This is a genomic window from Sphingopyxis sp. HIX (genome assembly GCF_001468285.1).
Lineage (GTDB): Bacteria > Pseudomonadota > Alphaproteobacteria > Sphingomonadales > Sphingomonadaceae > Sphingopyxis.
Map to the genome: position 1 here is coordinate 1 of NZ_LNSB01000041.1, position 48,092 is coordinate 48,092.

The 48,092-nt window shown below is 68.2% G+C and carries 39 protein-coding genes, 1 tRNA gene and 1 pseudogene; 28 read left to right on the top strand and 13 right to left on the bottom strand.

Features of this window, described 5'->3' with window-relative positions; translation table 11 throughout:
- Positions 1-93: 93 nt before the first annotated feature.
- Both ATE62_RS17570 and ATE62_RS17575 read right to left on the bottom strand, forming a co-directional pair.
- Positions 94-1,392 (bottom strand): caspase family protein, encoded by a 1,299-nt coding sequence (locus ATE62_RS17570; protein ID WP_058810267.1) that lies wholly within the window; start codon positions 1,390-1,392, stop codon positions 94-96.
- An 18-nt stretch (positions 1,393-1,410) separates the two neighbouring features.
- On the bottom strand, positions 1,411-2,034 hold the full coding sequence (locus tag ATE62_RS17575) for a class I SAM-dependent methyltransferase (RefSeq protein ID WP_058810266.1): 624 nt from the start codon (positions 2,032-2,034) through the stop codon (positions 1,411-1,413).
- Positions 2,035-2,127: 93 nt separating this feature from the next.
- Here ATE62_RS17575 and trxB point away from each other — a divergent pair, with 93 nt between their 5' ends.
- Complete coding sequence (trxB, locus tag ATE62_RS17580; RefSeq protein WP_058810265.1) at positions 2,128-3,093, top strand: thioredoxin-disulfide reductase; 966 nt, start codon at positions 2,128-2,130, stop codon at positions 3,091-3,093.
- A gap of 84 nt (positions 3,094-3,177) precedes the next feature.
- Here the strand turns inward: trxB and ATE62_RS17585 are convergent, their stop codons facing one another.
- The 4 genes from ATE62_RS17585 to ATE62_RS17600 form a co-directional block, all read right to left on the bottom strand.
- Positions 3,178-4,002, bottom strand: a complete 825-nt coding sequence (locus tag ATE62_RS17585) for a hydrolase 1, exosortase A system-associated (RefSeq protein WP_058810264.1) — start codon at positions 4,000-4,002, stop codon at positions 3,178-3,180.
- Complete coding sequence (locus ATE62_RS17590) at positions 3,987-4,661, bottom strand: hypothetical protein (RefSeq protein ID WP_058810263.1); 675 nt, start codon at positions 4,659-4,661, stop codon at positions 3,987-3,989. Before ATE62_RS17590 ends, ATE62_RS17585 begins: the two co-directional genes overlap by 16 nt.
- 136 nt (positions 4,662-4,797) lie before the next feature.
- On the bottom strand, positions 4,798-5,067 hold the full coding sequence (locus ATE62_RS17595; RefSeq protein WP_058810262.1) for an acyl carrier protein: 270 nt from the start codon (positions 5,065-5,067) through the stop codon (positions 4,798-4,800).
- Positions 5,068-5,073: 6 nt separating this feature from the next.
- Complete coding sequence (locus ATE62_RS17600) at positions 5,074-6,075, bottom strand: GNAT family N-acetyltransferase (protein ID WP_058810261.1); 1,002 nt, start codon at positions 6,073-6,075, stop codon at positions 5,074-5,076.
- A 35-nt stretch (positions 6,076-6,110) separates the two neighbouring features.
- Between ATE62_RS17600 and ATE62_RS17605 the strand changes: the two genes are divergently transcribed.
- The 20 genes and pseudogenes from ATE62_RS17605 (at position 6,111) to ATE62_RS17700 (ending at position 28,673) form a co-directional block, all read left to right on the top strand.
- Positions 6,111-7,634 carry an acyl-CoA ligase (AMP-forming), exosortase A system-associated gene (locus tag ATE62_RS17605; RefSeq protein WP_058810260.1) on the top strand — a complete coding sequence of 508 codons (1,524 nt, stop codon included), beginning with the start codon at positions 6,111-6,113 and terminating at the stop codon, positions 7,632-7,634.
- Entirely contained in the window at positions 7,631-8,860 is a 1,230-nt protein-coding gene (locus tag ATE62_RS17610) for a pyridoxal-dependent decarboxylase, exosortase A system-associated (RefSeq protein WP_058810259.1), read from the top strand. Before ATE62_RS17605 ends, ATE62_RS17610 begins: the two co-directional genes overlap by 4 nt.
- Positions 8,861-9,030: 170 nt before the next feature.
- Positions 9,031-9,690 carry an XrtA/PEP-CTERM system exopolysaccharide export protein gene (locus ATE62_RS17615; protein ID WP_058810258.1) on the top strand — a complete coding sequence of 220 codons (660 nt, stop codon included), beginning with the start codon at positions 9,031-9,033 and terminating at the stop codon, positions 9,688-9,690.
- A 49-nt stretch (positions 9,691-9,739) separates the two neighbouring features.
- On the top strand, positions 9,740-11,287 hold the full coding sequence (locus tag ATE62_RS17620) for an XrtA system polysaccharide chain length determinant (protein WP_058810257.1): 1,548 nt from the start codon (positions 9,740-9,742) through the stop codon (positions 11,285-11,287).
- 14 nt (positions 11,288-11,301) lie between these two features.
- Positions 11,302-12,333 carry an AAA family ATPase gene (locus ATE62_RS17625; RefSeq protein ID WP_058810256.1) on the top strand — a complete coding sequence of 344 codons (1,032 nt, stop codon included), beginning with the start codon at positions 11,302-11,304 and terminating at the stop codon, positions 12,331-12,333.
- Between the two features lie 2 nt (positions 12,334-12,335).
- On the top strand, positions 12,336-14,066 hold the full coding sequence (locus ATE62_RS17630; RefSeq protein ID WP_058810255.1) for a hypothetical protein: 1,731 nt from the start codon (positions 12,336-12,338) through the stop codon (positions 14,064-14,066).
- A 19-nt stretch (positions 14,067-14,085) separates the two neighbouring features.
- A pseudogene (locus ATE62_RS23945) lies at positions 14,086-15,057 on the top strand (XrtA/PEP-CTERM system-associated ATPase); the annotation flags it as partial.
- Positions 15,058-15,740: 683 nt separating this feature from the next.
- Positions 15,741-16,601, top strand: a complete 861-nt coding sequence (locus ATE62_RS17640; protein ID WP_058807446.1) for an XrtA system polysaccharide deacetylase — start codon at positions 15,741-15,743, stop codon at positions 16,599-16,601.
- Positions 16,598-17,641, top strand: a complete 1,044-nt coding sequence (locus tag ATE62_RS17645) for a FemAB family XrtA/PEP-CTERM system-associated protein (RefSeq protein ID WP_058807452.1) — start codon at positions 16,598-16,600, stop codon at positions 17,639-17,641. The genes ATE62_RS17640 and ATE62_RS17645 overlap by 4 nt, the downstream gene beginning before the upstream one ends.
- Complete coding sequence (locus ATE62_RS17650; RefSeq protein ID WP_058807445.1) at positions 17,641-18,846, top strand: TIGR03087 family PEP-CTERM/XrtA system glycosyltransferase; 1,206 nt, start codon at positions 17,641-17,643, stop codon at positions 18,844-18,846. Before ATE62_RS17645 ends, ATE62_RS17650 begins: the two co-directional genes overlap by 1 nt.
- Positions 18,843-20,354, top strand: a complete 1,512-nt coding sequence (xrtA, locus tag ATE62_RS17655) for an exosortase A (RefSeq protein ID WP_058807444.1) — start codon at positions 18,843-18,845, stop codon at positions 20,352-20,354. Before ATE62_RS17650 ends, xrtA begins: the two co-directional genes overlap by 4 nt.
- An 11-nt stretch (positions 20,355-20,365) precedes the next feature.
- The gene (locus ATE62_RS17660; RefSeq protein WP_058807443.1) at positions 20,366-22,261 is read left to right on the top strand and encodes an XrtA/PEP-CTERM system amidotransferase; all 1,896 of its coding nucleotides are present in this window, start codon (positions 20,366-20,368) and stop codon (positions 22,259-22,261) included.
- Between the two features lie 150 nt (positions 22,262-22,411).
- Positions 22,412-23,617, top strand: coding sequence for a GNAT family N-acetyltransferase (locus tag ATE62_RS17665; protein ID WP_058807442.1), 1,206 nt, complete (start codon positions 22,412-22,414; stop codon positions 23,615-23,617).
- Positions 23,614-24,480, top strand: coding sequence for a cupin-like domain-containing protein (locus ATE62_RS17670; RefSeq protein WP_058807441.1), 867 nt, complete (start codon positions 23,614-23,616; stop codon positions 24,478-24,480). The genes ATE62_RS17665 and ATE62_RS17670 overlap by 4 nt, the downstream gene beginning before the upstream one ends.
- A gap of 58 nt (positions 24,481-24,538) precedes the next feature.
- On the top strand, positions 24,539-26,473 hold the full coding sequence (locus ATE62_RS17675; protein WP_082662883.1) for an alpha/beta hydrolase family protein: 1,935 nt from the start codon (positions 24,539-24,541) through the stop codon (positions 26,471-26,473).
- Positions 26,474-26,546: 73 nt separating this feature from the next.
- Entirely contained in the window at positions 26,547-26,765 is a 219-nt protein-coding gene (infA, locus tag ATE62_RS17680; RefSeq protein ID WP_010162480.1) for a translation initiation factor IF-1, read from the top strand.
- Positions 26,762-27,352 carry a Maf family protein gene (locus ATE62_RS17685; protein WP_082662884.1) on the top strand — a complete coding sequence of 197 codons (591 nt, stop codon included), beginning with the start codon at positions 26,762-26,764 and terminating at the stop codon, positions 27,350-27,352. Before infA ends, ATE62_RS17685 begins: the two co-directional genes overlap by 4 nt.
- Positions 27,345-28,319 carry a ribonuclease gene (locus tag ATE62_RS17690; RefSeq protein WP_058807439.1) on the top strand — a complete coding sequence of 325 codons (975 nt, stop codon included), beginning with the start codon at positions 27,345-27,347 and terminating at the stop codon, positions 28,317-28,319. The genes ATE62_RS17685 and ATE62_RS17690 overlap by 8 nt, the downstream gene beginning before the upstream one ends.
- Positions 28,309-28,503 carry a DNA gyrase inhibitor YacG gene (locus ATE62_RS17695; protein WP_058807438.1) on the top strand — a complete coding sequence of 65 codons (195 nt, stop codon included), beginning with the start codon at positions 28,309-28,311 and terminating at the stop codon, positions 28,501-28,503. Before ATE62_RS17690 ends, ATE62_RS17695 begins: the two co-directional genes overlap by 11 nt.
- Positions 28,504-28,597: 94 nt before the next feature.
- Positions 28,598-28,673: transfer RNA gene (locus ATE62_RS17700), tRNA-Phe, on the top strand.
- 40 nt (positions 28,674-28,713) lie between these two features.
- Here the strand turns inward: ATE62_RS17700 and ATE62_RS17705 are convergent.
- Positions 28,714-29,850, bottom strand: coding sequence for an EF-hand domain-containing protein (locus tag ATE62_RS17705; protein ID WP_156420480.1), 1,137 nt, complete (start codon positions 29,848-29,850; stop codon positions 28,714-28,716).
- Positions 29,851-30,116: 266 nt separating this feature from the next.
- Between ATE62_RS17705 and ATE62_RS17710 the strand changes: the two genes are divergently transcribed.
- The gene (locus ATE62_RS17710) at positions 30,117-32,774 is read left to right on the top strand and encodes a TonB-dependent receptor (protein WP_058807436.1); all 2,658 of its coding nucleotides are present in this window, start codon (positions 30,117-30,119) and stop codon (positions 32,772-32,774) included.
- Between the two features lie 127 nt (positions 32,775-32,901).
- Here the strand turns inward: ATE62_RS17710 and ATE62_RS17715 are convergent, their stop codons facing one another.
- Positions 32,902-35,808 carry a TonB-dependent receptor gene (locus tag ATE62_RS17715; RefSeq protein WP_058807435.1) on the bottom strand — a complete coding sequence of 969 codons (2,907 nt, stop codon included), beginning with the start codon at positions 35,806-35,808 and terminating at the stop codon, positions 32,902-32,904.
- A gap of 437 nt (positions 35,809-36,245) precedes the next feature.
- Between ATE62_RS17715 and folE the strand changes: the two genes are divergently transcribed.
- On the top strand, positions 36,246-36,842 hold the full coding sequence (gene folE / locus ATE62_RS17720) for a GTP cyclohydrolase I FolE (RefSeq protein ID WP_058807434.1): 597 nt from the start codon (positions 36,246-36,248) through the stop codon (positions 36,840-36,842).
- 292 nt (positions 36,843-37,134) lie between these two features.
- Here the strand turns inward: folE and rplI are convergent, their stop codons facing one another.
- From rplI to ATE62_RS17740, 4 genes are all read right to left on the bottom strand, one after another.
- Complete coding sequence (rplI, locus tag ATE62_RS17725) at positions 37,135-37,767, bottom strand: 50S ribosomal protein L9 (RefSeq protein ID WP_058807433.1); 633 nt, start codon at positions 37,765-37,767, stop codon at positions 37,135-37,137.
- A 13-nt stretch (positions 37,768-37,780) separates the two neighbouring features.
- A complete protein-coding gene (gene rpsR / locus ATE62_RS17730) occupies positions 37,781-38,005 on the bottom strand; it encodes a 30S ribosomal protein S18 (protein WP_037517582.1) in 225 nt (74 codons plus the stop codon).
- A gap of 11 nt (positions 38,006-38,016) precedes the next feature.
- Complete coding sequence (gene rpsF, locus ATE62_RS17735; RefSeq protein WP_058807450.1) at positions 38,017-38,382, bottom strand: 30S ribosomal protein S6; 366 nt, start codon at positions 38,380-38,382, stop codon at positions 38,017-38,019.
- A 354-nt stretch (positions 38,383-38,736) separates the two neighbouring features.
- Positions 38,737-40,116 (bottom strand): Mur ligase family protein, encoded by a 1,380-nt coding sequence (locus ATE62_RS17740; RefSeq protein WP_058807432.1) that lies wholly within the window; start codon positions 40,114-40,116, stop codon positions 38,737-38,739.
- A gap of 54 nt (positions 40,117-40,170) precedes the next feature.
- Here ATE62_RS17740 and ATE62_RS17745 point away from each other — a divergent pair, with 54 nt between their 5' ends.
- From ATE62_RS17745 to fabG, 5 genes are all read left to right on the top strand, one after another.
- Complete coding sequence (locus ATE62_RS17745) at positions 40,171-40,998, top strand: LD-carboxypeptidase (RefSeq protein WP_058807431.1); 828 nt, start codon at positions 40,171-40,173, stop codon at positions 40,996-40,998.
- Between the two features lie 45 nt (positions 40,999-41,043).
- A complete protein-coding gene (gene fabD / locus ATE62_RS17750) occupies positions 41,044-41,982 on the top strand; it encodes an ACP S-malonyltransferase (protein WP_058807430.1) in 939 nt (312 codons plus the stop codon).
- A gap of 293 nt (positions 41,983-42,275) precedes the next feature.
- Positions 42,276-44,246, top strand: a complete 1,971-nt coding sequence (locus ATE62_RS17755) for a beta-propeller domain-containing protein (RefSeq protein WP_058807429.1) — start codon at positions 42,276-42,278, stop codon at positions 44,244-44,246.
- Positions 44,247-44,293: 47 nt separating this feature from the next.
- Positions 44,294-44,764, top strand: coding sequence for a GxxExxY protein (locus tag ATE62_RS17760; protein ID WP_058807428.1), 471 nt, complete (start codon positions 44,294-44,296; stop codon positions 44,762-44,764).
- A 4-nt stretch (positions 44,765-44,768) separates the two neighbouring features.
- The gene (fabG, locus tag ATE62_RS17765; RefSeq protein WP_058807427.1) at positions 44,769-45,509 is read left to right on the top strand and encodes a 3-oxoacyl-[acyl-carrier-protein] reductase; all 741 of its coding nucleotides are present in this window, start codon (positions 44,769-44,771) and stop codon (positions 45,507-45,509) included.
- Positions 45,510-45,771: 262 nt separating this feature from the next.
- Here the strand turns inward: fabG and ATE62_RS17770 are convergent, their stop codons facing one another.
- The gene (locus ATE62_RS17770) at positions 45,772-47,904 is read right to left on the bottom strand and encodes a TonB-dependent receptor (RefSeq protein WP_058807426.1); all 2,133 of its coding nucleotides are present in this window, start codon (positions 47,902-47,904) and stop codon (positions 45,772-45,774) included.
- Positions 47,905-48,092 lie beyond the last annotated feature (188 nt).

Sequence of the window (48,092 nt, forward strand, 5' to 3'; positions counted from 1 at the left end):
CCTCCACCACCCTGCGGGTGGTCCCCCTCCCCACGGCTTCGCCGCAGGGAGGATTAAGATGTCCGCAACCGCCCGAAACCCGCCGCTCCGCCGCTACTCGGCGCTTACCTTATACGTCACCCTATACTCGCTCCGGTCGCCGTTGATCGTCCGCGTAAAATTCCCCACCCGCGGCTCGAGGTCGATCGTCCCCAATATGTCGTTCCCCCCGACATCATCGTCCTCCAGCAACTGCACCGTCGAATTGCCGTCGAAATCGAAGCTGCGCGGCACCACCCAGCGCTGCCCCTTCTTCATCGTATAGCTGTCCTTCTTGCTCTCTGGAAAACGCTGGCTGCCGCCGAAGCGCAGGAACAGCTGGTCGGGCAGCCCCAGGAACCCCGTCACCTTGATGCATTCGATGACGATGTCCGACACGCGGTACTTGCCGCGGCGCACCGCGCCGCCGTCGGCGCTCGGCGCCAAGAGCCGCGCGATCGCGTCCGATGCGTCGCCCGCATAACGCCCGCTCGGGAATTCGGAGAGATAGGCGCTGAACGCGCGCACGCTGCTTTCGGCCAGCGCGCCTTTCCAGAAAATCTCCTCGCTCGCGGTGCGGTCGCCGGTCGGCACTGTCGGCGTCGCCGCGACCAAAGTCGGCACCGTGCGCGGCACCAGATAGACCGGGGTGCCGGTGATGCTCGCGCTCACGAACGGCCGCTGGTTCCCGCCCGTCGCCGCGAGTACGTCGTCGCGGATCGCGCCGCCGAGCAATTGCACGGGCAAATCGGCCTCGGGCAGCCGCCGCGCGATCGCGAGCGCGAAGGGGCTGTTCGCGCCCGTCCCGTCGCTCGCGGTCTGCCCCGGCGCGGCGGCGAAGATGACGAGCACATCGTCGGCCTCGACCCCCGCCATGCCGCGCGCCACCGCGCGCGTGCCCGAGCGCCATTTGCTGCCGAACGGATTGTTGCGGCACGCGTCGAGCACGACCATGCGGATCTGCGCCCCCGACACCGCCTCCACCAACCGGTCGAGCTGGATCGCCTCATAGGGCAGGTCGAGGTCCGATTCGAGCTTGGCGTCGGTCGGCAGCAGCCAGTTCTTGCCCTGCGCCTCGATCCCGTGCCCGGCGAAATAGACCATCGCGACGTCGGCGCCATCCGCCTTGGCGCGGAAATCGCGCATGCTGGTCTGGAAGGCCTGATTGGTGAGGTCGCTCGCTACGACGACCTCGTCGAAGCCCGCCTTTTTCGCCGCGTCGGCGACGATCCTGATGTCGTTCGCGGGGTTCGTCAGCGCGCTGGCATGCGCATAGCTGGCGTTGCCGATCACCAGCGCGACCTTGCGCGCCTCGGCGCTCGCCGGTGCGAGCAGCAGGAACAGGGCCAGGAAGGGCAGAAAGAAACGCGTCATCTCGCTCTCCTTTCGTCGTCAGTTTGCGCGCGCGGCACCATATTCGACCCAGCCGAAGGGCCGCGGGGTCTTGGGCATATACATCGCCCCCTGCCGCTCGACCGCGAAGCCCGCCGCGGCGTAAGCGTCCGAAATCGGCCGCGTGAGGTGGCAATTGCCGCCGATGCGCTTCCACACGGGCTCGATCCGCCGCTGCCACTTCGCGACGCCGGCATCGGGCGCGCCGCCGTGCTCGAGGAACAGCGCGGTCCCGCCCGGTTTCAGCACACGGCGGATTTCGGCGAGCACCGCCTTCTGCTCGGCGACCGAGCAGAGGGTGAAGGTCGTCACCACCGTGTCGAAGCGCGCGCTGTCGAACGGCATCGCCTCGCCGACCCCGCCCTGGATATCGGCGTCGATCCCGTGCGCCGCCGCCGCGGCGCGGCTCATCGCCAGCAATTCGGGCGAGGGATCGAGCCCGGTGAAGCTCGTCACCCGGCCCGGCACGTAGAATTCCATGTTGATCCCGCCGCCACAGCCGAGTTCGAGCACATCGCCTGCCGCGTGCGGCACGACCTTGCTGCGCGCCTTCATGATCTGCCCCTGCGAACAGGCGCATTTGATCAATCGCGGAACGCCATGCCTCTCCCACCAGCTCGCCATAAAGCGGACTCCCCTTGGCGTGCAGCCTGTCCCTTGCTAGCGCGCTTGGCAACACCCATCTGTGCGCTCCGCCACAGGGATAGAAAGAAGACCATGCCCGCCACGCACCACACCAAGATGCTCATCCTCGGCTCCGGCCCCGCGGGCCTGTCCGCCGCGATCTATGCCGCGCGCGCGGGCATGATGCCGATCGTGGTGCAGGGGCTCCAGCCCGGCGGCCAGCTCACCATCACCACCGACGTCGAAAATTACCCCGGCTATGCCGAGGTGATCCAGGGCCCGTGGCTGATGGAGCAGATGACCGCGCAGGCGGTGCATGTCGGCACCTCGATGATCTGGGACACGATCGTCGATGTCGACCTGTCGCAGCGCCCGTTCAAGCTGACCGGCGACGGCGGCGATGTCTATCTCGCCGAAACCCTCGTCATCGCGACCGGCGCGCAGGCGAAGTGGCTCGGCGCTCCCGGTGAGCAGGAACTCGGCGGCAAGGGCGTTTCGGCTTGTGCCACCTGCGACGGTTTCTTCTACCGCGGCAAGAAGGTCGTGGTGATCGGCGGCGGCAACACCGCGGTCGAGGAAGCGCTCTACCTCACCAACCACAGCGACGATGTGACGCTCATCCACCGCCGCGATCACCTCCGCGCCGAAAAGATCCTGCAGGACCGCCTCTTCGCCAATCCGAAGATCAAGGTGCTTTGGAACAAGAAGGTCGACCGCTTCGTCGCGGGCGAGGGCGTGTCGGGGCTCGTCGGCGTCGACCTGATCGACACCGTCACCGGCGAGGCCAGCCACGAGCCCACCGACGGCGGCTTCGTCGCGATCGGCCACAGCCCCTCGACCGAGCTCTTCAAGGGCAAGCTGCCGCTCGACGCCGATGGTTATCTGGAAGTCACGCCGGGCACCTCGCTGACGAGCATCCCGGGCGTGTTCGCCGCGGGCGACGTCACCGACAAGGTCTACCGTCAGGCGGTGACCGCCGCGGGCATGGGCTGCATGGCGGCGCTCGATGCGGAGCGCTTCCTCGCCGAGGCCGAATATCGCGCGATGGTGGATGCCTGACAAACCGTCGCCCCGCGAAGGCGGGGGCCGCTGGCGAGGTTGCGCCAGGCCGATTGCGGCCCCCGCCTGCGCGGGGGCGACGGCTTATTTGAGAGCGTCTAGAATCCGGTCCGCCAGCCACTCGCCATCGTCCCCCGCGAAGCTGTGCGACTGGCTCGCGAGCCGATCGACGCGGATCGATCCCGGGTTCGCCTCGATATGGGCGAGCGATTTGGCGAGCTTTTCCATAAACGCCTGCGCCGTCCGGTCTCCGGTCGCGAGCAGGATCGTCACCGGGCAGAACATCTCGGCGAGCGTCGCATCGAGCTCGTCCGCAAGGCTCCCGAACGCCGGTGCCGCCGGCTTCTTCCCCATCGCCGACAACCCGCGCGCGAGCTTCTTCAGATCAATCTCGCCCTTCACCAGCCGGAGCAGGCTCTTCGGGTCCTTGAGCCGGGCCAGATAGCGCGAGCGGATCGCCGAAGCCGGGGGCAGGGCGGGTTCGCCTGCTTCCTCGCCGTCGCCGCAATCATCCTCATAGGTCCAGGGATTGGCGAGGATCAGCCCCTCGACCGCCAGCGGCTGGTGCAGCAGCAGCGCGCTCGCCGCGTCGCAATTGCCGAAGGCCACCACGCGCACCATCTGCGGCGCCGCCTCACGAAACGCCGCGATCGCCGCGGCGATGTCGGGCCCGCTCGACCGGTAACCGCCGTTGTGGCCCTCGCTGTCCCCGATCCCGCGCCGGTCGAAGCGCAGCACCGGATGCCCCGCCGCGGCCACCCGCTGCGCCAGCATCGCCATCCCGCGATGCGCGCCGCTGCGAATCTCGTTGCCGCCCGATACGATCAGCAGCCCGGTCGAACCCGGCGCCTCGTCGAGCGTCGCGGCGAGCGCCGCGCCCTCGCAGGCGAAGCTCAGCGGACGTCGCATGCCGCGCTCCAGTCCGCAATGTCGGCAGCGATCGCCTCGGCCATCGCCGCATCTTCGCCCGGCTCGGCGCGCAGCCACAAGGGCGCGCCCGCGATCCCATCGGTCCCGAGCGTGACGCCGCGCAGCGGGTTGACCGGTTGCACCTCGGCGGCGCCGAGCTGCGCGATCATCGCGGGCGAAAGCCGGTTGCCCGCCAGCAGCAGCGGTTCGTGCTGCGCCATCTCGCTCAGGCTTTCGAGCGACGACGTCACCCCGGCTTCGCGATCCGCCGACACGCGGGCACGGAGCAGGGTGCGCAGCAGCGACGATCCGCCCACCGGCGCCAAGCGCCACCTGCCGGCGGCCTCGACTCGATGATCGATCAGGCATCCGCCGCGCACCGAGGCCACCAGCAAAGGCCCGTCGATCCCGGCCGCGATCTCGGCCAGCGTCGCCTGCCACAAGGCAAGGTCGGCATCCTCCAGCGCCACGATACTCTCATTCTGCCCCGGCAGATCGGGCATCGCCGCCGCAAACCCCTTCGCGGCGAGCGCGCGCATCGCCAGCACCAAAGTGCGGCGCGTGCGGTTCGCTTCCTCGAACAGCGGCGGGACGATCAATATGGTCGCGCGCGGCGCGCCGTCGGGCTCGATGCGGAGGATATGCTCGTCAACAACCATGGCGCGCGACCTCTATCTCTATCCCGCCGTCATCCCGGCGAAGGCCGGGATCTCGCCGTCGCATTTATCTGCAGCGGCGAGATCCCGGCCTTCGCCGGGATGACGATCAGGAAGGATGGGCGCCATTCCGCACCGTTCAGTCGGTCACTTTGCGCAGCGAAAAGGCCAGCAAATTGCCATAGGTTTCGAAAATCTCGCCGTCGATCTCGTCGTCGTCGATGACGATGCCGAGGCGATCCTCCATCTCGGTCAGCACCGTCGCGACCGCCATCGAATCGAATTCGGGCAGTTCGCCGAACAGCCCGCTGTCTTCGGTCAGCGCCGCGGCGCGGGCTTCGCCCAGGCCCAGGATATCGGCAAGCAAAGCGCGGAGCGTTGCGTCTACGGTTGCGGCGGTATCGGTCATGAGTCCTCACTCGCGCCCCAGCTTCGAGCGCGCAAAAGCCTTTATCGCGGGCCCCCATGCCGCGATGTGCGCCGGATTGAAAGCCTCCAATCGCCACAGCGGCTCGTGCCGGTTCATCCAGTCCTTCTTGTAGCCGTCGTTGCCGGTGCCGAAATCGACGCGCGCGACGCCGTCGACCTCGATCACGTGGCGGAACAGCGCGGCGGACAACAGGGTCCCCGGCGAGGCTTTGAGGCTGTCCTCGACATGCGCCAGCTTGTGGATGAAGGCGGTCCCGTCCTCGACGGTCCAGAACTGCGCGGCGACCGGGATGCCCTCGATCCGCGCGATCCCCATGCGAAAGGTGCCGCGCCGGCTCTCGCTCTCTGCAAAGGCGCGCAGCAGTGCGGGGTCGCCTTCCTCGGGTTTCCAGCTCGCGGCATAGATGCTTTCATAGGCGGCCCAGCTGCCCGGATCATATGCGGTCAGCAGCTGGATATCGACCACGCCCTTCTTGGCCTTGCGCTTGACGGTGTTCTTGAGGGCGCCGGGGCGGCTCTCCCACCAATCATCGTGCGACATGCCCGCGAGGTCGAGCCAGTGCCGGTCGCCCGCGGGCACCGCCTTCACCCACCAGCCCGCCGCCCGCATCGCGCTCGCCACATCGGCCTGCGCGGCATCGGGCACCGGATAGAGCGTCAGCCGCCCGCCGCGCTTCCTGAGCTTCGCGAACAGCGCGCGCAACGCCGCCGCACGGTCGCCCTCGCCGGTAAACAGCGGCCGGATCGCAAAGCTGTACCAGTTGGTGAGCCCGCTCAGCTGCCCGGCATGGTCGCGGTGCAGCGGCAGCCATGCGGTCACCGCCCCCGCCTCGCCATACGCGTCGACCCGTGCTTCGCCCGCAAAACCATGCGCGGCGAGCAGGTCGAACCATGCCGCGCGGTCGAACGGCGACGCGGGGCCGGCCGCGCGCGCGTCGGCGGGCAGCCCTGCCTCATCATTAGCGCGATGTTCACCGTTCCCTTGCATAGGCTGGCGCTCTATCACCCAGTCCTAAAGAACCGATGACCGAGCCCCTAATCCCAGCGTCGCGCCCGATCGACCATCTCGCCCTTTGCGGCTCGGCGGATGCGCCCGCGCTGCTGATCGGCGACAGGGTCACCAGCTTCGCCGAACTCGACGCCGGCGTCGGGCGCCTGGCGTCGTGGCTGCTCGAGCAGGCCGGCGGCCCCGGCGAACGCGTCGCCAGCTGGAGCGCCAAGACGCGGCTCGCGTGCCTGATGCCGCTCGCCGCGGCACGCGCGGGGCTGATCCATGTGCCGGTGAACCCGTTGCTCAAGGCGCCGCAGGTCGCGCATATCCTCGCCGACAGCGGCGCGAAATTGCTGGTCACCAACGCCGCGCGCGGCGACACGCTCGGCGACGGCCTGCCTACCGAGTGCGTGGTGCAGGATCTCAAGGTCGCCGAGGACGTGATTGATTCGGGCGGGCAGGGGCTTCCGCCATCGCTCGCCGAACCCGATGATCTCGCCGCGATCCTCTACACCAGCGGCTCGACCGGGCGTCCCAAGGGGGTGATGCTGAGCCACGCCAATCTGTGGCTCGGCGCCGAGGCGGTCGCCGCCTATCTGAAGCTCGGCCCCGACGACCGCGTGCTGGCGGTGCTGCCCTTGAGCTTCGACTACGGCCAGAACCAATTGCTCTCGACCTGGTATGCCGGCGCCGCGGTCGCGCCGCTCGACTATCTCACCCCGCGCGACGTCGTGAAGGCGGTCGCGCGCCATGGCGCCACGACGCTGGCCGGGGTGCCGCCGCTCTGGGTGCAACTCGTCGAAAGCGAATGGCCCGCCGACACTGCGGCGCATCTGAGGCGCCTGACCAACAGCGGCGGCGCGCTGACGCCGTCGCTGATCGACGCGATGCGGGGCACCTTCCCGAACGCCGCCATCTACCCGATGTACGGCCTCACCGAGGCATTCCGCTCGACCTATCTGGAGCCCAGGCTCGTCGCCGACCATCCGACCTCAATGGGCCGCGCGATCCCGCACGCCGAAATCCTGATCTGCCGCCCCGACGGCACGATCACCGCCGACGAGGAGCCCGGCGAGCTCGTCCATTGCGGGCCGCTCGTCGCGCAGGGCTATTGGCAGGATGAAGAGCGCACCGCGCAGCGCTTCAAGCCCGCGCCGCGCGCGTCGCGCTACGGCGGCATGGCGGTGTGGTCGGGCGACACGGTGCGCCGCGACGCCAATGGCCTCCTCTATTTCGTCGGCCGCGACGATGCGATGATCAAGACCGCGGGCAACCGCGTCAGCCCGACCGAGGTCGAGGATGTCGCGGTCGCCTCGGGCTTGCTCTTCGAGGCGGTCGCTTTCGGCGTCCCCGACGAAAGGCTCGGCGCCGCGATCGTGCTGATCGTGCGCGGCAAGGGCGATGCCGACCGCGACGCGCTCGCCGGGTACCTCAAGGCGAACCTGCCCAACTTCATGCAGCCGCAGATCATCGAGTGGCGCCAGGAACTGCCGCGCAACCCCAACGGCAAGCTCGACCGCGTCGCGATCGCCGCGGGCTGGCAGGTGGCGGCATGAAACCGCACGGCCCGATCCCGCCCGGCTTCGCCGCCGACACCGACGGCATGCTGCTGATCGGCGGCCGCCGCGCCGACGAGCTCGCCGAGGAAGCCGGAGACACCCCGCTCTTCGTCTATGACTCGCAGCTGCTCACCGCGCGCGTGGCGCAGTGGCGCGCCGCGATGCCCGCCGAGGTCCAGCTCCACTATGCGATGAAGGCCAACCCCTATGGCCCGCTGCTCGGCCATATGGCGGCGATGGTCGACGGGCTCGACGTCGCCTCGGGCGGCGAGCTGCAGGCCGCGCGGTCGAGTGGCATGGCCGCGGGGCACATCAGCTTCGCGGGGCCGGGCAAGCGCGACCGCGAGCTCGAGGCGGCGATCAAGGCGGGCGCGACGCTCAATCTCGAATCGGCGGGCGAGGGCGAACGCGCGCTCGCGATCGGGGCGCGGCTTGGGGTCACCCCGCGGCTCGCGGTGCGCGTCAATCCCGACTTCGATTTGAAGGGTTCGGGCATGAAGATGGGCGGCGGCGCCAAGCCCTTCGGGGTCGACGCCGCCGAAGTGTCCGCGCTCGTCCGCCGCCTGATCGACGCCGGCGCCGACTGGCAGGGCTTTCATATTTTCGCGGGATCGCAGGCCCTTGACGCCGCGGCCATCGCCGACACCCAGGCGCAGACCGTCGCGCTTGCGGCGCGGCTCGCCAACGCGGCGGGGGCGGTGCCGCCGCTCGTCAATCTCGGCGGCGGCATGGGCGTGCCCTATTTCCCCGGCGACGCCGCGGTCGATGCCAAGGCGGTCGGCGACGCGCTCGCGACGACGCTGAGCGCGCGCGACCCGATGCTCGGTGCCAGCCGCTTCGCGATGGAGCTCGGCCGCTGGCTCGTCGCCGAGGCGGGGGTGTATCTGACGCGCATCGTCGACCGGAAGACCAGCCATGGCGAGACCTTCCTCGTCACCGACGGCGGCCTCCACCACCAGCTCGCCGCGAGCGGCAATTTCGGCACGGTGATCCGCCGCAACTATCCGATCGCGCTCGCGACCCGCTTCGGCGCCGACCCGGTCGAGACGGTGTCGGTCGTCGGCTGCCTCTGCACCCCGCTCGACCGGCTGGGCGACCAGGTCGCGCTCCCGCGCGGCGACGTCGGCGACCTCGTCGCGATCTTCCAGGCGGGTGCCTATGGCGCCACCGCCAGCCCCGCCTCCTTCCTCGGCCAGGGTCCGGCGCGCGAAATGCTGGTCTGACACCGGCGATTCTGTCCCACTCCGGAACAACTCGCGACGAGCGCGGTGTAAACCTAGCCGACTACTAACGGTATATTCACCCTTTTCCGCCATCGCTGACCCTGACGCATTGGCTTTCGTTCCGGGCATTTAGCCCGCGGCGACGCCCCTGCCGCAGGAAAGGTGATGAGATGAAGACGTCGTTCCCCGCCCTTCGCGCCGCGCGCGTGGCCCTGATTTCGGGCATCGCCGCGACCGCGCTCACCGGCTGCATGGGGGGCGGCGGTGCCGCGCCGCAGCTGCCGAGCGCCAATTTCGTCGCGTCGCAGGAAGGGCCGGGCGAGGAATATATCATCGGCCCGCTCGACGAGCTCCAGATCTTCGTGTGGCGCAACCCCGAACTCGGCGGCAAGGTCCAGGTGCGCCCCGACGGCCGCATCACCACCCCGCTGATCACCGACATGCCCGCGGTCGGCAAGACCCCGACGATGCTGCAGCAGGACCTGAAGCTCCAGCTCAGCCAGTATATCACCGACCCGATCGTCAGCGTGATCGTCACCAGCTTCAACAGCACCTTCTCGCAGCAGGTGCGCGTCGTCGGCGCGACCGAAAAGCCCGCGTCGATCCCGTTCCGCGCCAACATGACCGTGCTCGACGCGATGATCGCGGTCGGCGGCCTCGGCGAATATGCCGCGGGCAACAAGGCGCGCCTCGTCCGCCACGACAAGGGCACGGGGCGGCAGCAGGAATATGCGCTGCGCCTCAACGACCTGATCAAGCGCGGCGACATCAAGGCGAACGTCAAGCTGCAGCCCGGCGACGTGATCATCATCCCCGAAAGCATGTTCTGACGCCGACTGCGACGCTGCTCCCCAGATTGCCAAGGACTGACACGAGACAATGAACGGCCTTTACGACGAATTCCGGGTGGCGCTGCACAGCGTCTGGACGCGCCGCTGGCTGGTCCTCGCCGTGGCCTGGGGCATCTGCGTCCTCGGCTGGCTGGTGATCGCCTCGATCCCCAACCGCTATGATTCGCGCGCGCGCCTGCTCGTCGACATCAACGAGATCATCCCCGCCGATGCGCAGTCGGGCCCCTATGCCGACCGCGCGCGCATCGACCAGATTCGCGAAACGCTGACCAGCGCGCGCAACCTGGAGAAGGTCGCGATCACCACCGGCATGATCCCCGCGGGCGCGGGCGAGCGCGAAAAGGCCGGCGCGGTCGCCGCGCTGCAGAAGAACATCAAGGTCGTCCCCCAGCAGGACAATATCTTCGAGATCACGTCGAGCATCGGCGTCGGCAGCCTGTCGGACGCCGACAATGCCAAGCTGGCGTCGGGCGTCCTCGACAGCCTGATCACCGTCTTCCGCGACGAGCAGCTCCGCGGCGGGCGGATGACCGCGCGCGAGGGCCTCAAATTCCTCGACGCCCAGCTCGCCGACCGCGAAAAGGCGCTAGGCGAGGTCGAGGCGCGCCGCGCCGCCTTCGAGGCGAAGAATATCGGCCTCATCTCCAGCGGCACCGGTTCGCCCGGCCAGCGCATCGACCAGGCGCGCGCCGAACTCGGCCAGATCGAGACCCAGCTCGCCGCGGCGCAGGGCGCGCTCGCGGCGGCGAACGGCCAGATGGCGCAGACCCCCGCGACGATCAACGTCCCCGGCCTCAATTCGACCGGCGGCGGCGTCGCGCGCCAGCAGCTCGCGGGCGCGCAGGCCGAACTCTCGTCGATGCGCGCGCGCGGCCTGACCGACGCGCACCCCGATGTGGTGGCCTTGAAGAGCCAGATCGCGTCGCTCAAGGCCATGGCCGACCGCGAGGGCACCGGCGGCGGGGGCGGCGGCAACGCCCAGAACCCCGCCTATGCGACGCTCCAGGCGATGCGCGCCGAGCGCCAGGCGACCGTCAGCGCGTTGAGCGCGCGCAAGGCGCAGCTCACCAGCGACATCGCGCAGATCACCACCGCGCAGATCCAGAACCCCGGCGTCGCGTCCGAATATGAGCGCATCAACGGCGAATATACCGCGCTCAAGGCGCAATATGACCGGCTGATGGCGCAGCGCGAGCAGGTCCGCCTGCGCGGCGAGGTGCAGACCGAGACCGACTCGATCAAGATCGACCTGATCGATCCGCCGACGAAGCCGACCGCGCCCTCGGCGCCCAACCGTCCGCTGTTCCTGACGCTCGTCCTCTTCGCGGGCATCGGCGGCGGTATCGGCGTCGCCTTCGGCCTCGGCCAGGTGCGCACCAGCTACGCCACCGCGGCGAAGCTCGAACGCGCCAGCGGCCTCCCCGTGATCGGCTCGATCACCGAGGTCGTGACGCCCGAGCGCCACGTCGAACGCAAGAAGAAGCTCGTCTGGCTCGCGGGGGGCAGCGGCGCGCTGGTGGCGCTGTTCCTGCTGCTGCTCGTCGCCGAATTCGTCCAGCGCGGCATGGTCGCCTGAGGGGTAGAAGAGAGATGAACGAACACCGCCCCGTCAAGCGCACGCCCTCGCTGCTCGAACGCGCGGCCGACATGTTCGGCACCGATCCCGCGGCCGGCGCGCCGACGATCGACCTGTCGAGCCTGCCGCCCGAGCCCGAGAAAAAGGCCAAGGCGAAGAAGGCGCAGCCCGAGCCCGCCGCCGAAGCGCCCGAAACGCCGAAGGCCGAAATCCTCGATCCCGTGGTCGAGCCCGCGCCCGTCGTCGAACCCGCGCCGAAAATCTCGCCGCGCAAGGACATCGCCAAGGCCGCACCGGCGATCGTGCCGACGCGCCAGGGGACGATCGACCGCGACAAGCTGGCGGCGCGCGGCATGGTCGTGCCCGGCGCCGCGGTCAGCGGGATCAGCGAAGAATATCGCATCGTGAAGCGCGAAATCATCCGCAACTTCACCGGCGGTCCCGGCCGCCCCGTGCTGCCGCGCGGCCACCGCGTGCTGATCGGATCGGCGAACCCGGGCGAAGGCAAGACCTTCTCGGCGGTCAATCTCGCGCTCAGCCTCGCGGTCGAAACCGACCACGACGTGCTGCTGATCGACGCCGACATCGCCAAGCCGAGCGTGCTCGAAGCCTTGGGCCTCGAAAACGGCCCGGGCCTGATGGACGCGCTCGCCGACCCGCATCTGCCGCTCGGCGACTGCTTGATCCAGACCGACATCGCGGGGCTCAAGGTGATGCCCGCGGGCACCCAGCATATGCACGACACCGAATTGCTCGCCTCGGCGCGCACCGAGGCGTTGCTCGCGCAGCTCGAGGCGGGCGCGCCGGGCCGCATCATCATCCTCGATTCGCCGCCGGTGCTGGCCGCTTCACCGGCTGCGGTGCTCGCGGGGCATGTCGGCCAGCTGATCATGGTCGTGCGCGCCGACGAGACATTGGAATCCTCGCTGCGCGACGCGATCGGCCTGATGGGCGCCTGCCCGCACATTCAACTCTTGCTGAATGGCGTCAAATATTCGCCCGGCGGCCGCCGCTTCGGCACCTATTACGGACAAGGAGGCGCCTGACCATGCGCACCACTCTCCCCCACGCCCGCCGTGGCGTCATGACGCTCGCGGCGCTGCTGCTCGCGGGCACATCGACCGCCGCGCACGCGCAATTCTCCGGCCCCGAAAGCGGCGGCGGATCGAGCGATAGCGCTTCGGCCCCCGCAGCCGAAAGCGGCAGCGACGCCAAGCGCGGCGAACGCGGCGGCAACCGCCGCAGCCAGCGCGTCGTCGACGTCAGTCCCTATCTCGAAGTCGGCCAGGTGCTCACGGCCGATCTCAACAACGGCGGCGACGTGCTCACCTATACGACGCTCGCCGCCGGGGTCGACGCGTCGATCGTCACGCGCCGCGCCGAAGTCGCCGCGACGCTCCGCTACGAATATCGCATCGGCGAATCGGGCGGGCTGGGCGATTCGCACACGATCAGCGGGCTTTTGCGTGGCCGCTACGAACTCGCGCGCGGCTTCAACGTCGAGGCGGGCGCGCTCGCGACGCGCACCCGCGCCGACGGCCAGGGCGGCGGCGGCGAGGATATCTTCATCGGCAATGGCGCGAACACCGCCAATGTCTATTCGATCTATGCGGGGCCGACCTTCGCGCGCCGGATCGGCGGGCTCGACGTCGGCGCCGGCTACCGCTTCGGCTACAACAAGGTCGAGGTCGAGGACGCGCCGGTCCTCGCCCCCGGCGCGGTCAGCCAGGATATTTTCGACAGCTCGACCAACCATGTCGCCTGGGCCAGCGTCGGGCAGAAGCCCGGCGACCTGCCCTTCGGCTGGCAGGTTTCGGGCGGCTACGAGCGCGAGGATGCGAGCCAGCTCGACCAGCGCTTCGAGGGCAAATATGCCCGCGCCGACGTGACCGTGCCGATCGGCCCGACCGTCGCGTTGCTCGGCGGCGTCGGTTACGAGGATATCGAGATCAGCGAGCGCAGCCCGGTGGTCGATGCCAACGGCGTGCCGATCCGCGACGCCAACGGCCGCTTCGTCACCGACCCCGCCAGCCCGCGCCAGCTGTCGTTCGACACCGACGGCCTCATCTGGGACGCGGGCGTGATGTGGCAGCCGAGCCGCCGCACCTCGCTCACCGCGCGCGTCGGGCGGCGCTACGGCGACACCATCTATACCGGCAGCTTCTATTACCGCCCGGGCCATGCGACGCAGATCCAGATCGGCGTCTACGACGGCATCTCCAGCTTCGGGCGCGGGCTCTCGGCGGGCCTCGCCGGGCTGCCGACGCAGTTCGACCCGACGCGCAATCCGATCGACGGCGACGTCAACAGCTGCCAGTTCGGCGCTGAGGGCGGCGGCTGCCTCAACAATGCGCTGTCGAACGCGACGGGTGCGCAGTTCCGCAGCCGCGGCATCCAGGGCATCTTCACCAGCCGCGCCGGCCCGTGGAGCTATGGCATCGGCGCGGGCTACGACCGCCGCCGCCTGCTGGTGCCTGCGCTGTCGCAGATCGCCGAACTCAACGGCACGATCGACGAGAATTATTATCTCTTCGCCTCGATCGGGCGCCAGCTCGGCCGCGACGCCGACCTGTCGCTTTCGGGCTTCTACAATTATTTCGACAATGGTGCGCCGAACGCCTCCGACGTCCAGTCGGCGGGCGCCTCTTTGGTCTATTCGCGGCGCTTCTGGCGCGGCCTGACGGGCAGCGCCGCGGCCAGCATCACGCATTTCGACCAGGACGGCTTCAACAGCCAGCTCATCGGCTCGGCGCTCGTCGGCCTGCGCTACAATTTCTGATCACGGGGAAGAGACGAACATGTACGATCAGTTCTACGGCTTTACGGGACGCCCGTTCCAGCTGACGCCCGATCCGGCTTTCTATTTCGAGAGCGGGACGCACCGCAAGGCGATGTCGTACCTCGGCTACGGCCTCGCGCAGGGCGAGGGTTTCATCGTCATCACCGGCGATGTCGGCGCGGGCAAGACGACGCTCGTCGGCCACCTCATGAACACGATCGATCCCAATCGCCTGACCGCGGTCAAGCTGGTCTCGACGCAGGTCGAGGGCGACGATCTGCTGCGTCTCGTCGCCGAACAATTCGGCCTCGCCTGGGAAGGCGAGAGCAAGGCCGAACTGTTGCGCTCGATGGAGCAGTATCTGCGCGAACAGGCGCGCGCCGGCCGCCGCACCCTGCTGATCGTCGACGAGGGGCAGAATCTCGCCATCTCGGCGCTCGAAGAGCTGCGCATGCTGTCGAACTTCCAGCTCGGCGGCCATTCGCTGCTGCAGATCTTCCTGCTCGGCCAGCCCGAATTCCGCCAGACGCTCTTCCATTCGCCGCAGCTCGAGCAATTGCGCCAGCGCGTGATCGCGACGCACCACCTCGACCCGATGGATCCCGAGGAGGTCGAGCCCTATATCCTCCACCGCCTCGGCAAGGTCGGCTGGACCGGCAACCCCAGCTTCAGCCCCGACGCCTTCGAGGAAATCTTCGACCATAGCGAGGGCGTGCCGCGCAAGCTGAACGTGCTGGTGAGCCGCCTGCTGCTCTTCGGCGCGGTCGAACAGCTCAATCGCATCACCGGCCACCATGTCCGCGCCGTCGTCGCCGAGGTCGAGGCCGATCGCGGCATCGACGCCGCGACGCTCGTGCCGCCGCCGGTCGCGCCCGCGCCCGTCGCGCCGCCCGCCCCGGTGGCCTCGCTCGCCCCGGTTGCGGTTGCTGTACCGGAGCCGGAACCCGAGCCCGAGCCGGTCGTCGAGGCCGCGCCCGAACCGGCGCCCGCGCCCTTCGCCGCGCCGGTCGAAGCCGAAGCGCCGCTCGAATGGCCCGCCCGATCCGTCGAACCCGTCGCCGCGCCGGAACCCGAGCCCTCACCGCTCGCGCCGCCGCCCTTCGCGGCGCCCGCCGCGTCGCTCGGCCTCGACCGCCTGTCGCGCCGCGCCGTGCCCGAAGAGGTCGAGGCGCTGCCGCCGTCGCACAACGCCAGCTTCGTCGAGGCGCGCAGCCTCGTCGCCGAGCAGCTCGGCCTCGCGCCCGCCGCGCCAGCCGCCGAACCCGCGCCCTTCGCCGCGCCCGCCCCGGCCTTCGAGCCGGTCGCCGAAGCGGCGGAAGAGGAAGCGCTCGAACTCGGCGCCTTCGAAGCCGAAGCCGAAGTCGAACCCGTCCTCGAAGTCGAGGCCGTCGCCGAAGCCGAGCCGGCCGCCGACGCCGCGCCCGTGCCCGAAGCCGAGCCCGCCGCCGCGGTACCGATCGACGAAGCGCATCTCGTCGCGCTCCAGCGCCAGATCGCGGGGCTCGAGGCGCGGATCGCCGACCAGGACGCCGCGCTCCGCCGCGTGCTTGATTTGTTGATCGATTGGGTCGAGCGTGACCCCGCGGGGTCGCCCGATCCGGCGCTGTCGCAGGGCTGGGCGGCCTGACCCGGCCACCCGGACCCCGCGCGCGGGATCGATGAAGGTGAGGAACGATGCAGAACGGCCTGTCGGTCGACGTCGAGGACTGGTTCCAGGTCGGCGCCTTTGAGCGCACGATCGACCGCGACGACTGGCCGGCGCTCGAATGCCGCGTCGAGGCGAACAGCGACGCGGTCCTGCAGATCTTCGCCGACGCCGGGGTCAAGGGCACCTTCTTCACGCTCGGCTGGGTCGCCGAACGTTACCCCGCGCTGATCAAGCGCATCGTCGACGCGGGCCACGAACTCGCGAGCCACGGTTACGACCACAAGCGCGTCTTCAATATGACCGCCGCCGAATTCGCCGCGGACCTCAAGAAGACGCAGGCGATCCTCGAAGACTTGGGCGGCGTCGCGGTGCGCGGCTATCGCGCGCCCAGCTTCTCGGTCGACACGCGCACCCCCTGGGCGCACGCCGTGCTCGCCGAACAGGGCTATGCCTATTCGTCGAGCGTCGCGCCCGTCGTCCACGACCATTATGGCTGGCCGCAAAGCCCGCGCCACGCCTGGCGGCCCTTGCCCGACAGCGACCTCGTCGAATGGCCGGTGACCACCGCGCGCGTCGCCGGCCGCACGCTCGCCGCCGGGGGCGGGGGCTTCATGCGGCTCCTGCCCTATGGCTTCACGCGCTGGGCGATCGCGCGCATGAACCTCGAGGGGCATCCGGCGATCCTCTATTTCCACCCGTGGGAAATCGATCCCGGCCAGCCGCGCGTCGCCGATGCGCCGCTCAAATCGAAGATCCGCCATTACAGCGGCCTCTCGGCGATGGCCGGCAAGCTCAGGAAATTGCTCGACGATTTCGAATGGACGCGCGCCGACGCCTTGCTCCCCGCGCAGCAGGATCGCGCTTTGCCGTGGCGCGCGGCGGCATGAACGCGCCGGCGCACGATTTCGTGCCGCAGTCCGACGACGCGGCCTGGGACGCCTATGTCGACGCGCATCCCGCCGCGACGCCCTTCCACACGCGCGCCTGGTGCCAGGCGATCACCAAGGCGACCGGCCACAAGCATCATTTGATCGCGCAGCGCGACGCCGCGGGGCGCATCGTCGGCCTGCTGCCGCTCCACCATGTCCGCTCGCCCTTGTTCGGGCAGGCGCTCGTCGCCAGCGGTTTCGCGGTCGGCGGCGGCATCCTCGCCGACAGCGACGACATCGCCGCGGTGCTCGCCGAGGCCGCGGTCGACCTCGCCGCCTCGCTCGGCGTCCCCTCGATCGAACTGCGCGGCGGGCTCTTGCCCGACGGCTGGCACGTCGAGCAGGACGTTTACTCGGGCTTCGCCCGCGACCTCACGACCGACGAGGAAGCCGAACTCCTCGCCATCCCGCGCAAGCAACGCGCCGAGGTCCGCAAGGCGCTCGCGAGCGATCTCACCGTCACGGTGGGTGCCGACGAGGACCACCGGAAGGCGCATTATCGGGTCTATGCGACCAGTGTCCGCAACCTCGGCACACCCGTGTTCCCCAAGTCTTTGTTTTCACACGTTCTCGATGCCTTCGGCCCTGATGCCGACATCCTCAATGTGCATCAGGATGGCGAAGTTGTGGCCTCGGTCCTCAGCCTCTACTGGCGCGGCACCGTCATGCCCTATTGGGGTGGCGGTCTCGCCTCGGCGCGCGGCCTCCGCGCCAACGAGCTGATGTACTTCGCGCTCATGAACCATGCGCGCGCCAAGGGCTGCACCCGCTTCGACTTCGGCCGCTCGAAGCTCGGCACCGGCCCCTTCGCCTACAAGAAGAACTGGGGTTTCGAACCGCAACCGCTCACCTACGCCCGCTGGCTCGCCGAGGGCGAGACCCCGCGCGACACCAACCCGACCAGCGCCAAATATCGGCTCCAGGTCGATCTGTGGAAAAAGCTTCCGCTCTGGGCCGCCAACCGCATCGGACCGCTGATCGCGCGCGGATTGGGGTGATGGCCGAGATCCTGTTCCTCGTCCACCGCGCGCCCTGGCCCCCCGACCGCGGCGATCGCATCCGCAGCTGGCATATGTTCGAGGCGCTGGCCAGGCTCGCGCCCGTCCACGTCGCGGCGCTCGCCGACGACGAAACCGACGCCGAGGCCGCGCGCAGCAAGATGGCGCCGCTCTGCGCCAGCCTGTCGATCGAGGTCCGCAGCGCCTCGCGCCCGCTCGCGCTCGCGCAGGCGGTGCTGCGCGGCGAGCCCGTGTCGAACCGGCTGTTCCGCAATGCCGCGCTCGCGCGCCACGTCGATGCGCTGCTCGCGGGCGGCACGATCACGCATATCGTCGCCTTCTCGGGCCAGATGGCGCAATATCTGCCCGCCACCTTCGCCGGCCCGATCCTGATGGATTTCGTCGACGTCGATTCGGCCAAATTCGCCACTTACGCAGCGCAGGACAAGCGCCAGCCGCTCCACTGGGTCCACGCCCGCGAAGCCCGCCGCCTCGCCGATTACGAGGCCGAAGTCGCCGCGCGCGCCGATGCCAGCCTGTTCGTGAGCGCCGCCGAGGCGGCGCTGTTCCGCGGCCGCAGCGGGCTCGACGATCGCCGCGTGCAGGCGGTCGAGAATGGCATCGACACCGCGAAATTCGATCCCGCGCTCGCCTTCGAGTCTGCAGGTCAGGGCGAGGGCCCGCTCGCGGTGTTCACCGGCCAGATGGACTATCGCCCCAACATCGACGCGGTGCGCTGGTTCGCGGCCGACATCTTGCCGCTGCTGCGCCGCGGCCACCCGCAGGCGCGCTTCGCGATCGTCGGCCGCGCGCCGACCGACGAGGTGCGGGCGCTCGCCGCTCTGCCCGGCGTCATCGTCACCGGCGAAGTCCCCGACGTCCGCCCCTGGCTCGCCGCCGCCGACGCGGTCGTCGCGCCGCTGCTGCTCGCGCGCGGCATCCAGAACAAGTTGCTCGAGGCGATGGCGATGGCGCGTCCGGTGGTCGCCAGCCCCGCCGCCGCCGAGGGCATCGACGCCGAGCCCGGCACGCACCTGCTCGTCGCCGACGGCGCCGAGGCGATCGCCGCGGCGGTCGGCACCTGCTTCGGCGACCCCGCGCGCGCCGCCGCGATGGGTCGGGCCGCGCGCCAACGCATGATCGACCGCTACGGCTGGGACGCGCGCCTCGCGCCGCTCGGGCGGCTGCTGGGGCTCGCGGCATGATGGCGCAGGCGCTGGCCCGGCCCGGCGAATGGACGCGTTGGCAGCGGCACCTCGCCGCGCTCGGCGCGCTATCGTTCGCGATCCTGACGATCTTCCACCGCGACGCGATCGGCATGGCGGGCATCTGGTGGAACAGCGCGCCCTTCACCCACTGCCTGCTGATGGTGCCGATGATCGGCTGGCTCGTCGCGCAGCGCGTACCGCAGCTCCGGACGCTGACCCCCGTCTATTGGTGGCCCGCGCTGGTCTGGCTGGCGGGTGGCGGTTTCACCTGGCTCGTCGGCGAGGCCGCGGGCGTCGGCTTGTTCCGCCAGCTCGGCCTGATCCTGATGCTGCAGGGCGCGGTCGGCGCGGCGCTTGGCGAAAAGCTCGTGCGTGGGCTGCTGTTCCCGCTCGGCTATGCGCTGCTGCTCGTGCCCTTCGGCGAGGAACTGGTGCCCTTGCTCCAGACCTTCACCGCGAAGATCAGCATCGTCCTGCTCCACTTGTCGGGACTACAGGCCGAGATCGAGGGTGTGTTCATCACCACCCGCGCGGGCTTCTTCGAGGTCGCCGAGGAATGTTCGGGGGTCAATTTCCTGATCGCGATGCTCGCTTATTCGGTGTTCGCCGCGCATCTCTGTTTCCGCAGCTGGACGCGGCGCATCACCTTCGTCGCCGCCGCGCTCGCGACGACGATCCTCGCCAATGCCGTGCGCGCCTGGGCGACGATGGTCGCCGCCGAAATCTGGGGGATCGAGCGCGCGGGCGGGATCGACCATGTCATCTACGGCTGGGTCTTTTTCGGGCTCGTCATCCTGCTCGTGATGCTCGTCGCGAAGCGCTGGTTCGACCGTCCCGCGAACGATGCCGCGGTCGATGTGACCGGCCTCGAAGGCACGCCGCGCTTTGTCGGCCCCGCCAAGGCCGTGCTGCCCGCCGCGCTCGCGCTGCCGCTGGTCTTCGCCGGCTGGGCGACGCTCGTCGGCGGCCGCGCGGCGCCGCTGCCCGCGACGATGGCGATCGCCACCCCGCCGGGCTGGGCCGAGGTCATCGTCGAGCGCCCCGACTGGTCGCCGCGCTTCGACGGCGCCGATCAGGCGCGCGTCCTTCACTTCACCGACGCCGCGCGGCGGCAGGTGACCGTCGCCATCGGCGGTTACGAGCGCCAGGCCGAAGGGCGCGAAATCGTCGCCTTCGGGCAGGGCGCGGTCGATCCCGACAGCGATTGGGCGTGGAGCGCGGCGCTGCCCGCGATCGACGGCGGCAAGACCGAGCGGCTGCTCCACCCCGGCCCCGTGCTGCGCGACGCCGCGACCTTCTATGTCGTCGATGGCGTCGTCACGGGAAGCCCGCGCGCCGCGAAACTCGCGGGCCTCCGCGCGCGCCTGCTCGGCGGCGACCCGCGTGCGCTGTCGCTGATCGTGTCGAGCGCGGAGGGGCGGGGGGGCGCGTCTGCGATCACCGATTTCCTTTCCGCGTCGGGCGGAGCGCAGGCGATGGCTGACCGCGCGCTGAAAAGCCGCTAAGTCCCCGGACCATGTGCGGGATCGCGGGCCTCTATCATCTGGACACGGCAAAGCCGGTCGACCCCGCGCGGCTGCGCGCGATGCTGCATCCGATGAGCCACCGCGGCCCCGACGGCAGCGGCACCTGGACCGCGCCGGGCGTCGGCCTCGCGCACCTCCGCCTCTCGATCATCGACATCGCGGGCAGCCCGCAGCCGATGGCGAGCGACGACGAGGCGGTGACGCTGACCTACAACGGCGAAATCTATAATTTCCGCGAGCTGCGCGCCGAGCTCGAGGAGCGCGGCCACCGTTTTCGCACCAGCGGCGACACCGAGGTGATCATCGCGGCGTGGCGCCAATGGGGCGTCGAATGCCTGAGCCGCCTCAACGGCATGTTCGCCTTCGCGCTCCACGACCACCAGCGCCAATGCCTGTTCCTCGCGCGCGACCGGCTGGGGGTGAAGCCGCTGCACCATGCGCGGCTGTCCGACGGCTCGCTCGCCTTCGCGTCCGAACTCAAGGGGCTGCTGCGCCATCCGCTGCTGCGGCAGGAGGCCAATCTCTCGGCGGTCGAGGATTTCCTTGCGCTGGGCTATGTCCCCGACGACAATTGCATCGTCGCGGGGGTGCAGAAGCTGCCCGCGGGCCATTATCTGCTGCTCGAACGCGGCAAGCCCGTGCCCGCGCCGACCCGCTGGTGGGCGCCCGATTTTTCGAAGCGGATCCGCGCGAGCGAGGGCGAGGCCGCCGAGCATCTCGTCCACCTGATGCGCGCCGCGGTGACCGAGCGCATGGTCTCCGACGTGCCGCTCGGCGCCTTCCTGTCGGGCGGGGTCGATTCGAGCGCCGTCGTCGCGCTGATGGCCGAGGCGAGCCAAAAGGCGGTCAAGACCTGCACCATCGGCTTCGACCAGGCCGCGCTCGACGAGACCGCCTATGCCCAGCAAATCGCCGAGCGTTTCGCGACCGATCACCGCACGCGCACCGTGGCGGCGAGCGACTTCGACCTCGTCGACCGCATCGCCGACATGTTCGACGAACCCTTCGCCGACGCGAGCGCGCTGCCGACCTACCGCGTGTGCGAACTCGCGCGCGAGGAAGTCACCGTCGCGCTGTCGGGCGACGGCGCCGACGAGGCCTTCGCGGGCTACCGCCGCCTCGTGTTCCAGCATCAGGAGGAACGGTTGCGCGGGCTGATCCCCGGCGTGCTCCGCCGGAATGTCCTCGGCCCGCTGGCCAAGGTCTGGCCCCAGATGGACTGGGCCCCGCGTCCCTTGCGGGCGCGCGCGACGCTGGCTTCGCTCTCCAAGAGCGGCGCCGAGGGCTATGCCGAAGCGGTCGGCGTCACCGGCCCCGACCAGCGCGCGCGGCTGTTCAACGGTGCCGCGAAATCCGCGCTCGGCGACCATGTCGCCGAGGCGCGCTACTGGAAGGCGATGGCCGACGCCCCCGCACGCGAGCCGCTGGACCGGGCGCAATATGCCGACCTGATGATCTGGCTCCCCGGCGACATCCTGACCAAGACCGACCGGATGAGCATGGCGGTCAGCCTCGAGGCGCGCGAGCCGTTGCTCGACTATCGCCTGATCGAATTCGCCGCGAGCCTGCCCGCGTCGATGCGCGTGAAGGGCGGCACCGGCAAGGCGATCATGAAGCAGGCGATGGAACGCTATCTGCCGCACGACATCCTCTATCGCCCGAAGATGGGCTTCGTGACCCCGGTATCGCACTGGTTTCGCGGTCCGCTGGTCGAGGCGGCGAAGGCGCTCGCGACCTCGTCGACGCTGGCGCGGTCGGGCTGGTTCGACATGGCCGAGATCGAACGCATCGTCGCCGCGCACCAGAGCGGCAAGCGCGACCATGGCCGGCTGATCTGGCAATTCTTCATGCTGGAGAAGTCGCTGGCGAAGCTGTTCGGGATCTAATCTCCCCTCCCGCTTGCGGGAGGGGTCGGGGGAGGGGCTGTTTCCCTTCGCGCCGACGTCGACATGCCCTCCCCAAACCCCTCCCGCAAGCGGGAGGGGCTTATGGCCGCAGCCACCTCATCTTAACCCCTCGCTGCTAGCCTCGCCGCAATGACGGTCCACCCCGCCTTTCCGGTCGACACCGCCCCCATGCCCGCCAGCGCCGCGCCATTGACCGTGCGCGTCGTCGATCCGCTCGCGCTGTCGCCGCCGCTCGCCGCGGCGTGGGATGCGGTGGCGAAGGCGGCGAGCGAGCCCAATCCCTTTGCCGAGCGCTGGTGCCTGCAATCGGCGCTGCACCTGCTCGATCCCGAGCGCCATACGCGGCTGGTGATGGTGCGCGATGGCGCCGACGGGCCGGTGATCGGCGTGATGCCGCTCGCCCCCGCGACGCGCTATGGCCGGCTGCCGCTGCGCCATGTGACGGGCTGGGCGCACCCTAATCATTTTCACGGCGCCCCGCTCGTCCGCGCGGGTTTCGAGAGCCTCTTCTGGTCGATCCTCCTCGGCTGGTGCGACGCCGCGCCCTGGGCGAAGACCTTGCTCCACGTGCCGCGGCTGACCGAGGACGGCCCGCTGCACCGCGCGCTGGTCGACGTCGCGCGCGTCCGCGGCGGCGAGGCCGGGGTTGTGCACCGCGAGGAGCGCGCCCTCCTCGAAAGCGACCTGTCGCCCGACGCCTATTGGGACGCGGCGGTGCGCGCGAAGAAGCGCAAGGAGCATCGGCGGCAGGCGAACCGCCTCGCCGAACAGGGCGCGGTGGCCTTCCGCCGATGGGCTGCGGGTGAAGCGGTCGAGCCGTGGGTCGATGCCTTTCTCGATCTTGAGGCACGCGGCTGGAAAGGCCGCGCCGGATCGGCGCTCGCGAGCCATGGCGATACCGAGGCCTGGTTCCGCGCCATCATCGCCGGCGCCGCCGAGGCAGGGCGGCTCGACATGCGCGCGCTCGACCTCGATGGCCGCCCGCTCGCGATGCTCGTCAATTTCCTCGCCCCGCCCGGCGGCTTCTCGTTCAAGACCGCGTTCGACGAGGAACATGCGCGCTTCTCGCCCGGGGTGCTGCTGCAACAGGCGAACCTCGACCTGCTCGCCGACGACCGCATCGCCTGGGTCGACAGCTGCGCCGCGCCCGGACACCCGATGATCGACAGCGTCTGGCGCGAACGCCGCGCGCTCGTCTGGGTCAATGTGCCGCTCGGCGGCGCGGGCGACCGCTTGCGCTTCGCACTGCTGAGCAAGGCCGAAAAAGCCTGGCGCCGCTGGAAACGCGCCGACCCCGCGCCCGCCGAAATCGCTGAGGAACAGGACCAGCCATGACCGCGCACCAAGTCATCGACCGCCCCGTCTTTCCCGCCGAAACGCTGGAGACGATGGCGGCGCTCTATCCGCTGCAGGCGGGGTTGCTGCGCCACCGGCTGCCCGACCATCCGCTGCTGTCGCTCGAAGCGCTCGCGCTGCTCGGCGAAGGGCTGCCGGCATCGCAGGTCGAATTTAACCCCGGCGACGTGCCGATCGGCATCGCGCCCGAGGACGTGCCCTCGAACGGCCTGTCGATCGGCGAGACGATCCGCACGATCGACACCAACCGCAGCTGGGCGGTGCTCAAGAATATCGAGACCGTGCCCGACTATCGCGACCTGTTGATGCGCCTGCTCGGCGAGCTCGAATCCGTCGTGCACCCGCGCACCGGCGCGATGCTGACGCCGCAGGGCTTCATCTTCATCTCGTCGCCGGGATCGATCACGCCCTTCCACTTCGATCCCGAGCACAATATCCTGCTGCAACTCCGCGGCACCAAGGTGATGAACGTCTGGCCCGCGGGCGACGAGCGCTTTGCACACCGCCGCGAGCATGAGCGCTATCACACCGGCGGCCACCGCAATTTGCCCTGGGACACGGGCTATGAGGGCGGGCAGCAGGCGGTGCCGCTCGCGCCCGGCGATGCGGTGCTGATGCCGGTGATGGCGCCGCATTATGTCGCCAATGGCGACGCGCCCTCGATCTCGCTGTCGATCACCTGGCGCAGCGAATGGAGCTATCGCGAGTCCGAGGCGCATGCCGCCAACGCCGCGCTCCGCCGCATCGGGCTCGACCCCGCGATGCCGCCGCGCTGGCCGAGCTATGCCTGGTTCAAATCGGTCGGCTGGCGCGTGGCGCGCAAGTTGCGGCTGGTCGAATAGGAACCCCCTTGCTTTGAAATTCGCCTGCCTTATCCAGAGGTAACAACCGGGGGCGGGCATGTCGGATCGAACAATATTGAAGTGGGTTACGGGTGCATTGCTTCTGGCCGGCACCGTGCCGGGAGCGATGGCGGCCGAGGAGCGTCCGGCGCGAATCGCGACCGCCGATCTGGCGCAGCTCCCCGATTTTTCGGACGTGAAGCTGTCGCCCGACGGCCAGCGCATCCTCTATCGCGGCCGGCTGGGCGGAAAGCCGTTCATCGCCTACCGGCCCCTGAACGACAGCAACAAGGTGTCCTTCGGAATCCCCGACAAGGCGGAGGTGGCCTGGATTCGCTGGGCGGGCAACAGCCGGATCCTGATCGCGGTGGGCATGAACGTCCAATATTTCGGCGAGGAAGCGCGCGGCACCTATCTGGTGCTGCACGATACGGTGACCGGGGTGTCGAGCGTCATCCGCCGCAAGGATCAGGGGCTCGAGGGCGACGACGTGCTATATGTCGATCCCGAAGGGCAATATCTGCTGCTGTCGATCCAGAAGACCATCTACGACTATCCGTCGGTCTTTCGCGTGACGCTGCCCGACGGCAAGATGACCGAGATCGTCAAGGCCCGGCAGCCGGTATGGGAATGGTATGCCGACGAGGCGGGGATCGTCCGCATCGGCGTCGGCTGGGAAGCCCGGAAGGCCAAATTCTTCTACCGCCGCGCCGCCGAGGAGCGCTTCGAGATGATCGGCGCGGTGCGGCCCGACGAAGAGGACGACTGGATCGATGTCGCGCGCGTCGTGCGGGGATCGGACGAAGGCTATGTCCTCAGCGACAAGAAAACGGGGCGCAAGGCGCTGTATAAATTCAACTATCGGACACGCGAGATCGGCGATCTCGTCTATGGCAACGAAAAATATGACATCGACGACTATTGGTTGAACGACGACGGCTCGGTGCTGGAGGGCGCATCCTACACCGACGATCGCGACCGGGTATATTGGTTCGACGAGGCGAAGAAGAAGCAGCAGGTCCAGATCGACAAGGCGCTTGCCGACCAGCAGGCGTGGGTCACCTCGCGCAGCCGCGACGGACAGCGGATGCTGGTGCTGGCAACGGCCCCGCACGATCCCGGCGCCTATTATCTGCTCGACAGGGCGACGCGCGAGATGGCCTTTCTGGGCGCGCTGCAGGCCAGCCTGCCGCCCGAGCAATTCGCGACGACCAAGGCGGTCTCCTACCGCGCGCGCGACGGCATGGAGATTCCGGCGTTCTTGACGCTGCCCAAGGGTCGCGATCCCAAGGGCTTGCCGCTGATCATCTTTCCCCATGGCGGACCCTATGGCGTGCGCGACAAGCTGGAATATGACGCGCAGGTCCAGTTGATGGCCAATCGCGGCTATGCCGTGCTGCAACCCAATTACCGCGGGTCGGGGGGCTATGGCACCTCGTTCGACGACGCGGGGCGCGGCCAGATCGGCGTCAAGATGCAGGACGATCTGGACGACGGGATGGACTGGCTGGCGGAACAAGGCGTCATCGACAAGAGCCGGGTGTGCGTCGTCGGCGCGTCCTACGGCGGCTATGCGGCGCTATGGGCGGTGATGCGCAACCCCGAACGCTATCGCTGTGCCGCCAGCTTCGCCGGCGTCACCGACTGGGCGGCGATCCTGAAATATGACCGGCGCTTCTTCTCGAAGAAGGGCCGGGCCAAATGGGAAGCGCGGGTGACCGGCGACGCCACGCTGGACCTGTCGTCGGTGTCGCCGATCCAGCAGGTCGCGCGGTTGACCCGGCCGGTGCTGATCGCGCATGGGGACGACGACAGCATCGTGCCGGTCAGCCAGTCGAAGAAGCTGGTGGCCGCGCTCAAGAAATCCGGAAACCTCGATTTCGAATATCGGGAATATCCGGGCGAGGGCCATGGCTTTTCGGATCCAGCGAACCAGAAGGACTGGTTCGACCGGCTCGACGCCTTCCTCGCGAAGCATAATCCGGCGGGGTGACAGACCGCTTCCCATCGCGCCGATTTGCGGCTATGGGCGCGCATCCTGATTATTACAGACCGTTTGAGGATTGATGGCCAAAGAAGAACTTCTGGAAATGCGCGGCCAGGTGGTCGAACTGCTTCCCAACGCGATGTTCCGCGTCAAACTGGAAAACGACCACGAGATTCTAGGCCACACGGCCGGCAAGATGCGCAAGAACCGCATCCGCGTGCTCGTCGGCGACGAAGTGCTCGTCGAACTGACCCCCTATGACCTGACCAAGGGTCGGATCACCTATCGCTTCAAGTGAGCGGGGCGGTGGATGCTCCTGCGCTGGTGCTGGCTTCGACGTCGCCGCGCCGGCTCGAATTGCTCGCGCGCATCGGCGTCGCGCCCGCGCGCATCGCGGCCCCTGAAATCGACGAAACGCCGCTGAAGGGCGAACTGCCGCGCGCCTATGTCGCGCGGCTCGCGACAAGCAAGGCGCTCGCGGTCGAGCGCGCCGCGGACGAGGTCGTGCTCGCGGGCGACACCACCGTCGCGGTCGGGCGCCGTATCCTCGAAAAGCCCGCCGACGAAGCCGATCTCCGCCGCATGCTCGCCCTGCTTTCGGGGCGGCGGCATCATGTCTGGTCCGGCGTCTGCGTCATCGGCCCCGACGGCAAGCCGCGCGTACGCACCGTCGACACGATCGTCGCCTTCAAGGCGCTGAGCGCCGCAGAGATCGACTGGTATGTCCAAAGCGGCGAGGGGATGGGCAAGGCGGGCGGCTATGCGATCCAGGGCCGCGCCGAAAGCTTCGTGCGCTTCCTGTCGGGCAGCCATTCGAACGTCGTCGGCCTGCCCTTGTTCGAGGCGCGCAGCCTGCTCAGCGCCGCGGGCGTGGCTTTTGGCTGAGTGGCTCTACGAGGCCGGGATCGGCGAGGCGCGCGCCGCGCTGGTCGCGGACGGGCGGATCGTCGAGGCCCGGATCGAGCGCGAGGGGGAGGGGCCGCGGATCGGCGCGATCCTCGAAGCAAGGCTGGCCGAGCCCGGCAAGCTGGTCCTCGATGCGCCGGGTGAACCCGCGGCGACGATCGCCAACCTGCCTGCCGCCATCTCGCTCGGCAGCAAACTCACGGTCGAGATCACCCGCATGGCGCTGCGCGAACGCGGCCGCGACAAGCCCGCGCGGGCGCGGCTTGCCGAACCCGGCGCGGCGCTGGCCGACGGACCCGGCCTTCGCGCGCGACTGGCTGCGGGCGACATTCCGGTCACGGAGGTCGGCGCGCAGGGCCCCGACCGGCTCGAGGCGGCGGGCTGGTCCGAACTGATCGACCATGTCCGCGCCGGCCACTGGCCCTTTCCCGGCGGCGCGCTGTGGGTCGATACGACCCCCGCGATGACGCTGATCGACATCGACGGCGAAGGCGACGCTTTTGCGCTCGCCAAGGCGGGCGCCGTCGCTGCCGCGCAGGTCATTCGCTGCTGCGGCATCGGCGGGTCGATCGGGATCGACTTTCCGTCGCTCCGCAGCCGGACCGAGCGGCTGGCGGTCGACGCGCTGGTCGACGAAAGCCTGCCGCAGCCCTTCGAACGCACCGGCACCAACGGCTTCGGCCTGATGCAGATCATCCGCCGCCGCGAACGCCCGTCGCTGGTCGAGCAAATCCGCTTCGATCCCGTCGCCACCGACGCCGCGCTGCTGCTGCGCCACGCCGAGCGCGCGGTGGGGACGGGGGCGCTGACGCTGACCACGCGCCCCGTAGTGGCCGAACGGCTTGCGGCGCACCCCGGCTGGACCCATATGCTGCAGGCGCGCACCGGACGCCCCGTCGCCGTCGCTGCCGATTGTGCCATCAAAGGACCGGGCCATGCCCAATAATGCCCCCGCCAGGCCGCGCGCCTGCCCGCTCTGCGGCGCGCCGCGCGCCGAAGAGTTCAAGCCTTTCTGCAGCCGCGGCTGCCGCGACCGCGACCTCCTCAACTGGTTCGGCGAGGATTATCGCGTGCCCGCCGACCAGCCGCCCGACGGCACCGCCGACGTCGATAATTTTACCGACGAATAGGCGCAAAATAAGCGCAACAAAGGTGCTGGACAGGACGCGAAGCCCTGCCTATAGCCGCCGCTCGCCAGCGGGCCGGTCGGTCCGCGAAGCCCGTGCCTGGGTAGCTCAGTTGGTAGAGCATGCGACTGAAAATCGCAGTGTCGGCGGTTCGATCCCGTCCCCAGGCACCATTTCCCTTACCGCTGCGATTGGCTCCGACCGCCCCCGCGCTCAGTCGTCGGGGTCTGCCGCAATCGCCCCCGACGGCAGCGATACGCGGTCGGTGGAATAGTCCGCGAACATCGCGTCGGGGTCGCGTTTCAGCGAAAAGCGGATCGACGCCCGGGTGCGCAAGGCTTCTTCCTCGGTGGTCGAGCTGAAATAATTGGGGCAACCCGCCCTCGCGATGCTGATCTTTCGTTCCGGAACCCCGGTCACGCCGACCGCCGATATCCCGCCGCGCCCGGCACGGTAGGAGGTGGCCACGACATGGCTCACCCGTGCCGTCGCGCCCGACAGGCGCCAGAGCGTCGTCTCATAGGAGGTCAGGACCAGGTACAGCGGCTGCTCGCCCGGCTCGATCGCCACCTCGACCAGCCGCGTCTTCTCGCGCGGGTCGTTGCTCGGGATCTGGACGGGCGAAATCGTGCGGCTTTCGTAGCCGCCGAAGGCGATCAGCATCGCGCCCGCCGGCACGGGCGGCAGCGAGCAGATTTCGGCCTGCCAGGTCATCCGGTTCTCGCGCACCAGCGGCTCGATTGCCTTGAGTTCGGTCTCCGACGTCGTGCCGTCGCCGTCGGCATCGACGGTGTGGAAGGCCTTTTCGGCAAGCAGCCGCATTTCGCTGGCGGTCAGCCTGCCATTGCGGTCGGGATCGAGCGCGAGCAGTGCGGCGAACCGCTGCTCCCACGCCTGCTGGCGCGCGGTGGCGGCTGCTTCGGGCAGGGTGATCGCCCCGTCGCCGTCGATATCGAGCGGGCTCAGCCGATGCTCGATGCGGCGGTCGCGCGTCGCCTCGTCGATCTCGGGGTCCGAATCGGCTCCGATGCTTTCGCCGATCTCCGCGCGGGTGATCCGGAGGTCGCCGTCAAGGTCCATCGGCAGGATGCGCTGGATCTGGCCGGCGCGCGTGACCGCGACGCGGCGTGCCACGGCGAAATCGACGTCGCCCTGATCGAGGCCATCGTCGCCACGGTCGGCCTGGCGTAGCTCGCCGACGACGCGTGCGAGATAGTCCTCTATATGTCCGCGGCTGCGGAATTCCCCGACGATCGCGAGCGGGATATCGGGGGCTGGCGGTTGTGACGCTACGGATTGCGGTATCGCCAGCATTGTTGCGACGATCGCGACCCCATGTCTTGTTCCCATGATGACCTCCTCGCCCTAATAGCGTCATCCTAATGCGGTCAGGGTTAAGAGATGACCTATTGGGGCAAAGTCTTCGCAGGACTGTTCGCATTATGTTGCGGTGCAAACTGTTGCTTTTTGGCCACTAATGCCCCGAAAAACTTTAGGGTGACGCCGCGCCGCGTTGACGCGGCGGGCCGGGCGATTAGAGCGGCGAGTTCCCGCCGGAGCATCCCCTCCTTTGGCCGCAAGGCCGCGCTTCGCTGGGTTGGAGAGAGAGAGACCCCATGACCTTGCGCAACATTTTGTTGGGCGCCACCATGCTGTGCGCCGCGACGACCCCCGCTTTCGCTTATGCCCAGGACGCCGCCCCGGCCGACGACGCCGCCGCGCCCGCCGAGGACACGACCGATTACGGCAACGAGATCATCGTCACCGCGACCAAGCGCTCGCAGACGCTGCAGGACACGCCCGTCGCGGTCTCGGTGACCTCGGCCGCCGACCTCGAACGCTCGCAGATCCGCGACCTCATCGACCTGCAGTCGGCGGTGCCCAGCCTGCGCGTCTCGCAGCTCCAGTCGAGCGCGAACACCAACTTCATCATCCGCGGCTTCGGCAACGGCGCGAACAACGCCGGCATCGAACCCTCGGTCGGCGTCTTCATCGACGGCGTCTACCGTTCGCGCTCGGCCGCGCAGATCGGCGACCTTCCCGCCGTCGAGCGCATCGAAGTGCTGCGCGGCCCGCAGTCGACCCTGTTCGGCAAGAACGCCTCGGCGGGCGTCATCAGCATCGTGACGCAGAAGCCGCAATATGAATTCGGCGGCACCGCCGAAGTCACCTATGGCAATTACGACGCGATCACCGTGAAGGGTAACGTCACCGGCCCGATCAGCGACACCGTCGCCTTCTCGCTCGGCGGCAACTACAACCGCCGCGATGGCTATGCCCAGGACCTGAAGCTCGGCACCGACGTCAACGACCGCAACCGCTACGGCTTCCGCGGCCAGCTCCTGTTCGAACCGACCGACGCGCTGTCGGTCCGCCTGATCGGCGACTATGACAAGATCGACGAGAATTGCTGCATCGCCGGCAACGTCATCGCCGGCCCGACGGTGGCGATCACCAACGCCCTCGTCGGCGGTCCCAGCGTCGATGCGAACGATCCCTTCTCGTACGACGTCTACAACAATTTCCTGTCGTCGAATAAGATCAAGAACTACGGCGGCTCGGCGCAGATCGATTACGATCTCGGCAATATGGCGCTGACCTCGATCACCGCCTATCGCGAAGTGCGCGCGCTCACCAACCAGGATTCGGACTTCACCGGTGCCGACCTGATCGGCGAGAACAGCCAGAACCTCGGCATCGACACCTGGACGCAGGAAGTCCGCCTGACCTCGGACTTCGACGGACCGTTCAACTTCCTGCTCGGCGGCTATTATTTCAACGAAAAGATCAAGCAGAAGAACGACATCCGCTTCGGCAGCCAGTTCCGCGCCTATGCGGGCGGGCTGATCAACCCGGCGGTCGTCCTCGGCTCGCCCAACCCGAACGCCGCGGGTAACGCCGTGGTCTCGGGCCTCGAGCAGCAGATCGGCGGCATTCTCGGTAATCCGGCGATGTTCACCGGCCAGTTCTTCCGCGCCGGCGACGGGCTCGACGAAGCCTATCGCATGAAGGACGAAGCCTTCTCGATCTTCGGCACCGTCGATTTCGAGGTCACCGACCGGCTCACGCTGACCGGCGGCTTCAACTACACCAAGGACCGCAAGCGCTTCGCCACCAATGTGACGAGCAGCGACGTCTTCTCGGGCCTCAACCTGACGACGATCGGCCGCACCGCGATCACGCAGCAGGGCATCGCGACCACCGTCGGCCAGGCGCTGGGCCTCCCCGGCCTTGCCAACGCGCAGCAGATCCAGGCCTTCGCCCAGGCGCAGCCGGCCCTCTTCGGCCAGATCAGCGCCGGCGCGGCGGCCTTTGCCGCGGCGAACCAGAACAACCCGCAGGTCAACCCGCTGCTCGCGCTGCGCCCGTTCCAGTTCCTGCCGCCGTTCCTGAACGTCCCCAACGCGGTCGAGGACGGCAAGACCAGCGACAGCGATCTCGCCTACAGCGTCCGCGCCTCGTATGAGCTGACCGACACGGTCAACGTCTATGCGACCTATGCGACGGGCTTCAAGGCGAGCTCGGTCAACCTGTCGCGCGACAGCCGGCCGCTGGCGTCGGACCTGCCCGCGATCATCTCGGGCGGTCTCGCGACCCCGAACCTGGTTGCGGGTTCGCGCTTCGCCGATCCCGAGGAATCGACGGTCTACGAGGTCGGCCTGAAGGCCAACTGGTCGGTCGCGGCGCTGAACCTTGCGGTGTTCAAGCAGTCGATCAAGGGCTTCCAGTCGAACATCTTCACCGGCACCGGCTTCGCGCTCGCCAATGCGGGCAAGCAGTCGACCTTCGGGATCGAGTTCGACGGCTCGGTCCGCCCGGTCGACGGCCTCAACCTGACGCTGGCGGTGACCTATCTCGATCCGAAGTACGACAGCTTCGTCAACTCGGCGTTCGGCGACATCTCGGGCACCACGCCCGCGGGCATCCCCGAACTGACGATGGCGGCCGGCGGGACCTACACGCACGAGTTCGCGGGCGGCACGCGCGCGATTCTGCACGTCGACTATCACTATGAAAGCCCGGTGCAGATCGTCGAGGGCCTGACCGGCTTCCCGGCGAGTGTGGCGCAGAACCTGAAGCGCGAGGTCAACCAGCTCAACGCGTCGTTCACCGTCGCGCTGACCAACGGCCTCGAAGTCGGCGTGTGGGGCCGCAACCTCACCAATGCGCAGTATCTGACCACGATCTTCCCCGCCGTCGCGCAGTCGGGCAGCGTTTCGGGCTATCCGAGCCAGCCGCGCACCTATGGCGGCGTCGTGCGCTTTAAATTCTAAAGGACCGGGGAGAGCGAGGGGCGGCGCGTCCGCTCCTCGCTTTCGGGCCTTCGGTTTCCCGCCTTCGGGCAAAGAAAAACCCGGCCTCTCCGCCGAGAGGCCGGGTTTTCTTTTCGCGCTTACCGGATCAGAATTTGAAGCCGGCGGCGAGGCCATAGCGACGCGGGTCGAGCGTGAACACGTTGGTGAACAGGCCCGACGACTGGTCGGTGACATAGAGGCCGGTGACCGGCTGGCTGTCGAAGATGTTCGAGACGAACGCCTTCACGAACCATTTCTTGTCCGGGCCGTTGAGCTGGATCTGCGCGTTGACCTGCGCATAGCCGTTGATCTCGTTGATGCGGCCGTTGAAGATATTGCCATAGCTGTCGCCGGTATAGGCGATGTCGATGCGCGGGGTCAGCGACATGTCGTTCTGGAAGTTATGCGTATACTGGACACCGGCGCTGAACTTGTAGTTCGGCGCCTGCGGCAGCTTGTTGCCGCGGATGTTCACGGGCACGCCCGCATTTTCGATGCGGATGCCGCCGAACAGCGCACCGACTGTCGCCGCGTTCGCCTCGAGCACCGAACAGATGCCGAAGGCGCCCGGCGAGTTGATGCCGCTGCCCGTGCCGAAGCCGGCCGGGGCGCGCAGGCCCAGGTTGGCGTTGATCGCGGTGACATAGCCGGCCGTGCCCGCGGCATTGCCCGCGGTGGTCGGGACGACCGCGCAGTTGGCGCCGTTGGTGATGTCCTTGATGATCACCGCGTCGTTGCGCCCGCCCGACGGATCGCGCGGATTGCCGAGGAACTTGTCGCTCGACACCTCGGTGTTGAGGTAGCTCGCGCCCAGGTTGACGACGAAGTCCGGCGTCGGCGTGATCACCGCTTCGGCTTCGATACCCCAGATGTTCGCGTCGACACTGTCGTTCACCGAAGTGCGCGCGACGATGCGGCTGAGCTGCAGGCTGTCATATTTATAATAGAAGGCCGTCAGGTTCAGTTGCAGCGCGCCGAAGCGGTTCTTCGACCCGATCTCGAAGGCATCGACGATTTCGGGCGCGAAGGATTCCTCGACCGCGAACACGGGCTGCAGCGGCGGGTTGATGCCGCCCGACTTGTAGCCGCGCGAATAGCTGACATAGATCAGATTGTCGGGGGTGATCTTCCAGTCGAGCACCGCGCGCCCGGTGACCTCGTCGAAACCGACGCGGCGTTCCTGGAACAGCTGGTTGCCCGCGATCCCCGGGTCGGCGTCGAACCCGCCGACCAGCGGCGAATTGAACGCGCTGCCCGTCGTGGCATAGGGCACCAGGAAGCTCGCCAGCGTCGAGCGCGCGCGGACATATTTCTTGTCGTTGTTGTAGCGCAGGCCGACGGTCAGCTTGATCGAGTCGTTGAACTCGACATAGCCCTCGCCGAACAGGCCGTAGGACGTGACGCGCAGGTCGTCGGTGTTGTTGCGGAAGAAGGGCGTGCCGAGGAAGCCGTTAGGCACGGTGCCGCCCGATCCCAGCGAGGTGAAGGTGCCGAGGATGCCGGTCAGATAGTCGATCCCGAAGGCGTTCACATAATAGCTGTTCTCGGTGAGGTGCGACTTGCCATAGATGCCGCCGAGCAGGAAGTTGAACGGCCCGTCGAAGTCCGAGCTGATGATGAGCTCGCCCGACCAGCTCGACGAATCCTGGTTCGACCGGTCGAAATCCTGCGGCGTCGCGCCGCAGGTCCGGAAACCGCCATAGGCGCCGAGGCCCGTTTCCTCGGACAGCGAGGTGCAGAGGTCGCCGGTGGGGCCGTTCGGGATCAGCGCGTTGCGGATCGGGATGAAGAAGCTCGCCGGCAGGCCCGGGATCTGCCCCGCCGCGGCGGCATTGAGCGCGCCGAGCGCGGGGGCGTAGAAGCTGCGGTCCTGCACCGACAGGTTATAGTCCTGCTGGCTGTCGACCGTCGCTTCCTGATAGACGCCCGCGAGCGAGACGTTGATCGCGCCGAAGCTGTGTTCGAGGCGGCCCTGCAGCTGGAGCTCGTCCGAGAAATAGGTCGGCCGGAAGTCGGTGTTGACGACGCGCGGATCGGCGATCGGCTGGAAGGTCGAGAGCGAGTCCGGACCATAGAGGCTGCCGAGGCCGAAGGCGGTCGGGATGCCGCGGATCGCGAGGAACTCGCGGCTGGTCAGCACGCCGACGAAGGTCGAGTTGCCGTTGGTGACGCCGGGGTCGCGGCGGTTGTTCAAACAGCCGAGGACGCCGGTCGGGTCGCGCTGGCAATATTGCTTCTGGATGCGCAGGCGGTTGTCGTCCTCGCGGAAATAATAGCCGAGCAGGTCGAGCGTCGTATTGTCGGTGGGCTGCCAGCGGATCGAACCGCGGATCGCGTACATGTCGCGGTCGTCGATGCGGCTGTCGTCGAACAGGTTCTTCGTATAGCCGTCGCGATTGAGGTAGAAGCCGGCGATGCGGACGCCGAGCGTGTCGCCGATGGGCAGGTTGACCATGCCCTTCGCCTTGATGCTGTTGTAATTGCCATATTCGAACTCGCCCGACGCGCCGAAGCCCGAAAGGTCGGGCTTGGCGGTGACGACGTTGACCACGCCCGAGGTCGCGTTGCGGCCGAACAGCGTGCCCTGCGGGCCGCGCAGCACCTCGATACGCTCGAGGTCGAAGAATTCGGTTTCGAACAGGCGAGTGCCGATCAGCGGCGATTCATTCTGGTGGATCGCGGTCGCGCTGTCGCAGCTGACGCCGACGCACAGGTCGCCGATGCCGCGGATGGTGAAGCTCGACGAGGTGAAGTTCGTCTTGGTGAAGGTCACATTGGGCAGGGTGAGTTGCAGGTCGGACGGGTTCTCGATCTGCTGCGCTTCGAGCGATTCCGCCGAAAAGGCGCTGACCGCGATGGGGACGTCCTGCAGGCGTTCGGACTGGCGCTGCGCGGTGACGACGATTTCGCCGCCAAACGCGTCGGTTTGGGTGTCCGCCTCATCCTGTGCGAACGCCGGCGACGCCACCGACATCGCAAGGATCGAGGTGCCGATCAGTGCCTTGAACTTCATATTGTGCCTCCCTTTTTCAGCCCGCGACGCGGGCCGCCCAATTGCATCGCTCAACCGGGAGGGGATATGTCCAGACAGGGCTACGGGCGCCGGACCTCGTCGATCCAGCGCAGGCGCGCGCGCAAACCAGTGTAGCCAGCTGTGCTGGGCATCGTCCTCTCCCACCGGCACCCGGGGACTGATACCGGCATCTCCGATCACGACCTGCTTCGGCAGGTTCTGTAATGCTTTCAAAATTGCGCTTAGTTGACGAAAGCGTCAAGCCACTTGTTCAGCGATGTCCCGCAGAAATTTTCTTGCGTTGCGCCCGCCGAAAAAAGGTCCGATTCCGCAACGTAAACTTGTTTTACGACAGGAAATTCTTCGCGCCGCGGGGTTGCGTAATGGCACAATCGCGCCGAAATGTGCGACATGAAAGCAACAGTGAAAGCGGGCGGATGACCAAGGTGGAAGTGGGCGCGGACGGCAAGCCGGTGGTGCCCGACAATGTCCTCGACGCGGTCCGCACGCTTATCGGCTGGGCCGGCGACGACGTCACGCGCGAGGGGCTGCTCGACACGCCGAAGCGCGTCGCGCGCGCCTGGCTCGAATATTGCCAGGGCTATGCCGAGGATCCGGCGATCCATTTGTCGCGCACCTTCGAAGAGGTCGGCGGCTATGACGAGATCGTCATGCTGCGCGACATCCCGTTCCAGTCGCACTGCGAACATCATATGGCGCCGATCACCGGCAAGGCGTCGATCGCCTACCTCCCCAAGGACCGCGTCGTCGGCATCTCGAAGCTCGCGCGCGTCCTGAACGGCTATGCGCGGCGGCTGCAGGTGCAGGAGCGCCTGACCGCCGAAGTCGCCAAATGCATCTGGGACAATCTCCAGCCGCACGGCGTCGCGGTGGTGATCGACGCGCAGCACGGCTGCATGACCGGCCGCGGCGTGCGCACCCCCGGTGTCGGCATGGTCACCAGCCGCCTGCTCGGCTGCTTCCTCGAGGACGAGCGCAGCCGCAAGGAAGTGCTGGCGCTGATGGGTTATTGAGGCGGCGGGTATCGGGCGGAAGCGGTCATTCTAATCCTCCCTGTCGCGAAGCGATGGGGAGGGGGACCATGCGAAGCATGGTGGAGGGGCTGCGGCCTTGAGCCGAGGTTTATGGCGTCGACCCCTCCACCGCCTTCGGCGGTCCCCCTCCCCACGGCTACGCCGCAGGGAGGATTAAGACGTCCGCTCACCACCCCAAAACCGCCACCGCCCGACATCACAGCCACCAAGAAAAAGGCCCCGGAACGATCGTTCCGGAGCCTTTTCTGTCTGTGCGATGCGGAAAAGAAGCTTAAGCCTCTTCGCCCTCGTCCGCAGCCGGAGCTTCCTCGGCGGCGCGTTCCGAAGGAGCGGCGCCCACGTCTTCGAACTCGTCCTCGCTGTCGGGTTCCAGCGCCGTCGCAACCGCTTCGGCCTGTTCTTCCTCGAACATCGCGGCGATGACGTCGATGCCCTGCTTCTGCATTTCGGCTTCGTCGGGCGAGCGCGCGACGTTGACGCCGACGGTCACCGCGACCTCGGGGTGCAGCTTGACCTTGACGTCGACCAGCCCGAGCGACTTGATCGGGCGTTCGAGCTCGACCATCGCCTTGGTGACGCCGGTCACGCCGTCCTCGGCGAGCGCGTCGACGATGTCGCGCACCGAAACCGAGCCGTAGAGCTGGCCGGTGTTCGACGCCTGGCGGATCAGGACGACCTGCTTGCCGTCGATGTCCTTGGCGCGGCCTTCGGCGTCGCCACGACGTTCGGCGTTGTCGGCCTCGATCTTCGAGCGGTTGGCTTCGAACAGCTTGCGGTTGGCTTCGTTCGCACGGAGCGCCTTGTTGTTCGGCAGCAGATAGTTACGGGCAAAGCCGTTCTTGACGGTGACGACGTCGCCGATACCGCCCAGTTTCTCGATACGTTCGAGCAGGATGATTTCCATCGGTCCGCCCTCCTTACTTCACGATGTAGGGGAGCAGGCCGATGTGGCGCGAGCGCTTGATCGCCTTCGCCAGCTCGCGCTGCTTCTTGGTGGACACCGCGGTGATCCGCGACGGGACGATCTTGCCGCGCTCCGACAGGTAACCCTGGAGCAGGCGGACGTCCTTGTAATCGATGACCGGTGCGTCCTTCTGGCTGAAGGGGCAGGTCTTGCGGCGACGGAAAAAGGGTCGTGCCATGGTCGTGTTCCTTATTCTTCGCCGTCGCGGTCACGGCCGCGGCCGCCCCGACGTTCCTGCTTGCGCATCATCACCGACGGGCCCTTTTCGAGTTCGTCGACGCGGATGGTCATCCAGCGGATGATGTCTTCGTTGATCGCGGCCTGACGCTCGACTTCGGCGACGGCTTCGCCCGGCGCTTCGGCCGACAGCATCACATAATGACCCTTGCGGTTCTTCTGGATCTTGTAGGCAAGCTGCTTCAGGCCCCAGGTCTCGGTCTTGTGGACCTGGCCCTTATACTCGCCGAAGATATTGGTGACGTTTTCCGCCAGCGCGTCGACCTGAGCCTGGCTCAGGTCCTGACGCGCGATAAAGACATGCTCGTAGAACGGCATGGTCGCGCTTCCTTCATTTGGCCGATCGTTGACCTGCGCCAATCGCAGGCCCCTCCGGCTGTCGTCCTGCCCTGCGAAAATGGTGCAAAGCAAATGGGGCGACGGCACAGAGCCTCGCCCCAATGGAGCGCGCCTATACAGATTCGGCGGCGGAAAGCAAGGGTTCGTGGGGGAATATGGTTCACGCGGAGACGCGGAGGCGCGGAGAGAAGAAGGAAGAGAGGATTCGCGCAGAGGCGCAGAGATCGCAGAGGAAGAAAGAATAAGGGCGGCGAAGCCGCCAATCTCTTTTTTGTCTCCGCGTCTCCGCGTGAACAAATTCTCTGCGTCCTCTGCGCCTCTGCGCGAATCCTTTCAGCCGAGCTTGCCGAGCAATTCCAACCCGAAGTCGGTCAGCGTGTCGTCGCGCGCGCCGAGGATCAGGACGCGGTCGCCCGCCTTCGCTTCGTCGAGCATCGCCGCGCCGCAGTTCGCGCGCGTGGTCAGATGCACGGCATCGCCGCCGCCCGCGACGATGTCGGCGACCAGCGCCTCGCTGCCGATGCTGCGGTCGACGGTGCCGCCGAAATAGACGGGGTCGCAGACGTAGAGCTTGTCGCCGTCGCGCATGCCCCTGGCGAAGCTCGCGGCCAGTTCCTTGCCCATCTGGCGGAGCGGGCCGTAACCGTGCGGCTGGAAGAAGAGCAGGGCGCGGCCGGGCAGTTCGGCCACGGCTGCTAATGTCGCCGCGACCTTGTCGGGATTGTGCGCGAAGTCGTCGATCACGGTGACCCCGCCCGCCTGTCCCAGCACTTCGTAGCGGCGCGCGAGCCCGGTGAAATCGGCCAGCGCCGCCGCCGAATCGCCGATCGGGACGCCCAGCGCGCGGGCGGCCATCATCGCGGCGAGCGCGTTGGTGGCATTGTGGCGCCCGGGCATGCGCAGCTGCACCGCGCGCGTCACATGCGCGAAGGTCACGGTGAAGCGGCACCCGTCGGGCAGCGCCTCGAAATCGCTGCCGCGCATGCCGGCGGTTTCGCTGAAGCCGAAGCGCGCGACATTGGCGCCGGCGAGCAAGGGCGCCGATTCGGGATCGTCGGCGTTGACCACCGCGATCCGCGCCTTGGCGGCGAAATCGCCGAACAGCGCGTGGAGCTCGTCGAGGCTCTTGTGGTCGAGGCTGATGTTGGTGATCACCGCGACCTCGGGACGGTAGAGCGCGATCGAACCGTCGCTTTCGTCGACCTCGCTGACATAGGTCGCGGGGTCGCCGACCAGCGCGCTGGCGAAGGGCGTGGCTTCGCTCGCGAAATTGCGCATCACCGCGCCGTTCATCACCGTCGGCTTGTGTCCGCTGCGCTCGAGGATCCAGCCGATCATGCCGGTCACGGTCGATTTGCCGCTCGTCCCGCCGACGCCGACGGTCTGGTCCGCGGCGTTGAACAGCGCGGCGTTGAGCTCGGCGCGCGTCATCCGCGGCAGGCCGAGCGCGTTCGCGGCGGCGATATCGGGCACATTGTCCTCGACCGCCGCCGAGGCGACCAGCGTCTGGCCCGCCGCGACCCCGCTGCCGTCCTGCGGCGCGAGCGAGATGCCCTGGCTTTCGATCCACGCGAATTTATCGGGGCTGCGGCCCTGGTCGCGGCTGCGATCCGAGCCCGAAACCTGCGCCCCGCGCGCCGCGACGATCATCGCCAGCGGCAGCATGCCCGACCCGCCGATGCCGCAAAAGAAATAGGATTTGTTTTCCGCCATGGCGCGGCGTTATGGCCTTGGCGAAGGGTTGGCAAGGGAAGGGAGACGAAGGCTATGCGCATCGGGATCGTCGCCCCCTCGACGCCCATCCTGCCCGACGATGCCGAGGCGGTGCGCGCGCTGGCGAGCCTCGGCTATCCCGACGTCGAGCTCGTCTTCGATGCGCAATGTTTCGCGGTCCACGGCCATTTCGCGGGCGAGGACGGGCATCGTTTTGCGGCGCTGGTCGAGATGGCGAACCGCCCCGACATCGACGCGCTGTGGTTCGCGCGCGGCGGTTACGGCGCGTGCCGCATCGCCGAGGAGGCGGTCGCGGCGATGACCGATGTCGCGCGCGGCAAGGCGTTCCTCGGCTATTCGGACCAGGGCAATCTGCTTGGGTGCCTCTACCGCGAGGGCTTCGACCATGTCGCGCACGGCCCGATGGTCGCCGACATCCGCCGCGAGGGCGGCGATGCCGCCGTGCTGCGCGCGCTCGACTGGCTCGTCGCACGCGATCCCGCAGCGTGCGAGCCGGGCCTCGCGCATGGTGCGCGCCATGCGGCGTTCAACCTGATGACGCTGTCGATGCTGCTCGGTACCCCGCTCGAACCCGACCTCGGCGGCCATATCCTGCTGGTCGAGGAGGTCAGCGAATATCTTTACGCCTTCGACCGGGCCTTCTTCCATGTCGCGAGCTATCTCGGCCCGCGCGGGCTCGCCGGGCTGCGGCTCGGTCGGGTGAGCGACGTGCCCGAGAACGACCGGCCCTTCGGCGCGGAGGCCGAGGAGATCGCGCGCCATTGGTGCGCGCGCTGCAACATTCCGTACCTCGGCCGGGCCGACATCGGCCACGATGCGGCGAACAAGGTCGTGCCCTTCGGCTTGCATCGCGCGGGGTGAGGGAATAGGCGCGGCGCAATTCAAAATTACGCTAGGGGACGCAATATGCGCGCATTCATCTTTCCGGGTCAGGGCAGCCAGTCGGTCGGCATGGGCAAGGCGCTTGCCGACGCGTCACCGGCCGCGCGCGAGGTGTTCCAGGAGGTCGACGACGCGCTCGGCCAGAAACTGTTCCAGCTGATGACCGAAGGCCCCGAGGACCAGCTCACCCTCACCGAAAACGCCCAGCCCGCGATCATGGCGAACGCCATCGCGACGCTGCGCGTCCTCGAAAAGGAAGGCGGCGTGACGCTGTCTGCCAAGGCCGATTATGTCGCCGGCCACAGCCTCGGCGAATATAGCGCGCTCTGCGCCGCGGGCGCCTTCGACCTCGCCACCACCGCGCGGCTCCTGAAGACGCGCGGGCAGGCGATGCAGGCCGCGGTGCCCGTCGGCGTCGGCGCGATGGCCGCGCTGCTCGGCGCCGATATCGAGACGGCGCAGAAGCTCGCCGCCGCCGCCGCCGAGGGCGAGGTGTGCACCGTCGCCAACGACAACGACCCGTCGCAGGTCGTGATCTCGGGCCACAAGGGCGCGGTCGAGCGCGCGGTCGCATTGGTCAAGGACTATGGCATCAAGCGCGGCGTGCTGCTGCCGGTCTCGGCGCCCTTCCATTGCCCGCTGATGCAGCCCGCCGCCGACGCCATGGCCGAGGCGCTCGGCGCGAACCCGCCCGCGGCTCCGCTGGTACCCGTGGTGGCGAACGTCACCGCCAGCCCGGTGAGCGACGCCGACACGATCCGCGACCTGCTCGTGCAACAGGTTACCGGCCGCGTCCGCTGGCGCGAGAGCGTCGCCGCGATGGAGGATATCGGCGTCGGCCAGTTCGTCGAATTCGGCGGCAAGGTGCTCGGCCCGATGGTCAAGCGCAGCGCGTCGGGCGAGGTCGAGGTGACCAGCGTCATCTCGATGGACGACATCGAGGCTCTGCTGAAGGCCTTCTAGAAGATTCGCGCAGAGGCGCAGAGGGCGCAGAGATTTTGTTCACGCGGAGACGCGGAGACGCGGAGAAGAAAGAGAGAGTGGCGGCTTTGCCGCCCTTGATCCTTTTCCCCTGCGATCTCTGCGCCTCAGCGCGAATCCCTTCTCCTTCTTTTTCTTCTCTCCGCGCCTCCGCGTCTCCGCGTGAACCATAGTCCACCGCCCCCGCACAGAACCGGCTCCAACAATAAAACCCTTTTCTCTACCAAAGTAATAAGGTATCATCCCTCCATCGCTTCAAGCCAAGGGAGAGGGCGATGGACGGTTTCACACGCATTTGGGCTTTCGGCCAATGGGTCGTCGTCGGCGCGCTGATCGCGTCGCCTCTGTGGGCGGGCGCGGTGGCGCCCGTGGCGCAGCAGATCGCCGCGGCAACGGCCACGTCCGGCCATATGCGCGCCTTCGCCAGCGAAGCCGAGCTCAAGGCCTTCCTGGCCAAGCGCCAGTCGGTGCAGAACCTTGCCGTCGCCGAGGCCGCGCCCGGCGCCGTGGCGGCATCCGCCGACGCGGCAGCCGCCCCCGCCGAGCCGCCGCCCGCGATGGCGGTCGCGCTCGAGGAGCCCGCGCCCACCGCGGCCAAGGTCGATCCCGACGGCATCACCAACACCCAGACCGCGGGGGTCGACGAGGGCGGGATCGTCAAGAAGCAGGGCGATTTGCTCCTCGTGCTGCGCCGCGGGCGGCTGTTCACGATCGACGCGTCGGGCGGCGGCATGCGGCCGATCGCCGCGGTCGACGTCTTCCCCGGCAAGACCGGCGAGCCCGACGGCACCTGGTACGACGAGATGCTGGTCAGCGGCGATACCGTCGTCGTGCTCGGCTACAGCTATGCGCGAAGCGGGACCGAGGTGAATCGCTTCCACCTGTCGGCCGACGGCAAGCTCGCATGGCGCGACACCCATTATCTGCGCTCGGGCGATTATTATTCGTCGCGCAACTATGCCTCGCGGCTGATCGGCGACAAGCTGATCTTCTACGCCCCGCTCCCGATCTGGGGCGAGATCGGCGAGGCGATGCCCGCGCTCGCCGAGTGGCGGAAGGGCAAGGTAAGCGCGTTCAAACCCTTCACCGGCGCGCGCGACATCTATATGCCGCAGCCGTCGTGGGGCGACCCCGAGCTCGCGGGCGACATGCTGCACAGCGTGATGATCTGCGACCTCGCGGACGACGACATGGACTGCGACGGCACCAATGTCCTCGGCAGCTGGTCGCGCAGCTTCTACGTCTCGCAAAGCGCCGTCTATGTCTGGGCCGGGCTCGGCATGAGCTACGACAGCGACAATCGCGCGATGCTCTACCGCATCCCGCTCGACGGCAGCGCGCCGCAGGCGGTCGAGGTCGCGGGCATGCCGCTCGACCAATTCTCCTTCCGCGAGGAAGGCGACGGCTCGCTCAACGTCCTGACCATGGCCGAGGGCGGCGGCGACGCGATGTGGGCGCCCGAGGCGAACGACGAAGGCGACATGGCGCTGCTTCATCTAGCCGCCAACCGCTTCGGCGATGGCGGCGCGAAAGTGAAGCCCGCCGACTTCCGCGCGCTGCCCGGCGTCGAGGGCTGGGAGCGGCAGAACCGCTTCGTCGGCGACTGGCTGCTCTACGCCGGTGGCCGCGTCCGCCGCGACCTGCGCAAGGAGGGCAGCGAACAGGCGGCGCTCTATGCGGTTCCGGTGAAGGGCGGCAAGGTCGTGCCGCTCGATCCGGGGCACCAGGTCGGGCGCATCGACATCATGGGCCGCGACGCGATCATCGTCGGCTCGGGTGACGCGGGCGCGCTGACCTTCACCACCGTCGCGCTCGACGGCAGCCCCCGGCTCGCCAGCCGCTACGCCTTCCCCGCGGCGGCCGAGGGCGAGAACCGCAGTCACGCCTTCTTCTACCGCCCCGATCCGGGCAGCGAGGGCGACGACGGACTGCTCGGCCTGCCGGTGATGCGCGGCAGCGACGACGGCACCAGGTTCCTCGGCAGCGCCGCGTCGATCCTCTACCTCCGCCGCGCCGCGCGCGACCTGTCGCTCGCGGGCACGCTCGACGCGCGCCCGGGCGAGCGCGACGACCATTGCCTCGCCTCGTGCGTCGACTGGTACGGCAACGCGCGCCCGGTGTTTTTTGGCGATCGCATCTTCGCGCTGATGGGCTATGAGCTTGTCGAGGGCCGCTGGCAGGACGGGAAGGTACGCGAAAAGACGCGCATCGACTTTACCCCGCGTGGGCGTGGCCGGTCGGGGTAGAAGATTTTTCGCGCAGAGGCGCAGAGGACGCAGAGAGTTGGCGGGGGATGGGCGAAGCGGCGCTCCATATCGACCAAATTACGCACGAGGTGATCGGTGTTGCCATGCGGCTGCACAGCGAGATCGGGCCGGGGCTTCTGGAAAGCGTCTATGAAACGATCCTTGCCGGGCGCCTGGCCTCGATGGGCTACAAGGTCGATCGGCAACGGCCGATCGATGTTGTTTTCGACGGGATCGAATTTCGCGAGGTCGCACGGGCCGATCTGGTGATCGACGACCGGCTGGTCGTCGAAGTCAAATCCACCGAAAATTTGCATCCCGTGCACGCGAAACAGGTTCTCACCTATCTCCGCTTGCTGCATATGCCCGTCGGCCTGCTCATCAATTTCGGGGAGCCGACGTTGAAGCAGGGAATTCGCCGTCTCGTAAACGACCATAAAGACTCTGCGTCCTCTGCGTCTCTGCGCGAAAATCTTGATACACCGACGTCCGGATCAACCGGACCATTGCAAGGATAGACTGATGTTCGATCTCACCGGCATGACTGCCCTCGTTACCGGCGCCTCGGGCGGTATCGGCTCGGCCATTGCGCAGGCGCTCGCGGCGCAGGGCGCGCGGCTCGCGGTTTCGGGGTCCAATGCCGACAAGCTGAATGCCTTCCGCGACAGCCTCGGCGGCGATCATGTCGCGCTGCCGTGCAATCTCGGCGACGGCGCCGAAGTCGACGCGCTCGTGCCCGCGGCTGTCGAGGCGCTCGGCAAGCTCGACATCCTCGTCAACAACGCCGGCGTGACGCGCGACAATCTCATCCTGCGGATGAAGGACGACGAATGGTCCGACGTCATCCGCATCAATCTCGAGGCCAATTTCCGCCTCGCGCGCGCCGCGGCCAAGCCGATGATGAAGGCGCGCTTCGGGCGCATCGTCTCGATCACCAGCGTCGTCGGCGCGACGGGCAATCCGGGGCAGGCGAACTACGCCGCGTCCAAGGCGGGGGTCACCGGCATGACCAAGGCGCTGGCGCAGGAACTCGCGAGCCGCGGCATCACCGTGAACTGCGTCGCACCGGGCTTCATCGCCACCGCGATGACCGCCGACCTGCCCGACGCGCAGAAGGAAGCGCTCAACACGCGCATCCCCGCGGGCCGCATGGGCGAGGGCGACGATATCGCCGCCGCGGTCGTCTATCTCGCCTCGAAGGAAGCGGGCTATGTCACCGGCCAGACGCTGCACGTGAACGGCGGCATGGCGATGCTGTCGTAAGGGGCCGGCATCGGGCGGAAGCGGATGCCCCTAATCCTCCCTGCGGCGAAGCCGTGGGGAGGGGGACCGCCGAAGGCGGTGGAGGGGTCGAGGCCTGAACATCGGCTCAAGGCCGCCGCCCCTCCACCATGCTTCGCATGGTCCCCCTCCCCATCGCTGCGCGACAGGGAGGATTAAGCAGGGCCGCTCTCCCCAAATAGCGGCCGGGTCCGGCGGCGGTGCCGGACCCGGCCTCCCTCCCGAGCGACCCTTCGGAGAGGGGTCAGAAGCTCGCGCGGGCGGTCAGGCGGATGTCGCGGCCGGCGAGCGGCACATAATCCTTGGTGAAGCTCGCGTGGCGCCGGGCATCGACGTCGAAGATATTGTTCGCGGCCAAGGTCAGCGACAGATGCTTGGTGTCGGGGAGCGGGCGCCAGGTGATCGACGCGTTGACCAGGGTGAAGCCCTTGGTCGGCGTCTCGAACTGCGCGGTGCGGTTCTGGTCGTCGGTCCATTCGACCTCGGCGCGTGCGTCGAGGCGCTCGCCCTGCGCTTCGAGCCCGCCGAGCACGCGCAGCGGCGGGATGCGCGGGACGTTGCGGTCGAGCCCGGCGCCCTTGATCTTGGCGCGCGTCATGTCGGCGGTGACGTCGCCGACGATGTTGAAGCCGCCGATCTGCGCGATCCGCGCGCTCGCCTCGGCCTCGAAGCCATAGACCTTCGCGTCGCGCTGGAAATATTGGAAGACGGGCAGTTCGTCCTCCTCGGCGCCCGTCGCGGCCGAATAGATGAAGTCGTCGAACCAGTTCGAATAGCCGGTGAGCGACAGGTTGAACGCGTCGGTCTTGAGCTTGAACGAGGCCTCGGCGCCCCAGCTCGCCTCGCGCTTGAGGTTGGGATCGCCGAGTTCGAAGCTCTGCGTCGCGACGTGTGGGCCGTTCGAGAACAGCTCCTCGGCCGACGGCGCGCGCACCGCGCGCGCGACCGACACGCCGAATTTGGCGCTTTCGCTGATATCGTAGGTCGCACCGAGCGCGCCCGAGAAGCTGTCGAAACTGCGCTCGATGCCCAGCGCCGGCGCGCGGACGCTCGTCGTCTCGAAGCGCCCCGCGGCTTCGAGGCCGAGCGGCCCCGCCTCGAACTCCTGCAGCGTGAACACAGCGAACTGGTCGGTCAGGTTGCGCGGGACGAAGGCCTCGGCGCCGACGGCGTCGAAATCGCGGTGGCTATATTGCACCCCGCTCGCGCCGCGCCAGCCGCCGCGGTCGTTCTGCGCCAGCTCGAGCCGGCCCTCGACGCCCTTGTTGTAAAATACGGTGCCGACCTCGTCGCCCTCGAACTCGGTGTGCTGGTAATCGGCATAGCCCGCGCGGATGCGCAATTTGTCGAAGAAGCCGTCGCCCATCTCGACCTCGCCGCGCAGGTCGGCGCGCCACTGCTTCAGCCCGATGGTGACCGGGCCTTCGCCATGCTCGTGACCATGGTCGTCGCCTTCCTCTTCCTCGCCATGCTCGTGCGCGGTGTTCGGGCGGTCGGGGACGCCGTAATTGCTGTCGTAATAGCTGACCGAGACGCCGAGCTGGCCGCCGTCGTTGATCAGCGACAGCCCGCCCGCCGCGGTCCAGGTCTCGCTCGCGGTGTTGGGGATCTTGCCGCGGCTGTTCGCCTGCGCGGTGAGTTCGGCCGCCTCGTCGGCATGGCCGTCCTCGATCTCATGCTCGGCGAGGTGGAGCAAGTCGCCGCGGATGCCCGGCGCATAGACATAGCCGCCGGCGCGCGCGTCGCCGGTCTTGCGCCAGCTGCCGTCGACATGCGCGACGATGTTCGGGGCCAGCGCGACGTCGACCGATCCGCCGAGGTTGCGGTCGTTCGCGTTGGTCGCATAGCCGCCGATCGCGTCGACATGGACATGGTCGGTCGGCACTTTCCTCGGAATCCGGCGGTCGAACAGGTTCACCGCGCCGCCGATCGCCTGGCTGCCGAACAGCAGCACCGCGGGGCCGCGCAGCACCTCGATGCGCTCGACGGTCAAGGGGTCGATGGTCACCGCGTGATCCGCGGACGTATTCGACACGTCGATCGACCCGATGCCGTCGGTCAGCACGCGCACGCGCTCGCCCGAAAAGCCGCGCAGCACCGGGCGCGAGGCGCCGGGGGCGAAGCTGGTCGCCGACACGCCGGGCTGGCGGGTCAGCGTGTCGCCGATCTGCCCGCGGATGTCGCGCGCCAGTTCCTCGCCCTCGAGCACCGAGACATTGCCGAGGATGTCGAGGCTGCGGACATAGGGCGCGGTGACGATGATCGGATCGCCGGTGTGGATGTCGTCGTCGCTGCCGGCGGCGCCGCGCTCCTGCGCGAAAGCGGGGGCGGCGAGCACCAGCCCGAGGGAAAAGGCGGCGGAAGCAAGCAAGCGCATGGGGAGGTTTTTCCTGTTCTGGTTGGCGACTGTCGCGGTCGCAGTAATGATATACTGTTACAATGGCAAGGGCCAGTTCCCGCCGTTCGTCGGGGCCAGGGTGCCGTCCGTCGATGGGGAGGGGCGGTTTTCGGGCGTTAGCGGTCATCCTAATCCTCCCTGTCGCGAAGCGATGGGGAGGGGGACCA

Bases quoted from the DNA above. Each gene is read 5' to 3' on its own strand.
- ATE62_RS17570 (WP_058810267.1), bottom strand. From the start codon at position 1,392: ATGACGCGTTTCTTTCTGCCCTTCCTGGCCCTGTTCCTGCTGCTCGCA.
- ATE62_RS17585 (WP_058810264.1), bottom strand. From the start codon at position 4,002: ATGCGACGTCCGCTGAGCTTCGCCTGCGAGGGCGCGGCGCTCGCCGCG.
- ATE62_RS17630 (WP_058810255.1), top strand. From the start codon at position 12,336: ATGCGCACCACTCTCCCCCACGCCCGCCGTGGCGTCATGACGCTCGCG.
- ATE62_RS17650 (WP_058807445.1), top strand. From the start codon at position 17,641: ATGGCCGAGATCCTGTTCCTCGTCCACCGCGCGCCCTGGCCCCCCGAC.
- ATE62_RS17645 (WP_058807452.1), top strand. From the start codon at position 16,598: ATGAACGCGCCGGCGCACGATTTCGTGCCGCAGTCCGACGACGCGGCC.
- ATE62_RS17740 (WP_058807432.1), bottom strand. From the start codon at position 40,116: ATGGCGGAAAACAAATCCTATTTCTTTTGCGGCATCGGCGGGTCGGGC.
- ATE62_RS17670 (WP_058807441.1), top strand. From the start codon at position 23,614: ATGACCGCGCACCAAGTCATCGACCGCCCCGTCTTTCCCGCCGAAACG.
- ATE62_RS17715 (WP_058807435.1), bottom strand. From the start codon at position 35,808: ATGAAGTTCAAGGCACTGATCGGCACCTCGATCCTTGCGATGTCGGTG.
- rplI (WP_058807433.1), bottom strand. From the start codon at position 37,767: ATGGAAATCATCCTGCTCGAACGTATCGAGAAACTGGGCGGTATCGGC.
- fabD (WP_058807430.1), top strand. From the start codon at position 41,044: ATGCGCGCATTCATCTTTCCGGGTCAGGGCAGCCAGTCGGTCGGCATG.
- ATE62_RS17665 (WP_058807442.1), top strand. From the start codon at position 22,412: ATGACGGTCCACCCCGCCTTTCCGGTCGACACCGCCCCCATGCCCGCC.
- xrtA (WP_058807444.1), top strand. From the start codon at position 18,843: ATGATGGCGCAGGCGCTGGCCCGGCCCGGCGAATGGACGCGTTGGCAG.
- ATE62_RS17760 (WP_058807428.1), top strand. From the start codon at position 44,294: ATGGGCGAAGCGGCGCTCCATATCGACCAAATTACGCACGAGGTGATC.
- ATE62_RS17590 (WP_058810263.1), bottom strand. From the start codon at position 4,661: ATGGTTGTTGACGAGCATATCCTCCGCATCGAGCCCGACGGCGCGCCG.
- ATE62_RS17675 (WP_082662883.1), top strand. From the start codon at position 24,539: ATGTCGGATCGAACAATATTGAAGTGGGTTACGGGTGCATTGCTTCTG.
- ATE62_RS17770 (WP_058807426.1), bottom strand. From the start codon at position 47,904: ATGCGCTTGCTTGCTTCCGCCGCCTTTTCCCTCGGGCTGGTGCTCGCC.
- rpsR (WP_037517582.1), bottom strand. From the start codon at position 38,005: ATGGCACGACCCTTTTTCCGTCGCCGCAAGACCTGCCCCTTCAGCCAG.
- ATE62_RS17615 (WP_058810258.1), top strand. From the start codon at position 9,031: ATGAAGACGTCGTTCCCCGCCCTTCGCGCCGCGCGCGTGGCCCTGATT.
- ATE62_RS17605 (WP_058810260.1), top strand. From the start codon at position 6,111: ATGACCGAGCCCCTAATCCCAGCGTCGCGCCCGATCGACCATCTCGCC.
- trxB (WP_058810265.1), top strand. From the start codon at position 2,128: ATGCCCGCCACGCACCACACCAAGATGCTCATCCTCGGCTCCGGCCCC.
- infA (WP_010162480.1), top strand. From the start codon at position 26,547: ATGGCCAAAGAAGAACTTCTGGAAATGCGCGGCCAGGTGGTCGAACTG.
- fabG (WP_058807427.1), top strand. From the start codon at position 44,769: ATGTTCGATCTCACCGGCATGACTGCCCTCGTTACCGGCGCCTCGGGC.
- ATE62_RS17640 (WP_058807446.1), top strand. From the start codon at position 15,741: ATGCAGAACGGCCTGTCGGTCGACGTCGAGGACTGGTTCCAGGTCGGC.
- ATE62_RS17610 (WP_058810259.1), top strand. From the start codon at position 7,631: ATGAAACCGCACGGCCCGATCCCGCCCGGCTTCGCCGCCGACACCGAC.
- ATE62_RS17660 (WP_058807443.1), top strand. From the start codon at position 20,366: ATGTGCGGGATCGCGGGCCTCTATCATCTGGACACGGCAAAGCCGGTC.
- ATE62_RS17620 (WP_058810257.1), top strand. From the start codon at position 9,740: ATGAACGGCCTTTACGACGAATTCCGGGTGGCGCTGCACAGCGTCTGG.
- ATE62_RS17710 (WP_058807436.1), top strand. From the start codon at position 30,117: ATGACCTTGCGCAACATTTTGTTGGGCGCCACCATGCTGTGCGCCGCG.
- ATE62_RS17575 (WP_058810266.1), bottom strand. From the start codon at position 2,034: ATGGCGAGCTGGTGGGAGAGGCATGGCGTTCCGCGATTGATCAAATGC.
- ATE62_RS17625 (WP_058810256.1), top strand. From the start codon at position 11,302: ATGAACGAACACCGCCCCGTCAAGCGCACGCCCTCGCTGCTCGAACGC.
- ATE62_RS17705 (WP_156420480.1), bottom strand. From the start codon at position 29,850: ATGGGAACAAGACATGGGGTCGCGATCGTCGCAACAATGCTGGCGATA.
- ATE62_RS17745 (WP_058807431.1), top strand. From the start codon at position 40,171: ATGCGCATCGGGATCGTCGCCCCCTCGACGCCCATCCTGCCCGACGAT.
- ATE62_RS17695 (WP_058807438.1), top strand. From the start codon at position 28,309: ATGCCCAATAATGCCCCCGCCAGGCCGCGCGCCTGCCCGCTCTGCGGC.
- rpsF (WP_058807450.1), bottom strand. From the start codon at position 38,382: ATGCCGTTCTACGAGCATGTCTTTATCGCGCGTCAGGACCTGAGCCAG.
- ATE62_RS17600 (WP_058810261.1), bottom strand. From the start codon at position 6,075: ATGCAAGGGAACGGTGAACATCGCGCTAATGATGAGGCAGGGCTGCCC.
- folE (WP_058807434.1), top strand. From the start codon at position 36,246: ATGACCAAGGTGGAAGTGGGCGCGGACGGCAAGCCGGTGGTGCCCGAC.
- ATE62_RS17755 (WP_058807429.1), top strand. From the start codon at position 42,276: ATGGACGGTTTCACACGCATTTGGGCTTTCGGCCAATGGGTCGTCGTC.
- ATE62_RS17595 (WP_058810262.1), bottom strand. From the start codon at position 5,067: ATGACCGATACCGCCGCAACCGTAGACGCAACGCTCCGCGCTTTGCTT.